Consider the following 54,422-nt stretch of genomic DNA (forward strand, 5'->3'; position numbering starts at 1 on the left):
CGGAGGGGCGGGTCAGGACGGGTCGGTTTTCTCGGGTGGGGTCGTGCGGGTGAGGTGGTCTGCGATGGCGAGGGCGGTGGTGCGCCAGATGGGGGTGCGGGGGTCGATCACCGCGAAGTGGTCGCCTGACATCTCCATGTAGGTGACCTCGTCCCCGGCCTCCGCCGCCGCCCTGGCGTACCTGCGGCTGAAGTCGATCAGGTCCAGGTCGTCGCCCGAGCCCTGGACGATGAGTTGCGGGATGCCCAGCGGGAGACGGAGCAGGGGGCTGGAGGAGGCGTACCGATCGTGCGGGGCTCCGCGCTCCTCGCCCGCGCGGCCGTCGAGCGCCGCCGCGACGGCGCCCGAGCTGAGGTGGCGCCGGTCGCCCTCCACCAGGTCGAGCACTCCGGCGAGGGAGACGGCGAGCGCCACTCCCGCTCCGTCGGCCGCCGCCCTGAGGGCCAGCTGTCCTCCCGCGGAGTGGCCGACCACGGCGACGCGACCCAGATCGAGCAGCACCCCTGGCCCCGATGAGACAGGGGACCCCGGACCGGCAGCCCAAGAATCGGAGCCGGGGACCCGAAGATCGGAGCCGGGGACCGAAGGATCAGGGGTGGAGGAAGGTGATTGGCGGACTGGCGGGTGCGAACCGGTTACCGGAGGGCGAGGGTTGATGTCCGAAGGGTGGGGGGCGAGCGATGGGCGCGGGTTGACGGGGGAGGCGAGAGGGCGGATGTCCGCCGGGCCGGGGGTGGCCGGACGAGAGCCGAGGGCTGGTGGGTGAGAGGCGGAGGAGTGGCGTGGGGGTGCCGTTGGGGTGCTGAGGGAGGCCGCCACCGAAGGGAGGGCGGCCAAGCCTGCGGCGACGTCGGTGGTGGTGGCATCCCAGCCGTGCAGGTCGGGGCGGCGGTACTCCAGGTTCCACGCGGCGAATCCGCGGGCCGTCAGGTCGGCGCAGAGGGCCTCCATCAGGTCGGCCGCCCAGATCGAGCGCCAGTATCCGCCGTGCACGAGCGCCACGACCGGCACCGCCGCCTTCGCAGAGTCCGTCGAGGTCGGCAGGTGCAGGTCGCCCCACTGCTCGGGGTGCGGGCCGTACGGGATGCGGCGGGGACGGTGGCGCGCCCGGTGGACGGCGTGCCTGATCGCCCAGGCCAGCCCTTCGATCCCCCTGCCGTGGATGTGCGAGGCGCCGTCGACCTGGCGGACCCTGGCGAAGTCGCACCAGACGACCTCGCCGCCCGCGCCGATGAGCTCCCGCATCTCCCGCGAGGGCCCAGGAACCACCACGACGGCCGTGCTGAGGCCGCCCGCCGGGCCGAGATCACCGCCCCCGGGTTCTCCGGGGAGTGCCCGCGTTGCGGCGGGGAGGGTGTCGGCGTCCGGGTGTCTTTCTGGCGGATCGGTGAGCCGACCCGCATGGCCCGGGAGAGCGGCTGAGAGGAGGGCGCGGGTTTCGGTGGCGTCGCGGGCGTGTGTGAGCACGCCGTGCACGCCGAGGGCCGCGAACTCCCGCTCGGCCACCTCTCCGACCAGCGCCCGATCCGCCTGCAGGCCGGGGCCGATGATCACCTGTACGTCCGTCATGAGGCAAGCATGCTGAGGGTCCCGCTGGAGTCAAAGCCCATATGGACTTTTATCGCCCTTTCTTCCGGATATGAGGCAGGAGGCAGAGCTGACGGAGGAGGACACCAGGAGGCTGTCACAGCTCGGCAAGAACGGCCCGCGCGACGTGACGGGGCTCAAGATGACGCACTGCGTGCCGAATGGGAGGGTGTGAACGCCCAGGCCGCCAGCCACACGCTGAGGCCCATGATCGCCATGCCGAGCGGCACGTGCAGGGTGACGGCGCCGGAGCCGCCGGTCGCCGACTGCGCGAAGCCCAGCAGCAGGATCGCCAGGCTGGCCAGCGCGGGCCAGCCTGGGCCCCTGCCCGGACGCCACATGAGCACGCCGATGATCAGCAGGATCAGCGCTGCGGCGTGGACGGCCCCTGCGCCCATGCCGTGCGTCGCGCTGCCCGCACCGCCGAGCAGCTGGCCCGCGGTGACGGCCTGGACGAGCACCGCGACCACGTTGACCGCGGCGAAGATCTTGAAGGGGGTGAGGTATCTGACCATGCGGTCCAGGATCGTGCGGGAGGCGGACCCCGACATCCGCCACCGGTCGTCATGGCCACTACACCCAGGGGTGTAGTGCGATCACAGCGGCGGCGCTATCGCCTGCGCGTCCAGGCCCTTGAACCACAGTCCGATCATGAAGGCGGCCGTGGCCTCCAGCAGCGCGGCCCTGGCCAGCCCGCCGCCGTCGAACGGCGTGCAGCCGAGGTCCGCCACCAGCCCGCGCACGACCGTCAACGCCTCCTCGTCGTCCCCGCACAGGGGTACGGCCAGCGGCCGGCCGCCGAACACGGGCGGCGTCATCCGCCAGACATCCACATGACACAGGTTGAACGCCTTGACCACGCGCGCGCCCGTGGCGGCCGCGACCCGCTCGGCCATCGGGTGGTCGGCCGTCAGCTCGCCGTCCCGGATCGGGTTGGTGCAGTCGATGAGCACCTTGCCGCGCAGCGAGTCGTCGGCCACCTCGAGCGCGGCGTGCGCGGGGACGGCGAGCAGCACGGCCTCGCCGTACGCCATGGCCTGGCTGAAGGAGCCGTACCCCATGGCCTGGGTGGCGGAGCCCGAGCTCCTGCCGCTGGTCATCACCTCGTGTCCCGCGCGGGTCCACTGGGTGCCGAGAGCGTCGGCCATGCCGCCCGCGCCGAGAATACCGATACGCATGCGTCCTCCTCGAAGATGTAGGTAAGGACGAAGGTAGAAAAAGCACGAGATACCGATTGGTGCGTATCGGCATGTTCCTCGCTGACTGTCAGGCCAGGCTGGCCTTTGACCTGCTCGCCAACACCTGGAACGCGGTAGTGGTCTGGGCGTTGCGAGAGGGGCCGAGCCGCCCGGCCGAGCTGCGCGGGCGCATCGGCGGGATCAGTCCCAAGGTGCTGAACGAGACGCTGCGCCGGCTCGAGTTCAACGGGATCGTCTCCCGCACGGCCTACGCGGAGGCGCCGCCCAGGGTGGAGTACGCGCTGACGGAGCTGGGCCGCACCCTGCTCGGGCCGATCGAGGCGTTCGGCGCGTGGGCGTTCGAGCACGCCGAGGAGGTCATGGCCGCCCAGGACGGGTTCACGAGGTGAAGTAGCGCTCCAGGACCACGGCGACGCCGTCCTCGACGTTGGAGAGGGTGTGCCGCTCGACCGCGGCCAGCACGGTGTGGTGGGAGTTGGCCATCGCGTAGCCCGCGCCCGCGTAGGTCAGCACGGCCAGGTCGTTGGGCATGTCGCCGAAGGCCACGACGTCCCGGGGGTCGATGCCGCGCTCGGCGCACAGCTCGGCCAGCGCGCCCGCCTTGGTCACGCCGGCCGCGCTGATCTCCAGCAGCCCACCGGCGCCGGAGTAGGTGATCTCCGCCTGCCCGTCCACCGCCGCGGTCGCCGCGGTGAACATCTCGTCGGCGTGGTGCTCGGCGGACCAGGCCAGCAGCTTCACCACCGGCTCCGCGCGCGTCCACACCGACTCCACCTGCGTGCGGTACGGCGCGTCCTGGACGACGTGCTTGGCGTATCCCGGCTCGAACAGCACGCCCGAGCCCGTCTCGATCGCGAACGCGATGCCGGGCAGCGCCTCGGAGAGCGTCTGCGCCACCCCGCGCGCGGCCTCGAGCTCCAGGGCACGGACCCGCAGCGTCTCGCGCGTGTCCAGGTCGTGGACGATCGCGCCGTTGCTGCAGATCGCGGTGCCGCCGACGCCCGCCGCCTTCGCCAGCTCCCAGACGCTCCTCGGCGGCCGCGCGGTGACGAACACCACGTCGGCCCCCGCCTCCCTGGCCAGGAGCAGGGCGCGGCGGGTGCGAGGGGAGACCGATCCCTCGTCGTCGAGGAGCGTGCCGTCCAGGTCGGTGGCGATCAGGCGAGGGAGGCTCATGCCGGGCATTATCCGGCATGCCCCCTCAGCGCGGGATCAACGCCCTGATGTCAGAGAAGACCCTCTCGTGAGCCGCCGCGGCCTCGGCGGAGGCGTCCTGGATGAAGCCGTGCGCCAGGCCGGGCTCCTGCCGGTGCACCACCTTCACACCCGCCTCCGCGAGCCGGGCGGCGTAGGCGTCGCCCTCGTCGCGCAGGGCGTCGTTCTCGGCGGTCACCAGGAGCGTGGTGGGCAGGCCGTACAGGTTGGGTGACAGCAGCGGGCTGGCGGCGGCGCGGGCGGCGGGCTCGGGCACCCACTGCGCCACGAACCAGGCCAGCGTCTCGGCGTCGAGCCCGGAGCCCGAGCCCTTGTCGGTGACGCTCGCGCAGGAGAGCGTGAGGTCGGTGTTCGGGCAGAGCAGCACCTGGAGGGCGGGCACCGCGCAGCCCTCGTCGCGCAGGCGCAGGCAGGCCATGGTCGCCAGGTATCCGCCCGAGCTGTCCCCCGCGACGGCGACCGGCCTGGCCCAGCGGAGCACCTCCACGGCGTCGTCGAGCGCGGCGGGGCAGGGGTGCTCGGGGGCGAGCCGGTAATCCACCGCCAGCACCTCCACGTCGCACTCCCGCGCGATCCTGCGGCAGGTCGTGTCGTGGGAGTCCAGGCCGCCGATCACCCAGCCGCCGCCGTGCAGGTACACCATCAGCGGGCGAGGACGTTCGACGGGACGGTAGCGGCGCAGGCGCAGCCCCGAGGGGCTGGTCAGATCGAGGACCTGGGCCAGCTCCGGTCCTGGTGGGCGTTGAGGGGTGCGCGCCCTGAGCTCCAGCAGTCTCGTGTCAGACATAACGGCACATAGTAGGGTTTCCGGGTGCCTGAAAAAGCCGGAATCGGCTCCGCACTTCGGTTCGCCACCGAGTTGGTGGCCTGGATCGCCACTCCGTGGGCCCTGGCGCCGCACTCCGTGCCTCTGGCCGTACTGTCGGTGATCACGCTGATCGGGCTCCCGACCCTCTTCTCGACCCCCGGCGACAAGCGCCACGTGATCGTCGCCGTGCCCGGCTTCGTCACGATCCTGCTCGTGGCGCTCCAGCTCGTCGCGGCCGTGGTGTCGTCGTGGCAGGCGTGGGCGCCCGCCGCCGCGGTCGTCGTGTCGGTTCTCGCCGCCGCGACCGTCGTGACCGAGCTGCCCCGCTGGCGCCGCCTGCTCAGGTGAACTCGTCCCACACCAGCAGGCCCTCCCGGGCCTCGGGCGAGCCCTCCAGCGCGCCCCGCACGGTGGTCAGCGCGATCTCCAGGGCCTGGATCGAGTCCGCGCCCGAGACCTTTCTCTCGTGTTCCCATCCGTGGAGCCCGTCGATGCGGTAGGGGCACGACCACTCCCCCGTCGGCTCCTCGTACGGCAGGCCGACGGCCACGGTGACCTCGCGCGGCGGCTCGGTCAGCAGCGTGAGAACACGCTGGGCGATCTCGTACATGCCAGCTGATCTACCCAGTCGGCCGCACCGCGAAAGTGATCACGCCCAGGTAGCCGCCGGCCTCTTTCACCGTCTTCATGACCATGCTCGGCTCGAAGATGCCGTCGTCGTCGTTGAAGGTGTCGCGGCCCGCGTGGGCGGTGTACGGCTCGCTCCCGTAGACCTCGGCGGTGACCGCCTCGTCGAACATCGTCTGCGTGGTGAGCACCCGCTCGTCCGAGACGTGCACCATGGCGTGGATGTGCACGGTCCTGCCGCGGTACCAGCCGGGATAGATCGTGGTGAACTCCACGATCCCCTCCTTGTTGGTGACCTGGGCTCCGCGCAGGTAGCGCTCGTCGTCCGACGGGCCGCCGCCCCCGCCGCCGCCTTCCCTGGACCGCTCCTCGAAGCCGGAGTAGAGGCCCATGGCGTCGCAGTGCCAGATCTCCACCACCGCGCCGGATATCGGCGCGCACGTCCCCGCGTCCTGCACCCTGATCGCCACCCGCAGCGTCGCGCCCTGCCGGTCCTCGCGGATGTCGCTGCGGATCCTGTCCGCGTCGAAGTGGTAGGGCCCCTGTGTCGTCTCCTCCGTCAGCGTGCAGGTGCCGGCGTCCTCGAACAGCGCGTCCAGGCCGGTGGCGGCCGTCGTCGGCGTGATGGTGGCGGTGCCACCCGCCGAGGTGGCGACCCGGACGGGCGTGCCGCCCTCCGCGCAGGCCGCGAGCAACGCGCTCAGCCCGACGCCGCCGATCCCCGCGAGGACGGCCCGCCTGCTCACCCGCTGACCCTCATGGTCGACACTCATACCTCGGACGGTAGAGAGACCACCTGAGGATTGGATGAGAATGACGCGCGTGCTGCTGACCGGGTTCGAGCCCTTCGGCGGGGAGACGACGAACCCCTCCTACGACGCCGCCGTGCTGGTCCCGGGGGTGAGCGTGGCCGAGCTGCCCTGCACGTTCGCGGGCGCGCTGACGGCGCTGCGCGAGGCCGTCGACCGGCACGACCCCGAGCTGGTGCTGTGCGCGGGACAGGCGGGAGGGCGGGCGGTGATCTCGGTGGAGAAGGTGGCGATCAACCTCATCGAGGCGCGCATCCCCGACAACGGGGGCCGCCGGCCGTACGGCGTGCCGGTGGTGGCGGGCGGGCCGGACGCCTACCTGTCCACGCTGCCGGTCAAGGCCATGGCGCGGGCGGTGCGGGAGGAGGGGATCCCCGCGGAGGTCTCCTACACCGCGGGCACGTTCGTCTGCAACCAGGTCGCCTACGGCCTGGCGCACCTGATCGCGACCGAGCGGCCCGGCCTGAGGGGCGGGTTCGTGCACGTGCCGTACGCTCCGCACCAGGTCACCGAGTCGGGACAGCCCAGCATGGAGACCACCACGGTGGCGCGCGCCCTCGCCGCGCTGGTCAAGGCGGCCGACAGCGTCGAGGACGAGCTCCCCGCGGGCGCCATCCAGTAGAGTCGCGGCATGAGCGAGCCGTTCGGCGTGCGGTTACGCACGCAGATGGAGCGGCGAGGGCCGCTGTGCGTCGGCATCGACCCGAGTCCCGCGCTGTTGACCGCGTGGGGCCTCGACGACTCCCCCGCGGGGCTCGAACGCTTCAGCTTCACCGTCGCCGAGGCGGTGGCCGACGTGGCCGCCGCGGTCAAGCCCCAGTCGGCCTTCTTCGAGCGGTGGGGCAGCAGGGGCGTGGCGGTGCTGGAGCGGCTGATCCCCGCGCTGCGCGAGGCGGGGGCGCTGGTCGTCCTCGACGCCAAGAGGGGCGACATCGCCTCCACGATGGCCGGTTACGCCGAGGCCTACCTCGAGCAGGGCAGCCCCATGGCGGTCGACGCGATGACGGTCAGCCCGTACCTCGGGTTCGGCTCGCTGGCGGGCACGATCGCCACCGCGCACGCCAACGACGCCGGCCTGTTCGTGCTGGCCCGCACCTCCAACCCCGAGGCGGCCCTCCTCCAGGAGACGGTGGCCGACCAGATCTTCGAAGGGGTGGCCGCGGCCAACGAGGGCGCGGCCGGCCTCGGCTCCGTGGGAGTGGTCGTCGGCGCGACGCTGGACAAGGTCGGCCATCCCCTCGACCGCCTGGGCGGCCCCGTCCTGTCGCCGGGCCTCGGCGCCCAGGGCGCCTCCGCCGCCGCGGTGGCCAGGCTCTTCTCCGGGGTACGGCACGCGGTCCTGCCCTCAGTGTCGAGGGCCGTGCTGGGCGACCCCGCGCGGATCAGGAGCCTGACCGAGCGCTACCGCGACGAGTGCGTACGGCACCTGCGCGGCTAGATCACCCGGTGAGGGCGGCGTCGATCTCGGCACGGTCCGGCATGGACGTGCTGGCCCCTTCGCGCTGGACCGAGATCGACGCGGCGACCGAGGCGAAGCGCAGGGCGTCGGCGGGGGCCAGGCCCTCCGAGCGAGCCACGGCCAGGGCGCCGACGAACGTGTCGCCCGCCGCGGTCGTGTCGACGGCCTTCACCTTGACCGCGGGCACGCGCAGGCGCTCGCCCTCGCGCGAGCCGTACAGCGCGCCCTCGGAGCCGAGGGTGATCACCGCCTCGGGAACCCGCTCCAGCAGCGCGTCGAGCGCCTTGTCCGGATCGGTCAGCCCGGCGATCGCCGCCGCCTCGTGCTCGTTCGGGACGATCAGGTCGACCGCGTCGAGCAGTTCCTCCGGCAGCGGCTGGGCGGGCGCGGGAGTGAGGATCACCTGCGCGCCCGCGTCCCTGCCCGCCCTGGCGGCGCCGACGACGGCCGCCATGGGCAGCTCCAGCTGGAGCAGCAGCACGGAGGAGGCGTCGATCACGGCGAGGTCGTCGCCTGAGGGTCCGGTCACGCTGCCGTTCGCGCCGGGCACGACGATGATCGAGTTGCCACCCGAATCCTCCACCACGATGTGCGCGATGCCGCTCGGCCCCTCGACCCGCCGCAGCGCCCTGACGTCTACGCCGGCCTCCTCCAGCGTGGCGCGCAAGGCGGCGCCGAAGGAGTCGTCGCCCACCGCGCCGAGGAAGGCGACCTCGCCGCCCGCGCGGGCCGCGGCGATCGCCTGGTTGGCGCCCTTGCCGCCGGGGATGGTGCGGAAAGCGCGTCCCGTGACGGTCTCTCCGAGTTTGGGCGCCGACGGTACGTAGGCGACCAGGTCCATGTTCGCGCTGCCGAAGACCGAGATCATGACTCCATCATCCTCTCCGTGCGCTCGGCGAGCTCACCCAGCGCCATGCCGTCGAACCCGGTCAGGCTGGTGGCCAGGCTGTCGCGCAGCCTCCAGCGCTCCGGCACGCCGCCGTTCAGCGCGCCGACGACCGAGCCGACCGTCGCGCCCGCCGAGTCGGTGTCCCAGCCGCCCGCGACCGCTCCCGCGATCGAGGCGGTGAAGTCGCCCTGCGCGTGCACGAGGGTGGCGGCGACGAGGGCGGCGTTGTTGATCGTGTGCACCCAGTGCAGGTCGCCGTGCCGTTCGTGCAGGCGGTCAATGACCTGCTCGAAGTCGGCGAGGGCCGAGGCGTCCTCGACCGCCTGCCGTACGGCCAGGGCCAGCCTGGAGCGCGGCGGGACCACGGAAAGGCCCGCCTCGACCACCTCCTTCACCGACGTGGCGACCAGCGACTGGGCGCACATGGCGGCCACGAACATCGCGCCGTAGACGCCGTTGGCGGTGTGGGTGAGGCGGGCGTCGCGCCAGGCGTACTCGGCGGCGGTCGCCGGGTCGCGCGGATTGACCCAGCCGTACAGGTCGGTCCTGATCAGTGCGCCGATCCACTCGCGGAACGGGTTGCGGTAGGTCGCGGTCTCCGGCGGCTCGATCCCCGCCAGCAGGTTGCGGTAGGCGACCCGCTCGGCGGTGAACGTCCGGCCCGCGGGCAGCTCGTCGAGCCACAGCTGGGCCACGTCGTCGGTGGTGAAGCCGCGCCCGCGCCGCTCGAGCACCGACAGAGCCAGCAGCGGGTAGTTGAGGTCGTCGTCCTCGGGGATGCCGTCGATGTTCTCGGCGAGGGAGTTGACGGCGCTGCGCCGGTTCCACGGCCACCGCTCGCCGATCTCGGCGGGCAGCCCCACCGCGGTGAACCAGCCCCTGATGGGCCAGTTGCCGGTGGCCTCGGCGATCTGCCTGATGCCCTCGCGGGGGATCTTCTCGACCGGCTTGCCGAGGACGCACCCCGCGGCCCTGCCGCGCCACGCCCCGAGCACGCGAGCCGAGTCCGGCCGCACGGCCCGCCCCGTGCCGGAGCGGCCTCCGACCCCGCCGGCGCCGCCCTCCGGGCGACCGGCCGCACGCTGTTCCCTTTGCGGGAAGACGCCCGCCGAGTGACCCGGCCAGCTCGGGCAGGAGGCGATGATGTCGGCCAGCTCCGTGGGCTCGTCCAGCGGGGATTCCAGCGTGGCCAGCTCGTCGAGCAGCTCCTCCGCCAGCCGCCGCAGCCGCCGCGCGCCCGCCTCCGACGCTCCCGCCCTGGGCGGCGCGTCGTGCCCGCCCGCCGCGTGCCAGCGGGCCGCGATCTCCCGCACGTCGCGCCCGTCCTCGGCGGCCTGGCGCAGCTCGTGCCCCACCAGGTCCTCGGGCTGCGCCCAGGTGAGCCTGATCACCGGCCGGCCAGCTCGGTGAAGGCGTCCTCGTGTGCCCTGCGCCTGGCCACGTCGTCGCGGTGGATCCGCAGCGCGACCTCGGCGATCGCCCGCCCCGGCGCGAGCAGGTCCGTACGGCTGGCCGCGCCGATCTGCTCGACCCAGTCGGACGGCACGGCCGACAGCCCGCCGAGCGCCCCCGCGATCGCCCCGCCCATGGAGGCGATCGAGTCGGCGTCGCGCCCGTAGTTGACCCCGCCCAGCACGGTGTCCCTGACGTCTCCCTTGGCGATCAGCAGGAACGCCAGCGCGAGGGGTAGCTCCTCGATGCTGTGCACGCGCGACGGCCGCCTGGCGCCGAGCCCCTGGTCGCGGTAGGTGTCGGCGACCGTGTCGTAGGGCCGCATGGCGGCGCGCAGCCCCACGAACGAGCCCTCCCAGTGGCCGAAGTCGCGGGCCTTCGAGCACACGGCGTCGATCGCGGCCCTGGTGCCGTCCTTGGCCAGCCTGAGCGAGGTCGCCACCACCGAGTCGGGGGTGGCGCCGGGGCGCATCGCCTCGGCGACGGCGGCGGCCATCACGCCCGCGGCCTCGCGCCCGTAGGAGGACTGGTGCGCGCCCGTCAGGTCGATCGCCTCGGCGTAGGCGGCGTCGGGGTCGCCGGCGTTGACGATGCCGACCGGCGCGACGTACATCGCCGCCCCGCAGTTGACGATGTTGCCGACGCCCGCCTCGCGCGGGTCGACGTGCCCGTAGTGCAGCCGCGCCACGATCCACTTCTCGGCCAGGAACACCCGCTGCAGCGGCAGCGCGTCGGCCTCGAGCTCGGGGATCCACTGCTTGGCGCCCATCATCTCGGGCACCATGTGCTCGGCCATGGAGTAGGCGTCGAGGTGACCGCCCGCCTTCTGGTAGACGCGGATGAGCGCGTGCGTCATCAGGGTGTCGTCGGTGATGTGGCCGTCGCCCTTGTGGTACGGCGCGATGGGCCGCGCGTTGCGCCAGTCGGCGTTGAACGGCGGGACGACCCCCTCGACCGTCCCGCCGTAGCGCTGGGTGATCTGCTCGGGAGTCCAGCCCTCGGTGGCGCCGCCGAGCGCGTCACCCACCGCCGCTCCCGCCACGCATCCAGTGGCCCTGTCCTCCAGCGGCGTCATGCGATTCCCTCCGAAATATCCAGTAGATCCCTGCCGGCCAGTTCAGGCAGGCAGCACCCGGCCAGCCTCCGCGCGGAGGCGGCCCACCCCTCAGGTATCACGCCGTATCCGCCCAGGGCGCCCGTGAGCGCCCCGGTGAGCGCGGGCGCCGAGTCGGCCACCGGCGCCAGGCACGCGGCGGCGGGCACGGCCTCGGCCAGCGACCCGCCGGAGACCTCCGCCAGCGCGAGCGCGACGGGCACGGTCACCGCCGCGGAGACGGCGTAGCTGTAGACATGGTCGATCAGTTCGGCGTCGAGCGCGGGCACGGCGGCGAAGGCCCCGCCCGCCTTGCGGGCCACCCGCAGCGCCGCCCTGGCGTTGTGGCCGATCGCGGTGTCCTCCGGCAGCTGGGCCAGCGCCGCCTCGACCGCGAGCGCGGCCGAGCCGCCGGAGACCGCCTCGGCCACCGCCGCGGCCATCGCCCTGGCGCCGAGCACGCCGTCACCCGCGTTGGTGACCTGCGCGTCGAGCGTGGGGTCCTGTCCCACGGCGCCGAAGGCCACGGCCCTGACGGCCGCGGCGTCGTCGAAGAAGTGCGGGTTGTCGTGCCCGCTGGCCGGCGGCCGCACGCCGCCGCGCAGGTTGCCGAGCGCGGTCGTCACCGAGATCCGCGCCCGCAGGTCGTCCCGCTCGGCCAGGTCGGCGAAGGCCCGCACCCTGTCCTGCGCGATCGTCAGCGCCGTCCACGCCAGCCATTCGGCGTCGTCGGAAGGTCCGACGGCCAGTGGCGCGGTCGGCTGGTTCAGCGCGAACGGCACGGGCAGCGTCGTGACCCCGTGCTCCTCGGCGAAGGCGTCGAGCTCGCGGTGCAGCCGCCTGCTCCATGGAGCGTGCAGCGCCGCGCGGTGCCTGGCGGCGGGCCAGCCCGCGGCGTCGCCCACGGCCAGCCCGACGAAGGCTCCGTTGATCCTGTCCCCCGACATGTGCTGTCCTTACAGTCGTCTCGCGAGCTCATCCGCGACGTCGAGCACGTGCCTGCCCGCCACGACGGGCAGACATTTGCCGGTGGCCGGGCCGATGCGCTCGGCCCACCTGTCCGGCACGCCGTCCTCACCGCGCCCGGCTCCCGCCAGGGCGCCCGCGATGGCGCCGATGGTGTCGGCGTCGCGGCCGAGGCTCACCGCGTAGGTCACCGACTCCTCGACGTCGCCGCCGCCGTGCAGGTAGGCGGCGAACGCCAGCGCCACGGCCTCGGGCGCGAGGTCGGTCCAGGGGTAGTGCCTGATCACCACGGCCTCGTGCAACCCTTCGGGCGAGTCCTTGAGCGGCAGCGCCCTGGTGATGGTGCGGGCCGTCCACGAGTCCTCGGGGATCGCCGACAGGCCCGCCCGCACCACCTCGTCCGGCGTGGCTCCCGCCATCGCGGCCGCCACGGCGGCCGCGACCGCCCGGCCGCCGTTGATGCCCTCACCCTCGCCGCTGACCAGTCCGTCCTGCTCGATCAGCCGCGCCGCCTCCGCCGGGTCGCCGGGACAGAAGATCCCGTACGGCGCCGCCCGCATGGCCAGCCCGTCGGACCAGCCGTGCGAGTGGATCATCCCGGTCATGGGCGGTTCGAGTCCGCGGCGCAGCGCCTGGACGGTGCCGAGCTCGGAGAAGCCCGCGCCCCTCATCGGGCCGAGGACCGCCGGGATGATCTCCCTGCGGTAGGCGTCGGCCACGTCGTCGCTGGTGAGCGCATGACCGTGGCGCACCAGCAGCGAGGCCGCGAAGATCGCGTACTCGGTGTCGTCGGTGCCGCCGCCCTCGATCTCCGTGAGCCTGCCCCACTTCGCCCGGATCTGGGCAGGCTCCATGTTCTCCGCCGGAGCGCCGAGGGCGTCGCCGGCCGCGAGGCCGAGCAGACACCCCCGGGCGCGATCCCTCAAAACACTCACTGGGAGTACCGCTCCAGCACCTTGTTCCCCTCTTCGACGAGCTGCTTGGCCGCGTCGTCAAGGGAGATCTTGTTGGCGAAGTACTGCTGGAGGGTGGGGGTGGCGACCTTGCTCTTCCACTCGTCGAAGCCGTTGACCTTCAGGAACGGCGCGACGACGAGGTTCTTGGCGGAGGCGGTGGCGATGTCCCAGCCGTTCTCCTTGGTCGTCATGGACGGGTCGGCGGCGGCCTGCTGCGAGGTGGGCAGCAGCCAGTCGCCCTTGGCGAGCTTGGCCTGGTTCGGGCCGTTCAGGAAGAAGGCCATGAACTTGATGGCCTCGTCGGGGTGCTTGCTGTCGGCCGAGACCGACAGGGTCTGGGAGACCGCGCCCTGGTTGGCGGTCTCACCCTTCAGCGGGGGAAGGGTGACCCACTCGAAGCCGTCGGGCGCCTGCTCGACGACCTGCTGGCGCAGGTAGACGCCGACGGGCAGCATCGCGTACTTGCCGGCGAAGAAGCCGGGCAGCGGATCGGCGGTGCCCATGCCGAGCGCCGAGGGGTCGGCCGACTTGTCCTTGTGGAGCTGGTCGTGGATGCGCTGGAGGACCTGCTTCTCCTCCGGGCCGACCTTGACCGTGGTCTTGCCGTCCGCACCGGTCTGGAAGAAGGTGCCGTTGAAGTTGAGCGCCAGGTTGAGGGTCTTGTTGACCGGCGACTTCATCGGCCAGGCCACCCCGAACGCCTCGCCCTTGGTCAGCTTCTTGCTGATCTCGGCGAACTCGTCCCACGTCCAGGGGGACTCCGGAGTGGGGATGCGCACCTTCGCGGCGTCGAGCAGCTTCTTGTTGGCGATGATGACCTGCGACTCCTGCAGGAACGGCACGCCGTAGACGCCCTGGTTGCCCTTGCCGTCGTCGAAGGTGACGGTGTCCCACGCCGACTGGGGGATGTCGCTCTTCAGCTCGGCGGGCAGCTTGTCCTTCAGGTCCAGCAGGTAGCCGCGCGAGGCGAAGCCGGACAGCGCGGGCGAGTCGTCGTGGATGACGTCCGGCGCGTCGCCGCCCTCGAAGGAGGTGACCAGCTGGTCGTTGACGTTGTCCCAGCTGCCCTGGACGTAGGTGACCTGGATGTTCGGGTTGGCCTTGTTCCAGGCGTCCACGATCTCCTTGTTGGCCGCCACGGACTCCTTCTGCCAGGCCAGGCTGAGGAAGTTCAGCTTCACCGGCTCACCGGCGCCGCCGGACTTGGCCGGCTCGGCGGCGTTGCCGCCACCACCCGAGCCGCACGCGGCAGCCATCGCGACGATCGCCGCGGCCGCCAAAGCGGATTTGATACGCATAAGAGCCTCCTAGCCCTTGACCGCTCCGGCCATGAGGCCGGACCTCAGCCGTCGCTGGATGATTGCGAAGAAGATCAGGCTGGGGATCGTCGCCATGAGCGACGCCGCGGCCAGCGGCCCCAGCCTGGACACGCCCTCGGGTCCGGTGAAGCGGACCAGGGTGAGCGGCAGTGTCATCACGTCGGGGTCCTTGAGGACCACGAGCGCGAAGAGGAACTCGTTCCACGACGAGATGAACGAGAACAGCAGCGTGGCCACCACGCCAGGGGCCAGCAGCGGCGCCACCACGCTGACGATCGAGCGGATCCGGCCCGCGCCGTCCACGGAGGCGGCCTCCTCCAGCTCGCGCGGAACCGCGCGGACGTAGCCCTGCAGCATCCACAGCGCGAACGGCAGCGTGAAGGTCACGTGCACGATGATCAGACCGGGCAGGGTGTTCACCAGATCGAGGTTCCGCAGCACCATGAAGAGCGGGATGATGATCAGGATGAACGGGAAGACCTGGCTGACCAGCACCCATCCGGTCGCGACCCTGCTCACCGCGCCGCGGTAGCGCGCCATCGCATAGGCCGCGGGGAGCGCGACCACCACCGTGAGCACCGCGCTGGCGATCGCCACGACCATGCTGCGCGCGGCGGCGCCGACCAGGTCCTGCTCGCCGAAGGCCGCGGCGAAGTTGTCGAGGGTCGGCCGCTCCGGGATCCAGGTCGGATGGAGGCCGGCCATCTCCTGCGGCGTCTTCAGCGCCGTGGACAGCAGCCACACCAGCGGGAAGGCCAGGAAGAAGACATAGGCCAGCAGCGCGACGTACTTCAGGAGCTGCTTCACGACGCCTCCCTCATCTGCCGCCACAGGTACACGCCGAGCACCGCGAGGACGACGATCACGATGGCCACGCCGAGCGAGGCGGCGTAACCGTAGAAGCCGTTACGGAAGGCCTCCTCGTAGGCGAACAGCATCGGCAGCCTGGTCTGGCCGCCGGGACCGCCCTGGGTGAGCACGTACACCAGGCCGAACTGGTTGATGTTCCAGATGAAGTCGAGCGAGGTGATGGCCACGATGACCGGGCGCAGCTGCGGCAGCGTGATGTTCCAGAACCGCCGCCAGGTGCCCGCGCCGTCGACCTCGACCGCCTCGTACAGCTCCTTGGGCACGTTCTGCAGGCCCGCCAGCAGCACGACCGTGGTCTGCGGCATGCCGCTCCAGATGCCCACCACGATGATCGCGGGCAGCGCGAGCGAGAAGTTCTGCAGCCAGTCGATGTCGGTGCCGAGCATGCTGTTGAGGATCCCGGCGTCCGGGTGGTAGACCAGGCGCCACATCAGGCCGATCACCACGGGCGGCATCGCCCACGGCACGACCGCCAGCACCCTCGCCACGCCCCTGAACCGCAGGTTCTGGTTCAGCAGCAGCGCCAGGCCGAGCGACAGCAGGAACTGCAGACCGGTGACCGAGACCGCCCAGATCAGGCCGATCCTGAAGGACGACCAGAAGGCCGAGTCGGCGAACAGGTCGACGAAGTTCTCGAGTCCGACGAACTCGGTGACCCTGTTCCTGCCGAACCGGGCGTTGGTGAAGGCCAGGCCGATGCCGTACAGCAGCGGGCCGACGCTGAACAGCAGGACCGGCACCAGCGCCGGGAGCATCAGCAGCAGGGTCTCGCGGCCCTGCCGCGAGCGGGGCTTGCGGCGCTTGCGCGGTGAGCTCCGCGGGGGTCTGGTCGCGACCGCCGTCATGGCGTGCCTCCCTTCGACTGGAGTGGGATGTTCACGGTTTCGCCCGTGGATGCGCGGGCTTGGTGGTCCGTCGCCTCGCCCACGGTGGAGGCGCGGATCACCAGTCGCGGCGCGACCGTGACCACGCGCGGCTGGCGGTCCATGTCGTTGAGCCGGTCGAGCAGCAGCTCGGCGGCGGCCTTGCCGCGCTCCGCCGAGCCGAGCGAGACGCTCGTCAGCGACGGCCACGAGGCGGCGGCCAGGTCGGTGTCGTCCATGCCGACCACCGCGACGTCCTCGGGCACCCGCAGCCCCGCCGCGCGCAGCACGTCGAGCGCGCCGAGCGCGATCAGGTCGTTGGCGCACATCAGCGCGTCCACCCCGGGCGCCCGGTCAAGCAGCGCGCGCGCCGCGCGCGCCCCCTCGGCCCGGTAGAAGTCGCCCACCTCGACGATCTCCTCGTCGTACGGCAGGCCGCGCTCCTTCAGCGCCTCCCTGTAGGCGGCGGCGCGGGCCGCGCCCGGCACGGTGTCGAGCGGGCCGTTGACGAAACCGATGCGGCGGCGGCCCAGCTCGTACAGGTGGTCGATGGCAAGCTTGACGCCGGTACGGGAGTCGGCCCTGACGTTGTCGACCCGCGTGCCCTCGGGCACCGAGCCGATGATCACGACAGGCGCCCGTGCGGTGGCGATCATCTTCAGGTGCTCCTCGGTGACGCGCAGCGGGCTCATGATCAGCCCGTCGACGTACCGCTCCCCGAGGCTGTGCAGAACATCGATCTCGTCGGCGGCGATCGCGTCGGTGGAGTGCAGCACCAGCCGGTATCCGGCCGCCTTGAGCACCGGCTGGATCTGCCTGACCATCGCCAGGTAGACGGGGTTGCCGATGTCGGCCATGGCGAAGGCCACCTGGTGGGTACGGCGCGACTTGAGACTCCTGGCGACGGCGTTGCGCACGTAACCGAGTTCCTCGGCGGCGGCGAGCACCTTGCGGACGGTCTCCTGCCTGGTGGGCAGGCCGTTGAGCACCCGAGAGACGGAGGCGATCGACACCCCGGCCCGCTCAGCGATCGTGTTGATCGTGGGTCCTTCGGCCAAGACGGTCCCCTCACTCGGGAGAAAACGATTACAGCACCTTCACTGTAAACGTTTACGGCGCTGGGGCACATGAAACATGCACGTAACGTGCGGGTCAAGTCACGATCCCATAACACCAGGTCAGAGCCCCAACACCGCCTTCAGTGGGAGCTGCTGCCTGTCGAACACGTCGGGGGAGGTACTTCTTGTCGAACCGGCCGCCTTGACCATCATGGGCACCATAGGGTCACGATTTATGAACAAGGAGTCATCCAACCGGCGCCGAGAGCGCTCGTCTACGGTGGTGGTCATGGACGTTGAGCAGCCCATCGAATACGAGACCGTGCGGCAGCGGTTCCCGTGGGTCGGGCTCGTCTACACCGGTGAGCACGACTTCTCCTCGCGGTACCGCGAGATCATGGCCGAGGGGCGGCGCAACCGCGAGATCGTGGAGGCGATTGACGCGATCCGGCACAGCGCGTGAGCGCGCTGCTCTGCGACTCCGGCGCCCTCATAGGCTTGTTCGACCGTGGTGACCGCTATCACTCGCACTGTACGCGGGTGATCGCCGCGTGGCCCGGGCAGGTTGGTCATCCCGGAGCCGGTGCTCGGCGAGACCTGCAACTTCATCCGCAACCAGATGCGCGGCGGACCCGCTCTCGAGGTCACGTTCCTCAAGGCGATGCTCGACTCGTCAGGTTGTCGTGCAGCCCACGGGCGACCTCGTCGGCGTACCGCTCGTGGTCGAGCTCCAGCAGAAGATCGATGAACTCCCGCTGGACGGCTGACGCCATCGGGTAGCGGGTCTCCGGGTCGTGATACCCCTTCCCGAGCCCGCCGGGAGGCCGGTCGCCACGACCAGGCGGATGCCGCGGAACCGGGTGGTCAGACGGCTGCATCGTACGCAGGAGCTCGGCGCCGCAGACCTAGCTCATGCTCGCCGGCCGGTCACGGTCGAAAGCCGTCCCCGGATCCACCTGGACCAGCTCTTCAGGCCCTTCGTGGTCTCCCTTGTAAGGTCCCTGGCCATGCGGATTCTTGTTCTTGGCGGTACGTCCTTCATCGGTCGCGCCATCGTCGATGACGTCCTGCGAGCCGGTGCCGAGGTGACGTTGTTCGGCCGGGGGAAGACCGGTCCCGAGCTGTTCCCCCAGTTGACCCGGCTCATCGGCGACCGCGACACCGGCGACTACGCGGTACTGCGCGATGGCACATGGGACGCGGTCGTGGACGTCAGCGGCTACGTTCCGCGCCATGTCGCGCAGTCGATGGACGCGCTCGGCGACCGGGTCGGCCGATACCTGTTCATCTCGAGCCACGCGGTGTACCAGCGCACGGGCCTGGGGCCGGGTTCTGACGAGGACACTCCGCGTCGGCCCCCGGTGCGCGACACCGAGGAGCTCGACGACGACACCTACGGTCCGCTCAAGGTGGCATGTGAGGACGACGTGGTGGCCGGGTACGGCTCGCGAGCGACGATCGTGCGGCCGGGAAAGGTGGCCGGGCCCTACGACCCATCGGACACGTTCACCTACTGGGTGCGACGGGCCGCGCAGGGCGGGCGGGTGGCGCTGCCCGCGGACCCCGAGCAGCCGGTGCAGATCATCGACTCGCGCGACCTGGCCCGGTTGGTGGTGCGGTTGCTCGTTGACGAGCGCACCGGCGCGTTCAACGCGGTGGGTCCGGCTGAGCCGACCACGCTCGGGGCGCTCATCGAGACCTGCGCCCGGGTGGCGGGCACCGAAGTCGAGATCGTGCCGGTGTCACCCGACGTGCTGCCACCGCTGTTCCCGCTGGTGCGGCCGAACTGGCCGACGCAGCAGCGTAGCTCGGCGCGCGCCCGTGCGGCGGGCATGCCCGCGACCCCGCTGGAGGTGACGGCGGCCGACGTCTTGGCCTGGGACCGCGAGCGCGGCGAGCCACCCCTCCAGAAGGGTTTCTCTCCAGAGGAGGAGCACGCCCTCCTGGCGCGGCAGGCGCGATAGCGCGAGCTGCATGGGAGTCCGCCAGGCTCCTGCCCGCACGCCATCGGTGATGACCTGCACCTTCCAGGGGAGGCGGCCGCGACCGGACGCGGTAGTCGCAAGCGGATGGTGGTGGCGGCTGGAAGCGGTGGTCGCGACCGGAGGTGGCGATCGTGCGGTCGTGCATCGGGATGAGAGTACCGTCCACGGTCCTCGCCGGTCCTCTGCCAGTCCTTCCACCAGTCCTCGGGTCGCGCCGGGGCGGGCGAGAGTGGGCTTTCGCGTGGGTCTTGGTGCCGCCTACCGTGCCGACTGGGCCTGGACCTTGGTCGCGTCGAACTCCACGTACTCGATGACGGCGCCGCCGGGGTGGCGGATCGTCAGGTTGCGTCCGGTGGGGACCTCGTTGGGGCCGTCGAGCGTCTCGCCGCCCTCTTGCTCGACTACGGCGAAGACCTCGTCGAGGCTGTCGACGATGGTGGTGGCCTGCACGTTGCGGAACGGAGCCAACGCCTCCGGGCTTCCGGCGACCAGCAGATAGCCGCCGATGCTCGCCAACTCGACATCCCGGTAGGCGAAGCGCAGCCCCGGCCGGGAGTCGGTCAGCGCGGCGAAGGTCGGCAGCGCGGTGTCCAGATCGTCGACGTACACGCGAGCGTAGGTGGTGAGGACGGTCATCAATGACTCCTGATCATTTCGGCTTTTCCGAATTATGGAAGTGACTCTACACTCGTCCGTGGACGTCGACGGGTGACCAGGAGAAGCGAGATGCGATCACTACCCCAGCCGAAGGCGACGGACCTGGACCTGGTCGCCGTGCTGCACGCGCTCGGCGAGCCGGTCCGTCTCGAACTGGTGCGGTGGATGGCGGCCGAGGGTGAGGTGCCCTGCAGCCCAGAGCATCTGGACGTCCCGCGCTCGACGCTGTCCAACCACTGGCGCGTCCTGCGGGAGGCAGGCCTCACCTGGACCCGCGCGGAAGGCAAGGCCCGCTACATGACCCTGCGCCGCGAAGACCTCGAGGCCCGCTTTCCCGGCGTGCTGGCCAGCGTCCTGGCCGCCGCCATCTCCTCGGGAACCACCGGCACGGACGAAACCGGGCGCTGACCCAACGCCGGGGTTCCCGTTCACACAGTGGTCCCACGGATGCGCGAAACCGGGCCGCGCCTCGCCAGCCGCCTTGCCCAGGTAGTGGTCGTCCGAAGGAGGCGCGGAGCGGAAGCCGTTGGTCCAGGTGGTGTCTTCCGAAGAGCCCAGGGTGGGGGCCGTCGGTCCGGGTGGTGGTCACTGCACGGGGGAAGCCGGAGCCGGGTCGAGCCGCCTGGTCGCGCAGCACTCCCCCGCCGTGGCGGGCGTCTTACCGGCGCCCGCCGCCGTCGGCCGTCACGGGGTGGCCGTCAGGTAGCGCTCGGCGAGGTCGCAGGTGCCCCTGGTGTACCCGGCGCCGAGCTCTCTGGCGATCTCCACTCCCTGGTGGGAGCCGATCCAGGCGGTCAGCAGCAGCCGTCTGAACAGGATGAACGTCCAGATCTCCCGCTCGTCCTCCGCCGTGAAACGCTCCTCGCTGCGGTAGCCGTCCAGCCAGGAGTCGATCAGCTCGGGCACCACGGGTTCGTGTTCGATGAAGCTCAGCGCCGCCGCCAGGTCGTAGACATGCCAGCCGAACCCGCAGTCGTCGAAGTCGATCACGCTCGGTTCGGGTCCGCCGTCGTCCAGCAGGTTGGCCAGGCGCATGTCGGCGTGGATCAGCCCGAAGCGCTCGGGCCCGTCGCCGTACCGTCCGATGCGCTCGCGCAGGCGATCTTCCAGCCGATCGAGTACGGCACGCGCCTCCGCGTCGACGCCCACGCCGTCCTGCCAGCGTCCCCAGCGCGCCTCCCTGCCGAAGGCCGCGTCCCAGTCCCAGGCGAACCGGGTGAAGCCCGGCGGCCGCCGCCACCGCCGCGCGTGCCTGTGCATGCGGGCGGTGACCGCGCCGAGCTGCTTGAAGCCGTCGACCAGGCGCTCCTCTGGCGGCTCGACGCCCGGCAGGAACTCGAACCGCACCACGTGCCGCGACCTCGGCCCCTGCGGGACGTGGACGACCCTGGCGCCGTCCCTGGCCGGGATCACCCTCGGGGTTCTGACGCCCGCCTCCCCGCGCAACGCGGACAGCCAGGCCAGCTCCGAGTCGATCGCCTCCGCCGCGTGGTAGCCGAGCCGGTGCACCCGCAGGATCGACCGCTCCCCCGTGCTGGGGTCGTCCACCAGGAACGTCGCGTTCTCCGAGACGTTGATCAGCGTGACGGCGGCCGCGGGGGACACGTCGTGGCGGGTGAGCGCCGCCCGCGCCACCTCGCCGACCTGTTCCAGGATGTCGCCCCCGGCAGAGAGATCGTGTAGCTCCACCGGCCCATTGTCCCGTGCCGTGCGACGTGACGGCGGCCCGCCGGAGTCGGCTGGAGGAGCGTGATGGACGGAGCCCGGCCACGTGCCTGCGGCGGCCTCGAGCCGGGCTCGCCGTAAAGATCGGCGGGTTGTGCCCAGAAACCGGAGCGACGAGTCAGAAACCGGAGGAGACGGTCAGGTGGTGGAGGAGACGGTGACTCTCTCGGGGGTGGCGGTGATCGCGCGGATCGCCGGGGTGCCGGCCAGGCCCACGACCGCCGCCAGAACCGCCGGGATGATCAACGCCACCGGCAGTGAAGCGCTCTCCGCCACAAACCCGAGTACCGCCGGCCCCACCAGCAGCCCCGAGTACCCGAAGGCCGTCACCAGCGACAGCGCCTTCCCGACCGAGCCGCCCGCCGCCCCCACCGCGCTGAACACCACGGGTACCACGGTGGCCAGGCCGATGCCGGCGAGCGCCCACCCGATCCAGGCCCCGACGATGTTCGGCACCAGGAGCACCAGCAGGTACCCGGCCGTCGCGAACCCGCCCGCCACCTGGATCGTCCGCACCGCGCCGAAGCGCGCCCTGATCGGGTCGCCGAGCAGCCTGATCGAGGTCATCGCCACGGCGAAGACCGTGTACGCCAGGGGCGCCGCCGCGGGATCGGTGTTCAGGACGATCCGCGCGTGCAGGGCGGCCCAGTCGATCGCCGCGCCCTCGCTCAGATGCCCCGCGAAGGCGACCACGCCCAGGAGCGCGACGAGTCCCCACTTCATCGCGCCCATGCCACCGCCACCGCCCTGCTCCGAGGCGGACGCGGGCCGTCCGGGCAGCAGCAGCCGCGCGGCGGGCAGGAACAGCAGCGGTACCGTCACCGCCGCCCCCACGAGCAGCACCTGGCCGTCCGCGCCGAGCCGCAGTCCGAGGGCGGTCAGCGCGCCCGCGGTCGCGCCGCCCATGCTCCACGTGCCGTGGAAGGCCGAGATGATCGGCCGGCCGTAGGCCTGCTCCACCTCGACCGAGTGGACGTTCATCGCCACCTCGACGCAGCCGAGCCCCAGGCCGAACACGACGGCCGTGACGCACAGCACCACGTAGTTCGGCGCGAGCGCGGGACCCAGCAACACCACCCCCGACGCCGGTCCCGCGATCCAGCACACCCTGCGGCTGGTCCACCGGTCCACCAGGCGCCCTGCCACCAGCATGGACACCAGGGCTCCGAGCGACACCAGCAGCAAGGCCGTGCCGAGTCTGGCAGGGCCCAGGCCGAGCCGTTCGTTGAGGGTCGGCAGTCCCGCCGCCCACATGCCCATGACGAAGCCGTTGAGGAAGAAAAAGCCGAAGACACCGATACGCGCTCTTTTGTTCACGGCTAGAGCATAAACTCTTCTCCATGGATGTGGGAGACCTGCGAGCGCACAACCGGCTGAGGTTGCTGCGCGAGGTCCACGACGGCGGCGCGAGCCGCACACGGTCACAGCTGACGCGCGATCTCGAACTGGCCCGCGGCACGGCGTCGGTGCTGGTCGCCGGGCTGGTCGAGGACGAACTGCTCCAGGAGGAGCCGGCCAAGGAGCACGCCAGGGGCCGTCCGACGCAGATTCCAGGACCGCACCCGCGCGGCCCCCTCGCGCTCGCCGCCGACCTGCGCGAGGACTCGTGGACGATCGCCGCCGGCGAACTGGGCGGCCGCGCGACCGTCCTTGCCACCAGCGGGCACGACGGCACACCCGCCGCGCTGGACGACCTGGGCGCGGCACTGCGGGCGCACCTGGGCCCGCGCGTGGTCGGCGTGGGACTGTCGGCGGCGGGTCCCGTTCGCGAGGACGGCCTGCTGGACATCGCGCACCTGGGCTGGCGCGAGGTCCCCGTGGCCGGGGCGCTCGGCCTGGGCGCCGTCCCGCTGCGGATCGGCAACGACGCCAGGCTCGCGGGGCTGGCCGAGGCGCGCAGGGGCCACCTGCGCGGGGTGAGCGTGGGCCTGCACCTGCACGTGGACTTCGACCCTGGAGGCACGCTGCTGATCGACGGCCGCCCGCTGACGGGAGCGGGCGGTACGGCGGGCGAGTTCGGCCACATGCCCCTTACCGGCGGCGACGACCCGTGTCCGTGCGGGGCGCGGGGCTGCCTGAGCCTGGCGGTCGGCCGCAACGCCCTCCTACGGCACCTGGGACTGCCGGTGGGCCGCGGCCGAGGTCGGCACGAGGCCGAGCGCATCATCGAGGCCGCGGCGAACGGCGAGCCCGCGGCCGTCACGGCCGTCGAGGACAACGCCAGAGCCCTCGGCAAGGGCATCGGCGCTCTGGTCAACGCCCTCGATCCGGCCGCGGTCACGCTGTCGGGGATCGGCGTCGCGCTGACCGGCGAGACGCTCCAGCGTGCCTGTCACGACGCGCTCATGGCGATGCGCAGAGATCGTCCGCCGCCGATCCTGCCCTCGGCGCTGGGCGACAGGGGCCCGCTCGTCGGCGCGATGGAGTCGGTGTTCGACCCCTTCCTGACCCGCGAAGGGGTCGAATTCTGGCGTGCGACACGCCCGAAGAACGAAATGTGACAGAAACCACGATGATCTTGCAACAGGGATACTTCGGACGATACCCATGAGTTCATGAAATTTCGGGATGCGGTGGGGTTGGAGATAGCGCTTCGGATGTGCGAGGCGGCGATCAGGCAGGCGACCAGAGAGGGCGCTCTCGTCTCGGTGGCGGTGGTCGACGCGGGCGGCCACCTGGTGACCTTCCAGCGCATGGAAGGAGCCGAAATCGCCGGTCCTGTCCTGGCTCCAGGCAAGGCCTACACCTCCGTGGCCCACCGCATGACGACCGCCGACCTGGCCCCGCTGGCGGCTCCGGGAGGGGAGCTCTACGGCCTCGCGGGCGACCGCTTCGTGTGCTTCGGAGGTGGCATCCCGCTGTGGGCGGGCTACGGTGAGGGAGAACGCGTGGTCGGCGGTGTGGGGGTCAGCGGAGGCACCGTCGCGCAGGACGTCTCGTGCGCCGAGGCGGCCGCTTCCGTCTGGCGCACGGGCTGAGCGGCGGCTTTCCGCAACAAGAGCCGCCGGCATCCGCCATGATTAGCCGCGACACCACGGGTAACAAAGTCCCGAAGCATTACTCCCCGAGGAGAGATTGAGATGGCACTTCCCACTCTGACCCCGGAGCAGCGCAAGGCGGCGCTGGAGAAGGCCGCCGAGGCCCGCGCCGCCCGTACAGCCCTGCTGGCCAAGGTCAAGGCCGGTGAGCTGACCTTCGCCGACCTGCTGGAGCGCGACGACGACATCGCGAAGAAGATCAAGGTGTCGCAGGCGCTGCGCGCCGTCAAGGGCGTCGGGCCCGCCAAGGCCACCGCGCTCATGGAGGAGGCCGGCGTCGACGAGAAGCGCCGTCTCGGCGGCCTGGGCGCCCAGCAGCGCAAGAAGCTGGTGGACGCGCTCGGGGCTTGATCCCCTCGCGGCCGGTCCGCGACGAGGACCGGCCGCGCGCCTCAACGCCTCAGCTTCGCAGGTAGGCGAGCACGGCCAGCACCCTGCGGTGCTGGTCACCGTCGTCGGCGTAGAGGCCGAGCTTGGAGAAGATGCTGCGGATGTGCTTCTCCACCGCGCCGTCGCTGACCACCAGCTGCCTGCCGATGGCGGGATTCGACTTCCCCTCGGCCATCAGTTCCAGCACCTCCCGCTCGCGCGGGGTCAGCTGGGCGAGCGGATCGTCCTTGCGCCTGCGCACCATGAGCTGGGCCACCACCTGCGGGTCGAACACCGTGCCGCCCGAGGCCACGCGCCGCAGCCCCTCCATGAACTCCTCGACATCGACGACCCTGTCCTTCAGCAGGTAGCCGACCGCGCCACGGGCGTCGGCCAGCAGGTCGTCGGCGTAGGAGACCTCCACGTACTGCGACAGGATGAGCACCGGCGCCCCCGGCACCCTGCCGCGCGCGGCCACCGCCGCGCGCAGGCCCTCGTCGGTGAAGGACGGCGGCATCCGCACGTCGACCACCGACACGTCCGGCTTGAGCGAGGCCACGGCTTCGACGAGGGCGTCACCGTCGCCGACCGCCGCGACCACCTCGCAGCCGAACTCCTCAAGCAGCCTGATCAGGCCCTCCCTGATCAGGACAGCGTCATCGGCCACGACTACGCGCACGGCACCTCCGCCACGATCACTGTCGGCCCGCCCACGGGCGAGTTGACGACCAGCTCGCCGTCGACCGCGCGCAGCCGGTCGGCCAGCCCGGCCAGACCGTGTCCCTTGGCGACGTGTGCGCCGCCAACTCCATCATCCCCGATCGTCAGCATGAGCACGTTCCCGGTGCGGCTGAGCTGGACCGAGCAGGCCGTGGCGCGGCTGTGCTTGGCGATGTTGGTCAGCGACTCGGCGACCACGTAGTAGATCGTGTTCTCGACCGCGGCGGTGTAGCGCTCGGCGGTCTGCACGTCGAGCTCGACGGGCACCGTACAGCGCCCCGCCAGCGCCGCCAGCGCAGGCGCCAGGCCGCGGTCGGCCAGGATCGGCGGGGCGATGCCGCGCGAGAGCGCCCGCAGCTCGTCGAGCGTCTCGCGGGTGGCGGCGATGGCCTCGGCGATCGTGTCGTGCGCGGCGGCGGGGTCCTTCTTGAGCTGCCGCTGGGCGCGGGAGAGCTCCATCGCCAGCGAGACCAGGCGCTGCTGGGGTCCGTCGTGGATGTCGCGCTCCAGCCTGCGCAGCGCGTCCGCCTCGGCGGAGACCGCGGCGGCCCGGCCCTCGGCCAGATCGTCGATGCGTTCTTGCAGCTCGGCCACGCTGGTCAGCAACGCCCTGCCGAGACCTGAGCGCAGCAGCGCCGCCCCTCTCACCATGAGCGGCGTGAGCAGCAGCCCCAGCACACCGATCGCGAAGTAGAAGGTCGCGTTGACCAGGTAGCCGTCGCCCAGGCCGAGCAGCTCGGGCAATTCCTTGTTGCCAGGGATGCGCGAGGTGATCGCGACCCACAGCGGAGAGGTGAGGCCGGCGATCGTGATCGCCCAGAACACCACGGTCACCACGAAGGTCACGATGGCGACGGGGAAGTTGACGATCCCGTGCAGCAGGTCGAGCCACGACTGGCCGATGGTCAGCGGGTTCACGAAGCGGCGGAAACGTCCCGCGCCCTCGGGCGCGGCCTTGTAGCGGGGCCGGACGGCCGGGCGGTTCAGCACGTCGGACAGCCAGCCGCGCTCCACGTCGGCGAAGCCCCTGGCGATCAGCAGCGTGCCGCTCAGGATCGGCACGCCGAGCCACACCACCACGGTGCCGCTCCCCGCGGAGAAACCCGCCAGCAGCACGATGAAGGCGATCACGGCCGTGGGGAAGCCGACCAGGAGGTAGCGCGTGTCCAGCAGGACACGCCTCGTCAGGGAGCGCATGGCATCACGCTACGTGTCTGGCAGCTCCGTCTCGACCCTGCGGGCAGGCGTCAGGGGGTAGGGCCAGCCCTACCCTCCCCGGTAGTGCGATCTTGACCTGAAGACGGCGGACCGCGTCACTGTGCGCGCGGCCGCGAAACGGAAGCCTTGGGGGCATCACCCCGCGAAACGAGGCTCCCCCATGACCATCCTGCTCGACCGACCGGCGGCACCGGTCAAGACAAGGGACACCTTCATCGACGTCCTGAGGATCGCCGGGATGGCCCTGGTGGTGCTCCAGCACTGGACGATCCCCGTCCTGGCCTACGACGGCGCCCGCCTGACCACGGGCAACGCGCTGTCCATGCCGGGCGTGTGGGTGATCACCTGGATCAGCCAGGTCATGCCCCTGGTGTTCTTCGCCGGCGGCGCGGCCAACGCGATCAGCTTCCGCCGCGCGCACGGCACGGCGCCCGCGTGGCTGGCCGTGCGGCTGCGGCGGCTGGCCTGGCCCGTGCTGCCGCTGGCGGCGGTGTGGATCCCGGTTCCACAGGTGCTGGCGGCTCTGGGAGTGCCCGAGCAGCCGCTCGAGGTGGGCTCGCGGCTCACCGGGCAGCTGCTGTGGTTCCTGGCCGTGTACCTGATCGCCGTCACCGCGACGCCGCTGATGCTCAGGCTGCACGACAGGTACGGCTGGCTGGCGCCGCTGGCGCTGGCGGGCGGCGCGGTCGGCACCGACCTGGTCAGGTTCGCCGCGGGCCTCGACGCGATCGGCTACCTCAACATCCTGTTCGTCTGGCTCGCCGTCCACCAGCTCGGCTTCCTCTACGCCGACCGGCGCCTCAGGCGGCCCGGGCTGCTCGCGGTGACGGGGTTCGGCGCCGCCGCCCTCCTCGTGGCCTTCGGGCCCTACCCGGGCAGCATGATCGGGCTGCCGGGGGCCGAGGTGTCGAACATGGCGCCGCCCACGCTCGCCATGCTGGCCGTCGGCCTGGGGCAGGTCGGGCTCGCCACGCTGCTGCGGCCCTGGATCACCCGGCTGCGCACCGACCGGCTGCTCGCCTGGGCGGGGCCCAGGATGATGACCGTCTACCTGTGGCACATGCCCGCGCTGTTCGCGGTGACCGGCGTGGTGGTCGTGGCGCTGGGGGCCGACACCCCCACGCCGGGGAGCATGGGGTGGCTGCTCGGCTGGCCGGTGTGGTTCGGGGCGCTCTGCCTGGTGCTCTGGCCGCTGCTGCGCGGCTTCGCGCGCTTCGAGGAGCCGCCCGCCCTGCCGTACGGCAAGGCCACGTGGGGCACCTCGCTGACGGCGGCGGCGCTGGTCGGCGGCGGGCTCCTGGGCCTGACCTGCTACGGCTTCGCGCCGGGGATCGCGCCCGTCGTGTCGACACTGGCCATCGCGGGAGGCCTGCTGGTCACCACCCCCCGCGCCCGGCTGTGACCGTCGGCGTCGGCGCCTGTGTCGGTGCTTGTGTCGGCGCCTGTGTCGGCGTCGGTGCCTGTGTCGACGACTGTGTGGGCGTCGGCGAGGGGGTGCCGCTCGGCGGGTCGTCGCGCAGGTGCGGCTTGAGCAGCGTGGCCCACGCCTTGGCCATCTTGGCGTACTCGTCCTCGCAGCGAACCGCCCGGTCCACCGGCAGGGAGCCGTCGGCGACCAGGGGCAGGAAGGCGTTGTGGTTCGAGCCGTACAGGTAGCACATGACGTTGTAGTAGCGCTGGCCACTCAGCGAGTGCTCGTCGGCGAAGACGCCGGGGTCCAGCGGTCCCGACTCCTCCTGCTTGGACATCCTGCCCCACGCCTCGATCGTGCTGATGATCGAGCCGTAGTCCTTGTCGTTCTCGGCCTCGGTGATGAGCACCAGCGCCGACAACTGGTCGACGGCGTCCTCCTCCCTGCCCGTGGCCGGCAGGTCGTAGAGGTCGATCAGCGCGTGCCCGAGCTCGTGGAAGAAGATGCCGTTGAGCGCGCCCACCACGTGCTCCTCGATCTCCTGCGCGGTGGGCTTCTGCTGCCCCTCCACCGGCACGGCGAACAGCTGCGTCAGGTAGTCGACCATCTCGTAGCACATGGTGATCGTCCGCTCCTCCTCGTCGTAGAAGGCGTTCACCATGTCGCACTGCTTGCCGATCACCTGGATGTCCTCCGGCGGGATGAACCCGTCGTTGGCCGTCTCGGCCCACTCCTGGATCAGGTGGTGCTCGCGCATGGCCTTCTCCGCGGGGAGCAGCGCCCGGTCCTTGGGCTTCCGGTAGATGGGGACGAACGCGAACGTGGGCGTCGCGCGCGGCGAGGGGCTCGTCGGCGCGGCGGACGTGACTGTGGCGGTGACCGTGGTCTCCCGCGGGGCCGGCGCGGTGGTTCCGCACGCGGCGAGCACGACGGCCAGTGTGACGGCCACGAGCGGTCGAGGTCTCATCACTCTATGAAATCAAATGACTACACAGAGCGAAGCATCGGGCGGCTCCTGACAAGATCTCGTTAACGGGTTGGCCGCCGTCCTTGGCAAGATGGAGAAGGTGAGCCTCATAGACCGCCTTCCCGAAGAGATCGACGCCGATCCCGATGCCATTTTCGACGCGTTCGTCGCGTGGAACTCCGAACGGGGGCTCACTCTCTACCCCGCCCAGGAGGAGGCGCTCATCGAGGTGGTCTCCGGCAACAACCTCATCCTGGCCACCCCGACGGGCTCGGGGAAGAGCCTGGTGGCGGCCGGGGCGCACTTCACCGCGCTGACCCGCGACCAGCGCACCTTCTACACCGCGCCGATCAAGGCGCTGGTGTCGGAGAAGTTCTTCGATCTGGTGGCGCTGTTCGGCACCGAGAACGTCGGCATGATGACCGGCGACGCCAGCGTCAACCCCGGCGCCCCGATCATCTGCTGCACCGCCGAGATCCTCGCCAACGTCGCCCTCCGCGACGGCGCCGCGGCCGACATCGGCCAGGTCGTCATGGACGAGTTCCACTTCTACGCCGAGCCCGACAGGGGCTGGGCGTGGCAGGTGCCGCTGCTCGAGCTGCCCAACGTGCAGTTCGTCCTGATGTCGGCCACGCTCGGCGACGTCGCGATGTTCAAGGACGACCTCACCCGCCGCACCGGCAGGGAGACCTCGGTGGTCAAGCACACCGAGCGCCCCGTCCCGCTGGTGTACTCCTACCGGATGACGCCCCTGCACGAGACGCTCGAGGAGATGCTCAGCACCGGGCAGGGCCCCGTCTACGTGGTGCACTTCACCCAGGCCGCCGCCATGGAGCGGGCCCAGGCGCTCATGTCCATCAACATGTGCTCCAAGGCCGAGAAGGAGGCCATCGCCGCGATGATCGGCGGCTTCCGCTTCACCACCCGCTTCGGCCGCGCGCTGTCCCGTCTCGTGCGCCACGGCATCGGCGTCCACCACGCCGGCATGCTGCCGAAGTACCGCCGCCTGGTGGAGCGCCTGGCCCAGGCGGGCCTGCTGAAGGTCATCTGCGGCACCGACACGCTCGGCGTCGGCGTCAACGTCCCGATCAGGACCGTGCTGTTCACCGCGCTGTCGAAGTACGACGGCAACAAGGTGCGCCGCCTGCGCGCGCGCGAGTTCCACCAGATCGCCGGACGAGCGGGCCGCGCGGGCTTCGACACGATCGGCTACGTGGCCTGCCAGGCTCCCGAGCACGACATCGAGAACGCCAAGGCGCTCGCCAAGATCGGCGACGATCCCAAGCGCCGCCGCGGCTACGCCCGCAAGAAGCCGCCGGAGGGCTTCGTCGGCTGGAGCGAGGAGACCTTCGAGAAGCTGCAGACGGCCGAGCCCGAGCCGCTGGCCTCCCGCTTCAAGGTCAGCAACGCCATGCTGCTGGCCGTCATCAACCGGCCGGGCGACTGCTTCGCCGCGATGAAGCACCTGCTGACCGACAACCACGAGGACCGCAAGTGGCAGCGGCGGCACATCAGCCAGGCCATCGCGATCTACCGCTCACTGCTGGCGGGCGGCGTGGTCGAGCAGCTGCGCGAGCCCGACGAGCAGGGCAGGCGCGCCAGGCTCACCATCGACCTGCAGGAGGACTTCGCGCTCAACCAGGCGCTGTCGACCTTCGCGCTGGCCGCCTTCGACCTGCTCGACGCCGAGTCGCCCAGCTATGCCCTCGACATGGTCTCGATCGTGGAGTCCATCCTCGACGACCCGCGCCAGGTGCTCTCCGCCCAGCTCAAGAAGGCCAGGGGTGAGGCCGTCGCGGAGATGAAGGCCGACGGCATCGAGTACGAGGAGCGGATGGAGGCGCTGCAGGAGGTCATGTACCCGATGCCGCTCGAGACGCTCCTGCTCGGCGCCTACGAGACCTACCGGCGCGGCCACCCGTGGGTCGCCGACTACACCGTCAGCCCGAAGTCGGTCGTCCGCGACATGTACGAGCGGGCGATGACGTTCACCGAGTACATCCAGCTCTACGACCTGTCCAGGTCGGAGGGGGCGGTGCTGCGCTACCTGGCCGACGCCTACCGCACGCTGAGCCGGACGATCCCCGAGCACCTGAAGACCGACGACCTCGTCGACCTCATCGAGTGGCTCGGCGAGCTGGTGCGCCAGGTCGACTCCTCACTGATCGACGAGTGGGAGAAGCTCAGCAACCCGGAGGCGGCGCTGGAGGAGTCGCAGGCCCTGGAGACCAAGGTCAGGCCCGTCACCGGCAACCCGCGCGCCTTCAGGGTGCTGGTCAGGAACGCGATGTTCCGCCTGGTCGAGCTGTGCGCCGTGGAGAAGGAGGCGGAGCTGGCCGAGCTGGCCCCCGACGTCGACTGGGGCGCCGCGCTCGACGCCTACTACGACGAGCACGAGGAGATCCTCACCGACGCCGACGCGCGCGGGCCCGGCCTGCTGCGCATCACGGAGGAGAAGGAGCTCTGGAAGGTGCGCCAGGTCGTCAAGGATCCCGCTGGCGACGGCGACTGGGGCATCGACGCCCAGGTCGATCTGGCCGCCTCCGACGAGGAGGGCCGCGCCGTCCTGCACGTCACCGGCCTGAACCGGCTCTGACGCCGGGGCGGGCGCCCCGCTCAGGAGCGGTGATCGACGTGTGCCGGAACGGACTGGCAAGGACGCTCCGGCACACGTCTCCTCCTAGGGTCTCCGGCGAGACCTCGCGATCGTGTCATGATCACGTCTCAAGGTCGTGACAATCAGCACGAGGCGATCGAGCAGATCTTCCCGAGGATCTTCTTCGCGTCCTTGGTCTGGGCCGCGAAGTCGGCGGCCGCGGGCTTGCCCCACTCCCCCGCCTGCGAGTAGAGCACCAGCGCGTTCCCCCTGCGGGCCACGATCGCCCTCTCGCCGCCGATCGCCGCCCTGCGACCGTCGTAGCTCTGCCCCGTCACCGCGAGCCCGTCGTCCCCGAGCGCGGCCTTCCTGCCCGAGTAGCGGTAGTCGGGCCCGTCCGACTTGATCGTGGCGCAGGTCCGCAGCGCGGCGCGCAGACCCGCCATCGCCTGCGTGGCGAGGTCGGCGGAGGAGAAGAGGATCACCTGCTCCGACTTCTGGAAGTCGGGCACGGAGGTGTAGACGATCGTGCGCGCCGCCACCCTGCCCGCCGAGGCGAGCGCGGCCTTGTCGCACGGGTTCACGGTCAGCCGCGCGCCCGTGCGCCGGTTGACGGACCAGTTGGTCTCGGGGTTGTCGTCCTTCGTGGCCGCGGCCTTCTCCCAGAGCAGGAAGCCCTTGGGGATGGCGGTCGCGGGAGCGGCGGTGAGCGCGAGCGCCCCGGCGAGCAGCAGGTTGGTCATCACGCAGGATCAGACGGTCAAGGTCGTCGAATGGTTCAAAATAGCGTTATGAACGACGAAGAGATCCGGCGGGTCCTCGGACTCCTCCACCAGGACGACACGCTCAGGGCTTTCGCCGCGCTGGTGCTCGGACAGCGCCCCGAGCAGGACGAGGAGTGCCTGGAACGGCTCGGGCGGGGCGGGCTCGCCGTCAGGGGCGAGGACGGGGGCTGGCAGGCGCGGCCCGAGCGCTTCCGCGAACTGCTGAAGTCCGTGGCCCCGCCCCCGCGCCGGCTGACCGGCGAGGAGCGGGTGCTGGAGACCTTCCTGGTCGACGGACGGCTGAAGGAGATCCCCGCCAAGTGGGAGAAGCGGCAGATCGTGCTCCGCCACATCTCCAGGGTGTTCGAGCCGGGCGTCCGCTATCCCGAGAAGGACGTGAACGTGGCGCTGCGCGCCTTCCACGACGACTTCTCCGCGCTGCGCCGCTACCTCGTCGAGTCGGAGCTGCTGTCCAGGGAGGCCAACGTCTACTGGCGCAGCGGCGGCCCCGTGGACCTGTAGTCCAGCGCGGCCGCCGCCCTCAGTCAGCCGCCGAAGTACTTCTTCGAGCCGTCGTGCAGCTGCACGGGCTCGGTCTTGGGCGCCGTCTCCTTGGAGATCTCCGAGGCCGCCTTCGAGACGGCGACCAGGTCGGCCTTGTGGTCGAAGATCAGCTTGGTGATGCTCTCGGCCAGCGCCGGATCCATCGACTCGTTGACCACCAGCAGGTTGGGCACCACGACCGTGTCCACGTCGGCGGGCGCCTGGTAGACGTCCTTGCCGATCGTGCCCGCCGCGTAGACCTGCCCGTGCTCGGCCTGGAGCTTGGGCAGCACGTCGGCGAGCGGCACGAAGACCGCGTCCTCCTTCAGGTTGGTGGTCAGGTCGGTGATGCCGGGCGTGGGCAGGCCGCCCGACCAGATCAGCGCGTCGAGCCCGCCCGACTTCATCGCGTCGACGCTCTCGGGCAGGCCGAGCGCCTGCCTGGTGACGTCCTTGTCGGGGTCGAGGCCGGCCGCCTTGAGCAGGCGCAGCGCGATCACCTCGGTGCCCGAGTTGGGCGAGCCGGTGGAGACCCGCTTGCCCTTGAGGTCGGCGATGCTCTTGATCCCCGAGTCGGCGGTGGCCACCACCTGCGTGTAGTTGTTGTAGAGCCGGGCGATCGCCCTGATCGGCTGGGGCGAGGTGAAGGCGCCCTTGCCCTGCACCGCGTCGGCGGCGGAGTCGGCGAGGGAGAAACCGATGTCGGAGTCGCCCTTCACCACCCGCTGGATGTTCTCCACCGACGCGCCCGTCGCCTCCGCCGTGGCCTCGTACCCCGGCAGGTTCTTGCTGATCAGGTCGGCCAGGCCGCCGCCGAGGATGTAGTAGACGCCGGTGGTGTTGCCGGTGGCGATCGACAGCCGCTTCCCGCCTCCGGGGCTCTCCTGGGCCCGCTCGGCGCCGCGGTCGCCGCCGCAGCCGGTCAGGGCGGCGGCCAGGGCCGCCGCCACCACTATGGACAGAACCCTCATGTTCGTCTCCTCACTAGATGGACGGCCAGCGCCAGCAGGGCAAGACCCGCCCCGATCGCGATCGGCACCGGCGACAGGACCAGAAGCAGCAGCGCGGCCACCCCGCACAGCACCCGCTCGACAGGGCCCGCCAACCCGCCGGTGGCCACGGCGAGCACCACGACCGCCAGCGCCGAGGCGGCGAACGTCCAGGCGATCTGCCAGGGGGTGCCCTGTCCCAGCAGCGCCCCGCCCGCGGGCGTCAGCACGAAGGCGAACGGCACCAGGAAGGCGGGCAGGGAGTACTTCCACGTCGCGATCATCGTCCGGTAGGCGTTGCCGCCGGTCAGCGCCGAGGCGGCGAAGGCCGACAGCGCGGTCGGCGGGCTCACCTCGGACAGCACCGCGTAGTAGAAGATGAACATGTACGCCTCGGGGAAGCTCACCCCGAGCTTGGTCAGCGCGGGCCCGATGATGACCGCCGCGATGACGAACGACGCGGTCACCGGCACGGCGAGGCCGAGCAGCAGCACCGCCACCGCGCACATGACGGCCGTGACGATCAGGTTGCCGCCCGACAGGCCGACGATGAGCGAGCTGACCTTCAGCCCGAGCCCCGTCAGGGTGACGACCGCGACGATCGTGCCGGCCGCCGCGCAGGTCGCCGCGACGGGCAGCACGCCCTTGACCCCCGCGGCCAGCGCCTCGGCGGCCCTGCGCGGGGTGAGCGCGTGCTCGCGGTCGAGGAAGGACAGCGCGAAGGCCAGCAGCGTCGCGTAGACCACCGCGCGGAAGGGCGACTGGCCCAACGCCATGAGGATGACGATCACGAAGAGCGAGCTGAAGTGGTAGCCGAACCGCTTGACCAGCGGCCACAGCCGGGGCGCGTCGACCTCGACGGCATGCGTGCCGTACTTCCTGGCGTCCATCTCGATGGCCAGGAAGATGCCCAGGTAGTAGAGCACGGTCGGGATGGTGGCGTAGAGCAGCACCTGCAGGTAGCTGACCCGGAGGTACTCGGCGATGATGAACGCCGCGGCGCCGAGCGTGGGCGGCGACAGGATCGCGCCGATGCCCGAGGCGGCCAGCACGCCGCCGCCATGCTCCCTCGGGTAGCCGGCGCGCTTGAGGATCGGCCACGCCACGCTGCCGACGCTCACCGTGGTGGCCACGCCCGAGCCGCTGACCGTGCCGAGCAGGAACCCCGCCATGGTGACCGTACGGCCCGGAGCCGACCGCGACCTGCGGAAGGCGGCCATCGACACGTCCACGAAGAACTTGCCCGCGCCGGAGTGGTCGAGCACGGCGCCGTAGATGGTGAACAGGATGATGTAGGTGGCCGCCACGTCGAGCGGCACGCCGTAGACGCCCTCGGTGCCCATGGTGAACGCGACGATGACGCGGTCGAGGTCGTAGCCCTTGTGCCCGATCGACCAGCCGACCGGGATCCAGCCGCCCCAGTAGGCATAGGCGATGAAGACCAGGCAGACCGCGGGCAGGATCCAGCCGACGGTCCTGCGCGCCGCCTCGAGCACCAGCACCGTGATCGCCAGCCCGGCCGCGATGTCGAGCGTGGTGGGGTCGAAGGCCCGCCTGATGAACTCGTCGAAGACCACGAGCGGGTAGAGGCAGGCCACCAGCGCCAGCGCGGCCAGCAGCCAGTCGAGGATCGAGGGCCGCTCCCTGTCGCGCCCGAAGCACACGAACACCAGCGGCAGCACGACCGCGAGGAACCCGATCCGGTACGGCTGGAGGGCCCCGGGGAAGAACGTCCACCACAGGACGTACAGCGCCAGGCCCAGCGAGATGACGGTGACGAGCGCGGAGATCCGGCCGCCGAGCTTGCGCACGGGCCGTTCGGCGTCGTATTCGGCGATCAGTTCCTCGGTGGAAGAGGCGCTCACGGTGGGCAAGTTACCCACGTGCACCGACATAAAGTCAAGAGATCGTTTGACGGGGGTCAGGGCGGGGCCCTAGCCGCCTGAGATGTCGGACTCCGCGTCCTCGGGCACCACGCAGTCGTAGGGGTCGTCGAGCCAGCCGTCCGGCAGGTGCACCCGGTCGCGCTCGCCCGACTTGCCGCGGGGCGTGTCGGTGTTGGGCGGCCACGGCTGGTCGCGATCGAGCTTGGCCAGGCTCGCGCGCAGCCCGTCGAGCGACTCGGCCGTCGCGAGCTCACGCCGCAGCTCGGCGCCGACCGTGAAGCCCTTCAGATACCAGCCGACGTGCTTGCGGAAGTCGGCGATCGCGTAGCGCTCGATGTCGAAGCACTCGGTCAGGCCCTCCGCGTGCCTGGCCATCGTGTCGGCCACCTCGCCCAGCGTGGGCCTGGCCCGCTCGGCGCTGCCGTTGAAGGCGTTCTCCAGGTCCTTGAACAGCCACGGCCTGCCCAGGCAGCCCCGCCCGACCACCACGCCGTCGCAGCCGGTCTCGGCCACCATGCGCAGGGCGTCGTCGGCGCTCCAGATGTCGCCGTTGCCGAGCACCGGGATCTCGGTGACGGCCTCCTTCAGGCGCCTGATCGCCGCCCAGTCGGCGACGCCGCCGTAGTGCTGCCTGGCCGTACGGCCGTGCAGCGCGATGGCGGACACGCCCTCGTCCACCGCGATGCGCCCGGCGTCGAGGTAGGTGAGGTGGTCGTCGTCGATGCCCTTGCGCATCTTCATCGTCACGGGCAGCGCGCCCGCGTTGCCCACGGCCGCGCGCAGGATCCGGCGCAGCAGGTTGCGCTTGTACGGCAGCGCCGACCCGCCGCCCCTGCGCGTCACCTTGGGCACGGGGCAGCCGAAGTTGAGGTCGATGTGGTCGGCGAGGTCCTCCTCGGCGATCATCTTCGCCGCCCTGCCGACGATGTCGGGGTCGACGCCGTAGAGCTGGATGCTCCTCGGCCGCTCGGAATCGGCGAACCTGATCATGCGCATGGTCTTGGGATTGCGCTCGACCAGGGCCCTGGTCGTGATCATCTCGCACACGAACAGACCGGCGCCCTGCTCGCGGCAGAGCACCCTGAACGGCGCGTTCGTGATGCCCGCCATCGGTGCGAGCACCACCGGCGGCCACACCTCAAGGGGGCCAATCTTCACTTGTTAAGTTCTAGCGCAGGTCGAGCCGTGAGTGTTATTCGCGGATAGGGTGTGACCTGGGATCGTTCTCGCGATATTCGGAGGCCATGGATGCTTCTGCGACTGCGCATCGCGCTGCCCGACCGGCCCGGCGCCCTCGGTCAGGTCACTCGCGTGCTCGGCGTCGCAGGAACCGACATCACCCAGGTCACCGTGCTCGAACGCGGCGGAGGCAGGGCGCTCGACGACTTCACGCTCTTCTGCCCCGAGGGCACCTCGAAGGAGTCGCTGACCAAGAGCCTGCTCACCGTGCCCGGCGTGACGGTCGAGGGCGTGTGGACCACGCGTGAGGCCCCCGGCACCTATCCCGAGCTGGAGATACTCAAGTACATCACCACCGCGGGCGACAGGGCGCTGCCGACGCTGATCGACTCCATGCCGGTGCTGTTCAGCGCCGACTGGGCGGCGGCCGGCACCGACAAGGAGCCCCGCTCCCTCGTCTACTCCAGCTGGCGCGCCCCGCAGGACGTGCCGCTGCCCGAGACGGCCCCGCCAAGGCCCGTGGCCGCCACCCTCGAGTCGGGTCTGCACACCATCGCCGCTCCCCTGCCCCCGCTGGCGCTCATCCTCATGCTGGCGCGTTCGGAGGGCCCGGCCTTCCACCGCATGGAGGTGCACCGGCTGACCAGGATCCTGGAGATCTTTCTGACGCTGCCCTCGACCGAACGGATCGTGGCCAGGCAGCTGCGCAGGGGCGAGTGATGACGCATCCGCTCGGAAACTCCGCTAGAGTTTTCTCTGTCGCCGCGAACGAGCGGCAACGCGGAAGTGGCTCAGTGGTAGAGCATCACCTTGCCAAGGTGAGGGTCGCGGGTTCGAATCCCGTCTTCCGCTCGGAGAGGCCACGACAGTAGGCCTCGCTCGGTGGAGTGGCCGAGAGGCGAGGCAGCGGCCTGCAAAGCCGTCCACACGGGTTCAAATCCCGTCTCCACCTCCAGTTTTCACCCGAGGACGATTAGCTCAGCGGGAGAGCGCTTCCCTGACACGGAAGAGGTCACAGGTTCAATCCCTGTATCGTCCACTCGCTTCACTTTCCCTGCCCCTGGGGTCTTCTGGTCGACCCACGCCTGCGGGGAGCGTCCTGCGCGGCTGGTTCCGGCAGGACCCCGATCTTCATCGCACGCTGATGGCGTTCCTCCTCGACGCGGCCCGGCCGATTCCCGGCCACTGCTTCACCGCGGTCTACGGGCGTCCATCACGCGGGCTGGCGGCTCTGGCGCTCGCCGGTGCATCCCCCAGTACCAGCGGATCTCGGACCGGGCTCTTGTCAGGCGGGGCGACCGGGCCTCCGACCCCTCCCCTGGCGTGCCGTACCGTCTGAACAATGACGGAGCAGAACACAGAGGTGGACGTCGTCGTCATCGGCGGCGGTCCCGCGGGTGAGAACGTGGCGGGACGGGTGGTGCGCGGAGGACTCTCGTGCGCCGTCGTGGAGGACCATCTGGCGGGTGGTGAGTGCTCCTACTACGCCTGCATCCCCAGCAAGGCGCTGCTGCGGCCGATGGAGCTGGCGGCCGAGGTGAGCAGGGTGCGCGGACTGGAGCTGGCCGGCCCGATCGACGTGCCCGCCGTCCTGGCCGCGCGGGACCGGGCGGTCGCGCACCTCGACGACAGCGGCCAGGCCGACTGGATCATCGGCCTGCCCGCCCTCCTCGTGCGCGGCAGGGGACGGCTGGCCGGCGACCGGCTCGTGGAGGTGACCACCCATGACGGCGCCGTCACGCGGCTGCGCGCCAGGCACGCGGTGGTTCTGGCGACCGGCAGCGTCCCCGTCGTCCCCGACGTTCCCGGGCTGGCCGCGGCGCGGCCGTGGTTCAGCAGGAACGCCACGTCGGTGCGTGCGGTGCCGTCCCGCCTGGTCGTGCTGGGCGGCGGCGTGGTCGCCTGCGAGATGGCCCAGGCCCTGCACGCCCTCGGCGCCACCGAGACGACGATGCTCGTGCGCGGTGACCGGCTGCTGGGGCGGATGGAGCCGTTCGCGGGCGAGCTGCTGGCCGACTCCCTGCGCGCGGCCGGCATCGACGTGCGCATGGGCACGAAGGTCACGGGGGTCGAGCGGGCGGCGGATGGCGGTCCCGTCACCGTCCTTCTGGCCGGTGGCGACCAGGTGGAGGCCGACGAGCTGCTGGTGGCGACCGGCCGCCGTCCCGCCACCGACGGGCTCCAGCTGGACGAGCTCGGCCTCGAGCTGAACGGCGCGGTCCAGGTGGACGACAGCATGCGGGTCCCCGGCTCCGGCTGGCTGTACGCCGTGGGCGACGTCAACGGCCGCAACCTGCTCACCCACATGGGCAAGTACCAGGCCCGCGTCTGCGGCGACGTCATCGTCGCGCGTGCCCACGGCCGTCCCGACGACGCCCTCTCGCTGCGTGACAGCGCCGACGGCCGCGGCGCCCCCCAGGTGGTGTTCACCGATCCGCAGGTGTGCGCGGTCGGCCGTACCGAGGAGGCGGCCCGCGCCGACGGCTTCGAGGTGCGGGTGGTCGAGTACGACATGGGCAGGGTCGCGGGCGCCTCCCTGCAGGGTGAGCGGTACCAGGGTCGCGCGAAGGCGGTCGTCGACGAGCGCCGCCGGGTGCTGCTCGGCGTCACCTTCGCCGGTCCCGCGGTCGCCGAACTGCTGCACGCCGCCACGATCGCGGTCACGGCCGAGGTGCCGCTGGAGACGCTGTGGCACGCGGTGCCGGCGTTCCCGGCGGTCAGCGAGATCTGGCTGCGGCTGCTGGAGGAGTACGGGCTCTAGTCGAACCAGACGGGGATACGCTCGGCCGTATGAGGATCACGCTGGTCCAGGGCGACATCACCGAGCAGGACGTGGACGCCGTCGTCAACGCCGCCAACTCCTCCCTCATGGGCGGCGGCGGGGTCGACGGGGCGATCCACCGGCGCGGCGGGCCGGCGATCCTCGACGAGTGCCGCCGGCTCAGGGCCTCCAAGTACGGCAAGGGCCTGCCGACCGGCCAGGCCGTCGCCACGACGGCGGGGAACCTGCCCGCGCGCTGGGTGATCCACACGGTCGGCCCCGTCTACTCCGCCGGCGAGGACCGGAGCGCGCTGCTGGCCTCCTGCTACCGCGAGTCGCTCAAGGTCGCCGACTCCCTGGGAGCGGCGACCGTCGCCTTCCCCGCGATCTCGGCGGGCCTCTACGGCTGGCCGATCGACGACGCCGCCCGCGTCGCCGTCACCACGGTCAAGGCGGCGGACACCTCGGTGGCGGAGGTGCGGTTCGTCCTGTTCACCGAGGACGCCCTCGCCGCCTTCCAGCGCGCGGTCGGCGAGTGAGCAAGGGCTTCCAGCGCGCGGTCGGCGTGAGCAAGGGCTTCCGGCGTGCCGTCAGCGTGAGCACGGGCTTCCGGCGTGTCGTCAGCGAGTGAGCGGGGGCTGCGGGCGGGCTGGTGCCGGGGGCGGCGTCAGTGGATCGCCATCGGGGCGACCGCCGTGTAGCCGAGGCCGCTGGAGATCTGGTCGGCGCACTCGATGACCTTGAGCGCCAGCTCGGCCTGCCGGTTGGGCAGGTCCATGGCCGACAGCGGTCCCGACACCGACAGCGCCGCGACCACCCTGCCCGAGCGGTCGCGCAGCGGGGCGGCGAGGCACGCCCTGCCGAAGGCCAGCTCCTCCACCTCGGTGGCGTAGCCGCGGGTCCTGACCTCGTCGAGCTCCGCCATCAGGGTGGGCAGATCGCGGATGGTCCTCGGGGTGTAGGCCGGGTAGGCGGTGCCGAGCAAGGACTCGATGGTGTCCTCGCTGAGGTCCGAAAGGAGGGCCTTGCCCATCGCGGTGGCGTGCAGCGGGCCCTCGGCGCCGATCATCGTGTACGCCCTGGGGGCGAGCCTGCCCTCGAAGTGGCACAGGTAGAACAGGGCGGCGTCATGCCGTTCGGCCACGTTGGCGCCGAGCCCGAGCTCTCCGGCCAGCTCCTGGGTGAGCCTGCGCGCCTGGCGGTGCACGGGCGACTGGTTGAGCGCGACGCCGGCCAGGCCGACGACGGTGGGGCCGAGGCGGTAGAGGCCGCTGCGCTCGTCGTGGGTGACGAAGCCGAGCGCCTCGAGAGTGCCGACCAGGCGGGAGACCGTGGACTGACCGAGGCCGGAGAGCTGGGCCAGCTCGGAGATCCTCCGCTCGGGGGTCTCCGCCGTGAACGCTCGCAGCAGGGACAGGGCGCGCTCGACGCTCTGGGTGCCGCCGCCGACCTCGCGGGTGCTGGGCCTTGGCATCGGCCTCCGATCTCATCGTAGGAAAGTCATCCAGATGACGGATGATACATCGACTAGGCAAGGGGCCTCAGAGCCAGCGTCCGCGCAGGTCCTCGCGCAGGAAGGCGGCGGGCGAGGCGATGGACAGGCCGCCGTCGACGGGAAGGACCACCCCGGTGACGAACCCGGCGCGGGCGAGGAAGCGCACGGCCTGCGCCACCTCCTCCGGCGTGCCGGTACGGCCCAGCGGATAGCCCGCCGCCGCGTCCGGAACGCCCTCGCCGCCGATCATCCCCGGGGCGACCGCGTTGACCCTGACGCCGTGCGGGCCGTACTCCAGGGCCAGCTGCCTGACCAGTCCTTCGAGCCCCGCCTTGGCGGCCGCGTAGGCGGGCAGGCCGGGAGCGGCGAGGAAGGCGTTGACCGAGCTGACGGCGACGATCGCGCCACCGTCCCCTGACCGGCCGGCGGCCAGCCTGGGCAGCGCGGCGCGGCTGACCGCGAAGGCGGTGCCGAGCACGGCGTCGAGCGCCGCCCGCCACTGCGCGTCGGTGGTCTCGATGATCGGCGCGACCGGCATGACGGCCGCGGCCAGCACGACCACGTCCAGGCGGCCCGCGGCCTCGACCACGGCCCCGACGGCGGCCGCTGCCCCTTCGGCGCTCGCGCAGTCGAGCACCAGGCTCCTGGCGAAGTCGGGCTCGTCGACCTCCTCCAGCGCGACGCCGACGACCGTGTCGCCGTCGGCGGCGAAGGCCCTGCCGATCGCCCGGCCGATCGGCGAGCTGGAGCCGACCACCAGCACGCCGCTCACGAGAGGTCGTCCAGGATGTCGTCGAGCCAGGCCAGCGTGGCGGGGTCGGCGTCGAGCGCGGGGGGCCGGACCGTGGCCGAGGCGATGACGCCCCTCCTGACCAGCACGTGCTTATGGATGGACCAGGCGATGCCGGGCTGCAGGCCGTACCTGATGAGGGGCAGCAACCTGGTGAAGGCCGCGCGCGCCCCCGCGCGGTCACCCGCGGACCAGGTGCGCAGGACGGGGCCGAGCAGGTCGGGGAACTCGCAGGCGGGCATGGTGCCGACCGCGCCGCGCGCGTACTCCTCCAGGACGAACAGGGCGTTCTGCCCGCCGAGGACGGCGAAGTCGGCGGCCAGCGCGCCGACCTTGGGCGCGGTGGGCTGCGTCTCGATCTTGACCGACTCGACGCAGTCCAGCTTCAGCAGCTCCACCAGCAGGGAGACGGGCATCGGCACGCCGGTCTGCGCGGGCGCATCCTGGATCATCACCGGCAGGCCGCCTTCGGCGGCCACCGCGCCGAAGAAGTCGATCACCTGCGAGGCGCTGGGCTTGACCAGGTACGGCGGGAGCAGCATCACCACGTCGGCGCCGTGCTCGGCGGCGGACCTGACCTGCTCGATCGCGTCGGGCGTGCCGGTAGCGCCGACGCCTGCGACCACGGGGACGCCGTTGCCCGCGACCACGCCGAGGATCTGCGCGCGCTCGGCGGCGGTGAGGGTGAAGCCCTCGCTGGCGAAGCCGAAGACGGCCATGCCGTCCACACCCGACTCGAGCTGGAAGTCGACCAGGCGGCGCAGCGAGGGGAGGTCGAGCGTGCCGTCGGGGTGGAAGGGGGTGGCGAGGACGGGGATCAGACCGCGGCTCACTGCTGCTCCTCGATCAGGGAGAGGTCGACCTCGACGCCGAGGCCTGGGCTGTCGGACAGGGCGTAGCTGACGGGTCCGCCGGAGATCGGCGCGGTGAGGATGCGGTCGGCGACGGCCATCGTGCCCGGCTGGTACTCCAGGGCGGGCATGGCCTCGATGGCGGCGGCGAGGTGCACGCCCGCCGCGACCATGACGCCGAGCCCCACCGAGTGGTGCGGCGCGACCGGGACGTGGTGGGCGGCGGCGACCTCGGCGATGGCCATGGCTTCCGTGATGCCGGTGCGGCCCACGTCGGGCTGGCACAGGTCCACCGCTCTGGCCTCCAGCCAGGAGCGAAACTCGTAGCGGTTGCGCATCGCTTCGCCCACGGCGACGGGGGTGGCCAGCGCGGCGGCCAGCTCGCGGTGGGCGGCCAGGTCCTCGGGCACGAGCGGCGCCTCGAGGAACCAGGCGCCGCGCTCGTCGAGCGCCCTGCCCAGGCGCAGCGCCTGCGACAGGTCGTAGGCCCAGTGCGCGTCGACGGCGACCTTGAGGTCCGGGTGCGCGGCCGCCACCGCGTCGTAGGTCGCCAGGTCCTCGTCCACGCCGTTGCCGAGGTGCAGCTTGATCGCCCGGACCCCCCGTCCCGCCCATTCGGCGGCCAGCGCGGCGCGCTCGGCGTCGGTCGGACGGGGCAGCCCCGAGACGTAGGTGGGCACCTCGTCGCGGAAGGCGCCGCCCAGCAAGGCATGGACGGGAGCGCCGTGCAGCTTGCCCGCCAGGTCCCAGAGCGCGATGTCGACGGCGGCCATGGCGTCGGCCTGGTGGCCCACGAGGTGGCCGCGCTCGCGCATGAGCCCGCCGAGCCTGCTCCACAGCGGACGCACCCTGCGCGGATCCTGGCCGAGCAGGGCGGGCGCGAGCAGCCTGTCGATGATCTCCTTGAGCACCTCGGGCGCGACGGGCGCGAGGCCCTCGCCCCAGCCGTACGAGCCGTCGGAGCAGGTGATCCTCGTCAGCACGGTCTCGAAGCGGGCGGAGTAGAGGCTGCGCCATGGCGGGCGCAGGAAGTACCCGCCTTCCGCCTCGCCTGGATGCGCTCCCAGGTACGCCTCGGGGGGTACGAGCTTCACCACGAAGGTTTCCACTCGCTCGATCTTCACTTGCAGCATGCGCAATACTATGGCGCATTACGCATGCAAGTTCCACATGATGGTGACTATGAGCCCAGGTCTCTCACCACGTTGTCGAGGCGGTCGGCCAGCGTCTGGAGTTCCTGCTCGGTGGCGTGCTCGCCGGGGACAAACTCCTGCAGATCGGCCCGCCTGGCGATGACGAGACCGCGGTGCGCTTCGTCGACCTCGCTGCCTGGCATGACGACGCAGTCGCCTCGCACGAACACCAGCGTCGCGTCCGGGTCTCCCGACTCCAGCAGCTTCCTGACGCAGTCACTGTCGATGAGCGGCATCGTCGTCCTCCCCGCTCTGGTGGCTCTGACCGCGACCACCTACCCGGAATCGGCCGGAAAACGCGGACGACGTCGACGGACGGCACCCAGCATCCGCCGTGGGGCGCCTTCGACGGGCACCGTTGGAGGGCGACGTCCCACTCATGACTGGCGGCCTTTCGCACACAACCGGTCGCGTCCGGACCAACCTCCAACCCACCACAGGGGACGACCCCTCACCCACGAAGGGCAACCCTCCCAATGATCTCCCCCACACCACCGGTAACGCCCCAGCCAACCTCCGAAGCCCGTCCCGCCATACGCCCGCAGGCCGCGACCGGCTGTCTCCACAGACGGTCCCTCAATACGCCGGCGGCGGGTGGCGACCCGCTGCGTCCATAGGCGTTCCCGTCTTCTGTCGGTGCGAGGTGCCAAGCTGGACGCATGCTCACCACACAGTTCGTTCCAGGAGCGCCGACCTGGCTGGATCTCGGTGCGCCAGACGTGAAGGCGGCCGCCGCCTTCTACACAGGGGTGTTCGGCTGGTCCTTCCAGTCCGCGGGGCCGCAGGGCGGCGATTACGGCTTCCTGCAGCTCGACGGCAAAACGGTCGCGGCCTTGGGTCCCCTCACCGAGGAGGGCGCCAGGCCGGCCTGGACCACCTACTTCGCCACTGCCGACGCCGACGCCACCGCCGCGCTGGTGGAGCGGCACGGCGGCGAGGTCCGCGCCGCACCGTCCGACGTCTTCACCAAGGGCCGGATGGCCCACTTCACCGACCCGGCGGGGGCGGAGTTCGCGGTGTGGCAAGCGCGCGACCTGGGCGGCCTCGACCTCGTCACCGAGCCCGGCTCGCTCGGCTGGGTGGAGCTCCACGTCCAGGACGCGGAGGAGGTCCTGCCGTTCTACCAGGCCGTCTTCGGGTGGAGGGCGCAGTCGGTGGCGATGGGGCCGATGACGTACCGGATCCTGTCGACGGGCGAGAGCGAGGACACGAGCTTCGGCGGGCTGACCGAACTGATGCCGGACGACCGGCCGCACTGGGCCCCGTACTTCGAGGTCTCCGACTGCGACGGCACGGTCGCCATGGCCCAGCAACTGGGCGGCACCCTCGTCGCGCCGGCGGAGTCGGTCGAGGGAGTGGGCAGATTCGCCACGCTCGACGACCCGTTCGGCGCCCGCTTCTCCGTGATCACCAGCACCCCCTGACGGGAACTCGGCACCCCTGACCGCCAAAGCACCCGTGCCGCTCTCCTCGCCAACTCGGTTCCCCGCCGCGCGGCCCGTACCCGCTCCCCGCCGCGCGGCCCGTACCCGCTCCCCGCCGCGCGGCCCGTACCCGCTCCCCGCCGCGCGGCCCGTACCCGCTCCCCGCCGCGCGGCTCTTCCACCTGCCACCTTCCGTCCGGGCTCGCTACACGCACCGCGTCGTCACCGCGCACAAATCCCTACCAATGCCAACCCGCCCCCCTCCTCCACCCGCGCCCACAAGCCTGCCGGTCCTCGCCAGCTGCTACTGACCACAGCCCACCTGCCTGCTCCCACCGCTTGACCGCCTCCCACACCACCCCACCCTCCCTGCGCACTCGCCGAGCGTGCGGTGTGCGACGGCAGGCCCTCCATGGCTTGGTCCGCCGTTCCATGGCATGCACGCCGTCTTGCGGTTGTGGGGGCGGGCCCTCGCCGCGCACGATCGAGGTGCACATCCCCGACCGGAAGGTGTCACGCGATGACGCAGCATCCCAACCTCGACCCCGAGCTCGCCGCCGCGGTGGAGGAGCTGGTGATGCCCGATCTGTCCAGGCTGACGCCCAGCGACCTGCCCGCCCTGCGCGCCCAGGCGGCCGCCATGGTCGCCGCGTCGGCCGTGCCTGACCCGCTCGTCACCATCGAGGACCTACGGGTGCCAGGCCCCGAAGGCGACCCCGACGTACGGCTGCGCGTCTACCGACCCGCAGAGCCCGTGCAGGTCCAGCTCCCCTGCCTGTACTGGATCCACGGCGGCGGCATGGTCGTGGGGAGCCCCGACGCCGACGACCCCTTCGCCGGGCACTTCGTGAAGGAGATCGGCTGCGTGGTGGTGTCCGTCGACTACCGTCTCGCGCCGGAGCATCCCGACCCCGCGCCGGTCGAGGACTGCTTCGCGGGCCTGCTCTGGACCGCCAAGAACGCCACCGAGCTGGGCATCGACCCCACCCGGCTCGCGGTGGGCGGCGCCAGCGCGGGCGGCGGGCTCGCGGCGGGCACGGTCCTGCTGGCCAGGGACAGGGGCGGCCCTGCCCTCACCTTCCAGCTGTTGGTCTGCCCCATGCTCGACGACCGCGACAACACGCCTTCGACGGCGCAGTTCGAAACGGCGGTGGTCTGGAACAGGGCGGCCAACGTCTTCGGCTGGTCCGCGCTGCTCGGCGACAGGAAGGGTGGAGAAGACGTCTCGCCGTACGCGGCTCCGGCCCGCGCCCATGACCTGTCCGGGCTGCCACGGACGTTCATCGACGTCGGAGAACTGGAGGTGTTCCGGGACGAATGCCTCACCTACGCCCAGCGACTGGCCCAGGCGGGCGTTTCCACGGAACTGCACCTCTACCCCGGCGCCTTCCACGGATTCGACGTGATCGTCCCGGACGCCGAGGTGAGCCGCCTCGCCCAAGCCACCCGTATCACCGCCCTACGCCGCGCCCTCCTCCGCTGAGCGGTCGCTCACCCCGCACCTCACCCCTCAGCATCACTCCACCCCGGTGCATCACTCGCCCTCGGAATTCCGCACCCCTGAAACGTCGTCTACCTCTGTGCCTTCAGCCCCTGGAAGCAGCGCCTCCACCTGACCGGGCGCCCGCCTCGGAACCTGACCCCCTCCGAGCTTCCACCCTTGGGCATCGCCTCCGCCCAAGCGCCCGCACCACACCCACCTCTGGCCTCCACTCCCTTCAGCAGTGCCTCCACCCCCTTGAGCGTCACCTCTGCCTGAGCTGCGTCCTCCGGGAGCGGCTTCTGACCTGTCGAGTGCGCCGGCCTGCAGCAAGATCGCTATGATGACGTGGTCGCAGACAGCGAGTCGAACGAGCCGACGGCCCAGCCCCGTGCTCTCAGCACCCGCGGCGAGCTTCGGCGGGAAGCAGGAGAAGTCCACCGCGCAGGGTCAGGGTGGCCAGGATTTCCCGTGGATTCGCTGGAGCGGGGCATAGTCTGTGACAAAAACCCGTCTCCTCCCCCGGGGGTCGTCTTGTCCGACCAGCAGCCCTATCCGTACGGCCAGCCGCCTTCGCACGCGCCTGATCCCTATGGCGCCGCCGCGGAGCCGCACGGCACACAACCGGCCTCCGGGTCGTATGGCGCCACCCCGCCGGGCGGTTACGGCGCGCAGCCCTCGAGCGGCTACGGCGCGCAACCTGCGGGCGGCTACGGCTCCCAGCCCCCCTCCGGCTATGGCCAGCAGCCCACAGGTGGCTACGACTCTCAGGCCCCGGTCGCGTACGGCGCCCAGCCTGACAACGGATACGGCACACCCTCCTCGGGGAGTTACGGGTCTCAGTCATCCAGCGGTTACGGCTCGCAACCTGCACCGGGATACAGCCCGCAACCGAACGCTTCTCAGCCTTCGGGCGGCTATGGCGCGCAGTCCTCAGGCGGTTACGGGCCAACCTCCTCAGGCGGTTACGGTTCCCAGCCCCCGAGCGGATATGGAACACAGCCTCCGGCGGGTCATGGCTCCCAGCCTTCGGGCGGCTACGGAGCACAGCCCTCAGGCGGCTATGGTGCGCAGCCCTCAGGCGGTTACGGGGCACAGCCCTCGGCCGGTTACGGAGCACAGCCCTCAGGGGGTTACGGGCCAACCTCCTCAGGCGGTTACGGCTCGCAGCCCCCGAGCGGATACGGCTCCCAGGCGTCCGGGGGTTATGGCGTGCAGCCCGTCCCCTATGGCCAGCAGGTTCCCGGCCCGTTCGGACATCCCGCGGTGCCGTACGGCCAGCCGGGAATGCCCATGCCCCGTGCTCCCCGCAAGGAGCCGGCGCTCTCCGTCCTGCTGTCGTTCTTCTTCCCCGGCGTCGGCTCGATGATCAACGGCGACACGGCGAAGGGCGTCGGCATCCTGCTGGGCTCGTTCACGACGCTGTTCTTCGGCTTCCTGCTCATGTTCGTGATCATCGGTTTCCTCCTCCTGCCGGTCTCCTTCGGCCTGTGGATCTGGGGCATGATCGACGCCTACCAGGGAGCCGTGAAGGTCAACCAGCGCAACGGCTACCCCAGCTGACCGCACCGCGGCACCTGGCCGAACCCAGGTGCCGCTCCCCCGATCCGCGCGGAGAGCATATGAGCCCGTCGTAACGCAGGCCTACAGCTACACGGCGGAAGGCAGGGCGTGTAGCCACACGCGGAAGGCCCAGGGGCGCGAGCATGAGACCGCCTGAATTAGGCCTCGCGCCACCCAAAAACCGGCCACCCGACTACCCGAGCCGGCCAACCGCAGGCCGTCCGCACTTCCCGAGAGGGTTTAAGGTTCTCGCCATCTTTTGGCCGCGACACTGCCGGTGAACCGTTCCTGCACGTGATCGAATACAAGGTCAACTTATGTTTGCGTTTGGCCCACGCTCTTCTCGGGAGTGACGCAGGGCTGCTCAGCCGACACCGACGGTCTGCCGGTCGGGCTCGATCACGACCACGACGCGCTCTTGTCCTCGGGGGTAGGGCGCGCCGGTGTACTTCGTAGCCAGCTGGTCGATCATCTCCCATGCCGCATCGCCCTCGATCCATTCGACGACTCGCCCACGAATGATGACGGGCTCGAACGGGTTGTCGACGGGCGTGATGGACAGCGCCATCCGAGGGTCGCGGCGCAGGTTGCGCGCTTTGCGCATGCCCGGACCGGTGAAGAAGACGATTCGGTCGCCGTGGGCGCCGACATAGACGGGAGCGGTGTGGGGCGAACCGTCTGGGAGGACGGTGGCGAGGTGAGCGATCGAGGCGCCCTCGAGTACGCGGCGCACGTCGGGGTCAAGCATGTGTGTGCTCCTTCAGCGGGGGTTGTCGGCGCGCCACGCGACGTAGTCGGCGACCGCCTTGGCGGTGTCGAAGGCCGGCGTGAAGCCGGTGTCGTGGGTGAGCCGGGTGATGTCGAGGTAGGGGTCGTCGCCGGGGCCGGCCTGCCGTCCGGGCAGGAGGTCGAGCCGCAGATCGGGGGCGATCGCCTGCAGGGCGTCCGCGAACTCGCGGTTGGTGAACGGCCGGCCGCTGGAGACGTTGTAGGTGTCGTGCCGCAGGGTCTGCGCGGTCGTCAGGAGGGCGATCGCGCGCCCGGCGTCGGGTGCGTAGCAGCAGTCACCGCCGTCGTCGGCGTGCAGTGGCCGCGGCTGCTCACCGCGGAGCGCGGCGCTGATGTAGGAGGGGATGTGAAAGAACGGTGATTCCGGGTCGACGAGCGGTCCCCAGATGGTCCCGATCCGGAGCACGACCGGCTGGACGCCGCTGCCCTGGAGGCTGTGCGTGGTGAGTGGCTCGACGGCCTTCTTGAAGGCGATGATCAGGTGCGGCAGCTCCGCGGTGGGCAGCGCGAGTTCCTCGTGCCAGGGGGTCTCGGTCCGGCCGATGTACACGCCGAGGCTGCTGGCGACGGCGAACCTGCGGACGCCCCAGGCGCGGGCGGCGTCCAGCGCGTTGAGCAGGCCGGTCGTGTCCGTGCGGAAGAAGGCGACCGGGTCCTCGTCGGGGATGGTGCCGGCGAGGTGGACGATGTCGCTGATGTCGTGGCGGTCGGCGAGGGCGAGGAAGGCGTCCCGGTCGGTGACGTCGAGGGGTTCCACGGTGACCCGGCCGGCGAGGAACGAGGGGACCTCGGTCCGGCGGTGCGTGGTGACGACGACCTCGTGTCCGAGGTCGACGAGCGCGCGGGCGGTGTGGGCGCCGATCATGCCCAGCCCTCCGGTGACGAGGATCATCGGATCACCTCGTGGTGGAGGTGGGTCACGCCGGACGCCGGGACGGCCTCCAGCAGACGGAGGCCCACATGCTTGGGGAACTCCTGGAAGAAGCTCCGACCGCCGCCCAGCAGAACGGGCACCTGGTGGAGGATCACCTCGTCGACGAGGCCCGCCATGAGCGCTTCGGTGACCAGACCGCCGCCCATCAGGCCGACGTCCTTGTCGCCGGCGGCCGCGCGGGCCGCGGCGATGGCGTCCTCGATGCCGGTCGTGACGAGCCTCTGCTTCTCGCTGATCTCGGGTGCGGGCCGGTGGCTGAGGACGAAGAGTGGCGCCGTCGGGTGCGGGCCGCCGCCTCCCCAATGGCTGGAGTGCTCGTAAATGGTGCGTCCCGCGACGGAGGCCCCACTCGTGCCGCGATGGCGTCGAAGAACCGAGCGCTCGGCTCACTCAGCTTGAATCCGTTGAACACCTGGCTTGGCGTGTCGCCGTCGAAGTACCAGTCGAAGAGCATGGGCGCGTCGCCGAGACCGCGTCCGAACTCCTCCTCGCCGTCGGGGGTCCGACCACTGATATAGCCGTCAACCGAGACGGCGTGGGCGCTGAAGACCTTGCTCACATCTCTCCTTCGTTGTTGATCAGATGGCTTGGGGGAAGTCGAAGAATCGGTGCGGGTCGTAGGCGTTCTTGACCGCTGCCAGCCGGGGGTGGTTACCCGCGTGGTACGCCACGGCCCAGTCGTCGAGCGCGGGGTCGGGGAAGTTGGGGTAGACACGCCCTGACCCGTCGGCGTGGGCGGTCGCCCAGGAACGATCGACCCACGGGTCGGCCGCGTCGGCGATGTGCTCGAGCAGGAAGCGTTCGTTGCGGTGGGCGAACGCGGCGGCGTCCTCCATGATCCTGTTGTAGGCCCCGCCCATCGCGGTGAACGTGAGCTGTCGCCGGCCCATGGTCCTTGGGTCGCCGAACTGGGTCAGGAGCGATGCGAGGGTGCGGTGGGCCATCGTGTGGTGGAAGAACTCCGACCTGATCCGCTGGGCGCGTTCCGGTACATCCCGCGAGTCGGCAAAGGTGCTCTTCAGGTGGTGGTACGGCAGGCCGGTGCGCAACTCGATCGTGGGGGCCACGCCCGCCCGATCGATGAACTCCTGCAGCAGCTCCCGGGTCGATCCCTCCTCGAGGGTGGAGGCGCCGAAGAGGGTGGCCTGGACAGGTGCGCCGGGCACAGACTCAAGGGTGAGGTTGACGGTAAATTCGTCCGGGGCGTCCGGTGCCCAGGCTTGCCAGGCGGCGACCAGTTCCTCGAGAGCGATGTTCGACCAGTGCGCCTCGACGCGGGTGGTCATCGGCTCAGGGACGGTGTCGAACCGCAGTGACGTGACCACACCGAACTGGCCGCCACCCGCGCCGCGCAGACCCCAGAACAAGTCTGGTTCGTGGTCGTGGTCGCAATCCACGACGCTGCCGTCGGGGAGCACGACCTGTGCGCCGACGAGGCGATCGCAGGTGAGCCCGTGCTTGCGACCGAGCAGCCCGATCCCGCCGCCGAGGGTGAGGCCGGTGATGCCGACGGTGGGACCGCACCCGGCCGGCAGGGTCCGGCCGTAGGCGTGTAACGCCGCGTACACCTGTCCCAGGCGAGCGCCGGCTCCGATCGTGGCGCTCTGGTCATCTGCCACGGAGATGCCATCGAGGCCGGACATGTCGAGCACGATCCCGTCCGTCGACGATCGGCCCGCGAAGCAGTGCCCCCCGCCACGAGGGGCGATGCGGTCCCCCGTAGCTGCTGCGTACGCCATGGTGTCGACGACGTCCGAGACCGAGCGGCACAGAACCACGAGCCGGGGACGCACCTCCCGGTAGGCGAGGTGGACCGGGCGGCGGATCGCTTCGTAGCCCGGCGAGTCAGGGCTGAACAACTCGCCGTCGAGTGAATGGCCGAATGCGGCTGGGTCGGGCACGAGCTCGAAACTAGGCGCGGCGTGACGACGGGGTCTTGAACGAATCGCGCAGGGTCAGACTCGTAGGGGCGGTCTGCCACGGGTGGCAAGGAAGGGCTTGTACGAGGCGGAGTGCTCATGCTCGCAGGCGCACCGGTTGAGGTCGCCGCCGAGGAGCTGGCGCGGGGTAAGGCCGGTCAGGCGGAGGCATTCTCGGCTGAGATGTGCCTGGTCGGCGTACCCCACGTCAACCGCCAGTCCCGCCATGCCGTCCGCACCACGCCGACCCGAGGCCGTGGCCCCAGCCTGAGCCAGCGCGAGAAATCCCTGGAACCGTAACGTCCGCTGCAGGACCTTGGGACTCACTCCCACTGCGTGCAGGCAGCGGCGGCGCAGTTGGCTCGCGGAGAGCGCCAGGTGAGTGGCCAGGGTGTCGATGGAGACCGGCTGCCAGGGCATCAGCGCCTTCACGGCTTCGCCCACCAGCGGATCCACGCGGACCGTCCTTCGAAACTCCTGCAGGAGGTATGCCTGCAAGAACATGAGCGCCCGCTCGGGCGTCCCGGCCCCGGCCATCGCCTCCACGAGGCGGTCCGCCGAACTTCCCCACAGGTCCGCCAGCCCCAGGCGCTGGTCCACCAGATCGTCGAGCACCGTCGGAAGGGGCGGCGCGGTCCCCGGGTGGAACCGCACACCCACGATGGTGGTGTGCGGCGGAATGACCTCGATCTCCGGACCGGTCAGCGGACCAACCAGCTGGGGATGGCCACCGATCGGAAAGTGCATCTCGATCCCGCCCGTGGGCAGGTGCCGTTGCACGTACGCCGCCTCACCGGTGCGCTGGATCCAGACCGTCCGCACCACCCCCGCCAATCCCGGCAACGGCGGACGCTCAACGTAAGACTCCATTACGGCATCCTCGCACCGAAGCGCCCGAGCGGGATCGACGTCAAGGCCACGGCAGCAGCACCGCGACCGAGTTCGTCAGATACACCGTGGAACCGTCTTCAACCGCCATCGCCACCGGCCTAGGAGCCCGAGCAACGCGGGCAAGCCGCTGCACGTGGACGCCGTAGGAGAGCAGGCGAGACGCAGGCGCGAGGCCGCGCGTGGGCCCCGTGGGAGGACGGGGGTGACGCAGGCGAGACGCTGCCCGTGCACGCCCATGGAAGGGCAGGCGAAACACGTGGACGCCCAAGGAAGGGCTCGGGTGACGCAGGCAAGCCGCTGTACGTCGACCCCACGGGCGGGCACGGGTGAAGCTGCACGAAGCCATCAAACCGCCCGTGGAAGACAGTGTGGCCGCACCCGCGTAGCCGGTCACGGCGCGCGCATCAGTTCAAGGGGAACCGCAGGCCGCACGGCGAAAAGTGCCGGAGAGAACCGCACGCCGCATGGCGAGGAAATGCCGCTGAGGCTGGTCTGAGCTGGGAGCGCTCCCAGCGTCCCCCATGAGGCCCTCCGGCCTTGGCTGCGGCTTTCAGCTGCTCACTTCCCTTAACAGTAACGGTTACATCTCGGGACATTGACGTTCTCGCGCAGTTCCGCCAATCTTCGTGGGAGCGCTCCCAAAGAACTGTGCGGCCTGATCGTGCGTCGGGGACCGATCGCGGCACGCCTTCCATGACTCGGATGAGGGGTTCGGAATGTTGAACAGCAAGAACGGCGGCAGGCCGCTGGCGGCCGCAGCCGTCGCGAGCGTGCTGACCGTCACCGCCGCCGCCTGCGGCTCGGGTGGGACGGGAGACGGGACCGCCGCCACCGCCTCGGCCTCGGCCTCCGCCGCTGCCGAGAAGGTCACCATCACCGTGCAGACCTTCGGCAGCGGCGAGAACTTCGGTTACGACTCCGCGGTCGAGGCGTGGAACAAGAGCCACCCGAACATCCAGATCAAGTACGACAACCTCGCGGGCAACTTCGAGTCCGAGTACCTTCCGCAGGTCAACCAGTGGTTGGAGGCGGGAAGCGGCGCGGGCGACATCATCGGCATCGACGAGAGCGGCATGGGCCAGATGGCCGCCCGTCCGCAGCACTTCGTCGACCTG

At 71.0% G+C, this 54,422-nt stretch carries 56 protein-coding genes and 3 tRNA genes (1 of these 59 running past the window's edge); 23 read left to right on the top strand and 36 right to left on the bottom strand.

Annotated elements, in window-relative coordinates; genetic code table 11:
• Positions 1 to 12: 12 nt before the first annotated feature.
• The 3 genes from H4W81_RS18710 to H4W81_RS18720 all read right to left on the bottom strand — a co-directional run bounded on the left by H4W81_RS18710 (position 13) and on the right by H4W81_RS18720 (position 2,765).
• Positions 13 to 1,569 (bottom strand): alpha/beta hydrolase family protein, encoded by a 1,557-nt coding sequence (locus H4W81_RS18710; protein ID WP_192775997.1) that lies wholly within the window; start codon positions 1,567 to 1,569, stop codon positions 13 to 15.
• A 155-nt stretch (positions 1,570 to 1,724) separates the two neighbouring features.
• Positions 1,725 to 2,102 carry a hypothetical protein gene (locus H4W81_RS18715; RefSeq protein ID WP_192775998.1) on the bottom strand — a complete coding sequence of 126 codons (378 nt, stop codon included), beginning with the start codon at positions 2,100 to 2,102 and terminating at the stop codon, positions 1,725 to 1,727.
• Positions 2,103 to 2,183: 81 nt separating this feature from the next.
• Positions 2,184 to 2,765, bottom strand: a complete 582-nt coding sequence (locus H4W81_RS18720; RefSeq protein ID WP_192775999.1) for an NADPH-dependent F420 reductase — start codon at positions 2,763 to 2,765, stop codon at positions 2,184 to 2,186.
• Positions 2,766 to 2,836: 71 nt separating this feature from the next.
• Between H4W81_RS18720 and H4W81_RS18725 the strand changes: the two genes are divergently transcribed.
• Complete coding sequence (locus H4W81_RS18725) at positions 2,837 to 3,175, top strand: winged helix-turn-helix transcriptional regulator (protein ID WP_192776000.1); 339 nt, start codon at positions 2,837 to 2,839, stop codon at positions 3,173 to 3,175.
• Here H4W81_RS18725 and H4W81_RS18730 read toward each other — a convergent pair.
• Positions 3,165 to 3,962 (bottom strand): Cof-type HAD-IIB family hydrolase, encoded by a 798-nt coding sequence (locus H4W81_RS18730; RefSeq protein ID WP_192776001.1) that lies wholly within the window; start codon positions 3,960 to 3,962, stop codon positions 3,165 to 3,167. The two genes, H4W81_RS18725 and H4W81_RS18730, sit on opposite strands and share 11 nt — an antisense overlap.
• A gap of 25 nt (positions 3,963 to 3,987) precedes the next feature.
• Positions 3,988 to 4,788, bottom strand: coding sequence for an alpha/beta hydrolase (locus H4W81_RS18735; protein WP_192776002.1), 801 nt, complete (start codon positions 4,786 to 4,788; stop codon positions 3,988 to 3,990).
• A gap of 24 nt (positions 4,789 to 4,812) precedes the next feature.
• Here H4W81_RS18735 and H4W81_RS18740 point away from each other — a divergent pair, with 24 nt between their 5' ends.
• On the top strand, positions 4,813 to 5,157 hold the full coding sequence (locus H4W81_RS18740) for a hypothetical protein (RefSeq protein WP_192776003.1): 345 nt from the start codon (positions 4,813 to 4,815) through the stop codon (positions 5,155 to 5,157).
• On the opposite strand, the gene H4W81_RS18745 is transcribed toward H4W81_RS18740, so the two are convergent.
• Together H4W81_RS18745 and H4W81_RS18750 are read right to left on the bottom strand one after the other, a co-directional pair.
• Positions 5,150 to 5,419 (bottom strand): DUF6968 family protein, encoded by a 270-nt coding sequence (locus H4W81_RS18745; protein ID WP_192776004.1) that lies wholly within the window; start codon positions 5,417 to 5,419, stop codon positions 5,150 to 5,152. The genes H4W81_RS18740 and H4W81_RS18745 overlap by 8 nt on opposite strands.
• 10 nt (positions 5,420 to 5,429) lie before the next feature.
• Positions 5,430 to 6,209: an intradiol ring-cleavage dioxygenase gene (locus H4W81_RS18750; protein ID WP_192776005.1), complete on the bottom strand. Its 780-nt coding sequence runs from the start codon at positions 6,207 to 6,209 to the stop codon at positions 5,430 to 5,432.
• 34 nt (positions 6,210 to 6,243) lie between these two features.
• Here H4W81_RS18750 and pcp point away from each other — a divergent pair, with 34 nt between their 5' ends.
• Both pcp and pyrF read left to right on the top strand, forming a co-directional pair.
• A complete protein-coding gene (gene pcp, locus H4W81_RS18755) occupies positions 6,244 to 6,867 on the top strand; it encodes a pyroglutamyl-peptidase I (RefSeq protein WP_225958691.1) in 624 nt (207 codons plus the stop codon).
• 9 nt (positions 6,868 to 6,876) lie between these two features.
• Positions 6,877 to 7,683 (top strand): orotidine-5'-phosphate decarboxylase, encoded by an 807-nt coding sequence (pyrF, locus tag H4W81_RS18760; RefSeq protein WP_192776006.1) that lies wholly within the window; start codon positions 6,877 to 6,879, stop codon positions 7,681 to 7,683.
• 1 nt (position 7,684) lies between these two features.
• Here pyrF and rbsK read toward each other — a convergent pair whose 3' ends face one another.
• Genes rbsK through H4W81_RS18805 form a run of 9 tightly spaced genes read right to left on the bottom strand, consistent with a single transcriptional unit; the run spans position 7,685 to position 17,170 of the window.
• Positions 7,685 to 8,572 (bottom strand): ribokinase, encoded by an 888-nt coding sequence (rbsK, locus tag H4W81_RS18765; protein WP_192776007.1) that lies wholly within the window; start codon positions 8,570 to 8,572, stop codon positions 7,685 to 7,687.
• Positions 8,569 to 9,984 (bottom strand): ADP-ribosylglycohydrolase family protein, encoded by a 1,416-nt coding sequence (locus tag H4W81_RS18770; RefSeq protein WP_192776008.1) that lies wholly within the window; start codon positions 9,982 to 9,984, stop codon positions 8,569 to 8,571. Before H4W81_RS18770 ends, rbsK begins: the two co-directional genes overlap by 4 nt.
• Positions 9,981 to 11,120: an ADP-ribosylglycohydrolase family protein gene (locus H4W81_RS18775; RefSeq protein WP_192776009.1), complete on the bottom strand. Its 1,140-nt coding sequence runs from the start codon at positions 11,118 to 11,120 to the stop codon at positions 9,981 to 9,983. Before H4W81_RS18775 ends, H4W81_RS18770 begins: the two co-directional genes overlap by 4 nt.
• Positions 11,117 to 12,085 (bottom strand): ADP-ribosylglycohydrolase family protein, encoded by a 969-nt coding sequence (locus H4W81_RS18780; protein ID WP_192776010.1) that lies wholly within the window; start codon positions 12,083 to 12,085, stop codon positions 11,117 to 11,119. Before H4W81_RS18780 ends, H4W81_RS18775 begins: the two co-directional genes overlap by 4 nt.
• Before the next feature lie 9 nt (positions 12,086 to 12,094).
• Positions 12,095 to 13,039, bottom strand: a complete 945-nt coding sequence (locus tag H4W81_RS18785; protein ID WP_192776011.1) for an ADP-ribosylglycohydrolase family protein — start codon at positions 13,037 to 13,039, stop codon at positions 12,095 to 12,097.
• Positions 13,036 to 14,358 carry an ABC transporter substrate-binding protein gene (locus H4W81_RS18790; RefSeq protein ID WP_192776012.1) on the bottom strand — a complete coding sequence of 441 codons (1,323 nt, stop codon included), beginning with the start codon at positions 14,356 to 14,358 and terminating at the stop codon, positions 13,036 to 13,038. The genes H4W81_RS18785 and H4W81_RS18790 overlap by 4 nt, the downstream gene beginning before the upstream one ends.
• A gap of 9 nt (positions 14,359 to 14,367) precedes the next feature.
• A complete protein-coding gene (locus H4W81_RS18795) occupies positions 14,368 to 15,186 on the bottom strand; it encodes a carbohydrate ABC transporter permease (protein WP_192776013.1) in 819 nt (272 codons plus the stop codon).
• The gene (locus H4W81_RS18800; RefSeq protein WP_192776014.1) at positions 15,183 to 16,094 is read right to left on the bottom strand and encodes a carbohydrate ABC transporter permease; all 912 of its coding nucleotides are present in this window, start codon (positions 16,092 to 16,094) and stop codon (positions 15,183 to 15,185) included. Before H4W81_RS18800 ends, H4W81_RS18795 begins: the two co-directional genes overlap by 4 nt.
• Positions 16,091 to 17,170, bottom strand: a complete 1,080-nt coding sequence (locus tag H4W81_RS18805; protein WP_192776015.1) for a LacI family DNA-binding transcriptional regulator — start codon at positions 17,168 to 17,170, stop codon at positions 16,091 to 16,093. Before H4W81_RS18805 ends, H4W81_RS18800 begins: the two co-directional genes overlap by 4 nt.
• A gap of 289 nt (positions 17,171 to 17,459) precedes the next feature.
• On the opposite strand from H4W81_RS18805, the gene H4W81_RS18810 reads away from it, so the two are divergent.
• Entirely contained in the window at positions 17,460 to 17,633 is a 174-nt protein-coding gene (locus H4W81_RS18810) for a hypothetical protein (protein WP_192776016.1), read from the top strand.
• A gap of 544 nt (positions 17,634 to 18,177) precedes the next feature.
• A complete protein-coding gene (locus tag H4W81_RS18815) occupies positions 18,178 to 19,134 on the top strand; it encodes an NAD-dependent epimerase/dehydratase family protein (protein WP_192776017.1) in 957 nt (318 codons plus the stop codon).
• Positions 19,135 to 19,413: 279 nt separating this feature from the next.
• Here H4W81_RS18815 and H4W81_RS18820 read toward each other — a convergent pair whose 3' ends face one another.
• A complete protein-coding gene (locus tag H4W81_RS18820) occupies positions 19,414 to 19,791 on the bottom strand; it encodes a VOC family protein (protein ID WP_192776018.1) in 378 nt (125 codons plus the stop codon).
• 90 nt (positions 19,792 to 19,881) lie between these two features.
• Between H4W81_RS18820 and H4W81_RS18825 the strand changes: the two genes are divergently transcribed.
• Entirely contained in the window at positions 19,882 to 20,220 is a 339-nt protein-coding gene (locus tag H4W81_RS18825; protein WP_192776019.1) for an ArsR/SmtB family transcription factor, read from the top strand.
• A 276-nt stretch (positions 20,221 to 20,496) separates the two neighbouring features.
• Here H4W81_RS18825 and H4W81_RS18830 read toward each other — a convergent pair whose 3' ends face one another.
• Together H4W81_RS18830 and H4W81_RS18835 are read right to left on the bottom strand one after the other, a co-directional pair.
• Complete coding sequence (locus tag H4W81_RS18830; RefSeq protein WP_318781813.1) at positions 20,497 to 21,501, bottom strand: phosphotransferase enzyme family protein; 1,005 nt, start codon at positions 21,499 to 21,501, stop codon at positions 20,497 to 20,499.
• 174 nt (positions 21,502 to 21,675) lie between these two features.
• Complete coding sequence (locus H4W81_RS18835) at positions 21,676 to 22,854, bottom strand: MFS transporter (protein ID WP_318781814.1); 1,179 nt, start codon at positions 22,852 to 22,854, stop codon at positions 21,676 to 21,678.
• Between the two features lie 23 nt (positions 22,855 to 22,877).
• Here H4W81_RS18835 and H4W81_RS18840 point away from each other — a divergent pair, with 23 nt between their 5' ends.
• The 3 genes from H4W81_RS18840 (at position 22,878) to mihF (ending at position 24,926) form a co-directional block, all read left to right on the top strand.
• The gene (locus tag H4W81_RS18840) at positions 22,878 to 24,038 is read left to right on the top strand and encodes an ROK family protein (RefSeq protein WP_192776020.1); all 1,161 of its coding nucleotides are present in this window, start codon (positions 22,878 to 22,880) and stop codon (positions 24,036 to 24,038) included.
• Between the two features lie 54 nt (positions 24,039 to 24,092).
• On the top strand, positions 24,093 to 24,515 hold the full coding sequence (locus H4W81_RS18845; protein ID WP_192776021.1) for a GlcG/HbpS family heme-binding protein: 423 nt from the start codon (positions 24,093 to 24,095) through the stop codon (positions 24,513 to 24,515).
• Between the two features lie 102 nt (positions 24,516 to 24,617).
• The gene (gene mihF, locus H4W81_RS18850) at positions 24,618 to 24,926 is read left to right on the top strand and encodes an integration host factor, actinobacterial type (RefSeq protein WP_183659676.1); all 309 of its coding nucleotides are present in this window, start codon (positions 24,618 to 24,620) and stop codon (positions 24,924 to 24,926) included.
• A 49-nt stretch (positions 24,927 to 24,975) separates the two neighbouring features.
• Here the strand turns inward: mihF and H4W81_RS18855 are convergent, their stop codons facing one another.
• Positions 24,976 to 25,623, bottom strand: a complete 648-nt coding sequence (locus H4W81_RS18855) for a response regulator (RefSeq protein ID WP_192776022.1) — start codon at positions 25,621 to 25,623, stop codon at positions 24,976 to 24,978.
• Complete coding sequence (locus H4W81_RS18860) at positions 25,614 to 26,861, bottom strand: sensor histidine kinase (protein WP_192776023.1); 1,248 nt, start codon at positions 26,859 to 26,861, stop codon at positions 25,614 to 25,616. Before H4W81_RS18860 ends, H4W81_RS18855 begins: the two co-directional genes overlap by 10 nt.
• 181 nt (positions 26,862 to 27,042) lie before the next feature.
• On the opposite strand from H4W81_RS18860, the gene H4W81_RS18865 reads away from it, so the two are divergent.
• A complete protein-coding gene (locus H4W81_RS18865) occupies positions 27,043 to 28,284 on the top strand; it encodes an acyltransferase family protein (RefSeq protein WP_192776024.1) in 1,242 nt (413 codons plus the stop codon).
• On the opposite strand, the gene H4W81_RS18870 is transcribed toward H4W81_RS18865, so the two are convergent.
• Positions 28,259 to 29,260: a DUF4344 domain-containing metallopeptidase gene (locus tag H4W81_RS18870; RefSeq protein ID WP_192776025.1), complete on the bottom strand. Its 1,002-nt coding sequence runs from the start codon at positions 29,258 to 29,260 to the stop codon at positions 28,259 to 28,261. The genes H4W81_RS18865 and H4W81_RS18870 overlap by 26 nt on opposite strands.
• Before the next feature lie 91 nt (positions 29,261 to 29,351).
• Between H4W81_RS18870 and H4W81_RS18875 the strand changes: the two genes are divergently transcribed.
• Complete coding sequence (locus H4W81_RS18875) at positions 29,352 to 31,856, top strand: DEAD/DEAH box helicase (RefSeq protein ID WP_192780893.1); 2,505 nt, start codon at positions 29,352 to 29,354, stop codon at positions 31,854 to 31,856.
• A gap of 143 nt (positions 31,857 to 31,999) precedes the next feature.
• Here H4W81_RS18875 and H4W81_RS18880 read toward each other — a convergent pair whose 3' ends face one another.
• The gene (locus tag H4W81_RS18880) at positions 32,000 to 32,599 is read right to left on the bottom strand and encodes a hypothetical protein (RefSeq protein ID WP_192776026.1); all 600 of its coding nucleotides are present in this window, start codon (positions 32,597 to 32,599) and stop codon (positions 32,000 to 32,002) included.
• Positions 32,600 to 32,647: 48 nt separating this feature from the next.
• On the opposite strand from H4W81_RS18880, the gene H4W81_RS18885 reads away from it, so the two are divergent.
• Entirely contained in the window at positions 32,648 to 33,142 is a 495-nt protein-coding gene (locus H4W81_RS18885; RefSeq protein WP_192776027.1) for a DUF2087 domain-containing protein, read from the top strand.
• Positions 33,143 to 33,165: 23 nt separating this feature from the next.
• Here the strand turns inward: H4W81_RS18885 and H4W81_RS18890 are convergent, their stop codons facing one another.
• The 3 genes from H4W81_RS18890 to dusB all read right to left on the bottom strand — a co-directional run bounded on the left by H4W81_RS18890 (position 33,166) and on the right by dusB (position 37,196).
• On the bottom strand, positions 33,166 to 34,134 hold the full coding sequence (locus H4W81_RS18890; protein WP_192776028.1) for a TAXI family TRAP transporter solute-binding subunit: 969 nt from the start codon (positions 34,132 to 34,134) through the stop codon (positions 33,166 to 33,168).
• A complete protein-coding gene (locus H4W81_RS18895) occupies positions 34,131 to 36,017 on the bottom strand; it encodes a TRAP transporter permease (RefSeq protein WP_318781815.1) in 1,887 nt (628 codons plus the stop codon). Before H4W81_RS18895 ends, H4W81_RS18890 begins: the two co-directional genes overlap by 4 nt.
• A gap of 69 nt (positions 36,018 to 36,086) precedes the next feature.
• Positions 36,087 to 37,196 (bottom strand): tRNA dihydrouridine synthase DusB, encoded by a 1,110-nt coding sequence (gene dusB / locus H4W81_RS18900; RefSeq protein ID WP_318781816.1) that lies wholly within the window; start codon positions 37,194 to 37,196, stop codon positions 36,087 to 36,089.
• Between the two features lie 90 nt (positions 37,197 to 37,286).
• Between dusB and H4W81_RS18905 the strand changes: the two genes are divergently transcribed.
• The 6 genes from H4W81_RS18905 to H4W81_RS18930 all read left to right on the top strand — a co-directional run bounded on the left by H4W81_RS18905 (position 37,287) and on the right by H4W81_RS18930 (position 40,517).
• A complete protein-coding gene (locus tag H4W81_RS18905) occupies positions 37,287 to 37,937 on the top strand; it encodes an ACT domain-containing protein (protein WP_192776030.1) in 651 nt (216 codons plus the stop codon).
• A gap of 60 nt (positions 37,938 to 37,997) precedes the next feature.
• Positions 37,998 to 38,069 (top strand) — tRNA-Gly (locus tag H4W81_RS18910).
• A gap of 29 nt (positions 38,070 to 38,098) precedes the next feature.
• Positions 38,099 to 38,172, top strand: a tRNA-Cys gene (locus H4W81_RS18915).
• A gap of 12 nt (positions 38,173 to 38,184) precedes the next feature.
• Positions 38,185 to 38,256, top strand: a tRNA-Val gene (locus tag H4W81_RS18920).
• Between the two features lie 303 nt (positions 38,257 to 38,559).
• Positions 38,560 to 39,978 (top strand): dihydrolipoyl dehydrogenase family protein, encoded by a 1,419-nt coding sequence (locus H4W81_RS18925; RefSeq protein WP_192776031.1) that lies wholly within the window; start codon positions 38,560 to 38,562, stop codon positions 39,976 to 39,978.
• Positions 39,979 to 40,007: 29 nt separating this feature from the next.
• Positions 40,008 to 40,517, top strand: coding sequence for an O-acetyl-ADP-ribose deacetylase (locus tag H4W81_RS18930; RefSeq protein ID WP_192776032.1), 510 nt, complete (start codon positions 40,008 to 40,010; stop codon positions 40,515 to 40,517).
• A 128-nt stretch (positions 40,518 to 40,645) separates the two neighbouring features.
• Here H4W81_RS18930 and H4W81_RS18935 read toward each other — a convergent pair whose 3' ends face one another.
• From H4W81_RS18935 to H4W81_RS18955, 5 genes are all read right to left on the bottom strand, one after another.
• On the bottom strand, positions 40,646 to 41,452 hold the full coding sequence (locus H4W81_RS18935; protein WP_192776033.1) for an IclR family transcriptional regulator: 807 nt from the start codon (positions 41,450 to 41,452) through the stop codon (positions 40,646 to 40,648).
• Between the two features lie 67 nt (positions 41,453 to 41,519).
• Complete coding sequence (locus H4W81_RS18940; RefSeq protein WP_318781817.1) at positions 41,520 to 42,245, bottom strand: SDR family NAD(P)-dependent oxidoreductase; 726 nt, start codon at positions 42,243 to 42,245, stop codon at positions 41,520 to 41,522.
• A complete protein-coding gene (locus H4W81_RS18945) occupies positions 42,242 to 43,096 on the bottom strand; it encodes a dihydrodipicolinate synthase family protein (RefSeq protein WP_192776034.1) in 855 nt (284 codons plus the stop codon). Before H4W81_RS18945 ends, H4W81_RS18940 begins: the two co-directional genes overlap by 4 nt.
• Entirely contained in the window at positions 43,093 to 44,247 is a 1,155-nt protein-coding gene (locus H4W81_RS18950) for a mandelate racemase/muconate lactonizing enzyme family protein (protein WP_192776035.1), read from the bottom strand. Before H4W81_RS18950 ends, H4W81_RS18945 begins: the two co-directional genes overlap by 4 nt.
• Before the next feature lie 47 nt (positions 44,248 to 44,294).
• Positions 44,295 to 44,543 (bottom strand): hypothetical protein, encoded by a 249-nt coding sequence (locus tag H4W81_RS18955; protein ID WP_192776036.1) that lies wholly within the window; start codon positions 44,541 to 44,543, stop codon positions 44,295 to 44,297.
• Positions 44,544 to 44,966: 423 nt separating this feature from the next.
• On the opposite strand from H4W81_RS18955, the gene H4W81_RS18960 reads away from it, so the two are divergent.
• The 3 genes from H4W81_RS18960 to H4W81_RS18970 all read left to right on the top strand — a co-directional run bounded on the left by H4W81_RS18960 (position 44,967) and on the right by H4W81_RS18970 (position 48,774).
• A complete protein-coding gene (locus H4W81_RS18960; RefSeq protein ID WP_192776037.1) occupies positions 44,967 to 45,731 on the top strand; it encodes a VOC family protein in 765 nt (254 codons plus the stop codon).
• A 520-nt stretch (positions 45,732 to 46,251) separates the two neighbouring features.
• On the top strand, positions 46,252 to 47,214 hold the full coding sequence (locus H4W81_RS18965) for an alpha/beta hydrolase (protein ID WP_192776038.1): 963 nt from the start codon (positions 46,252 to 46,254) through the stop codon (positions 47,212 to 47,214).
• A 1,209-nt stretch (positions 47,215 to 48,423) separates the two neighbouring features.
• Positions 48,424 to 48,774, top strand: coding sequence for a hypothetical protein (locus H4W81_RS18970; protein WP_192776039.1), 351 nt, complete (start codon positions 48,424 to 48,426; stop codon positions 48,772 to 48,774).
• 364 nt (positions 48,775 to 49,138) lie between these two features.
• On the opposite strand, the gene H4W81_RS18975 is transcribed toward H4W81_RS18970, so the two are convergent.
• The 5 genes from H4W81_RS18975 to H4W81_RS18995 all read right to left on the bottom strand — a co-directional run bounded on the left by H4W81_RS18975 (position 49,139) and on the right by H4W81_RS18995 (position 53,286).
• Entirely contained in the window at positions 49,139 to 49,522 is a 384-nt protein-coding gene (locus H4W81_RS18975; protein WP_192776040.1) for a PPOX class F420-dependent oxidoreductase, read from the bottom strand.
• 12 nt (positions 49,523 to 49,534) lie between these two features.
• Complete coding sequence (locus H4W81_RS18980; RefSeq protein WP_192776041.1) at positions 49,535 to 50,455, bottom strand: NAD-dependent epimerase/dehydratase family protein; 921 nt, start codon at positions 50,453 to 50,455, stop codon at positions 49,535 to 49,537.
• Complete coding sequence (locus tag H4W81_RS47350) at positions 50,452 to 50,820, bottom strand: dihydrofolate reductase family protein (protein WP_318782506.1); 369 nt, start codon at positions 50,818 to 50,820, stop codon at positions 50,452 to 50,454. Before H4W81_RS47350 ends, H4W81_RS18980 begins: the two co-directional genes overlap by 4 nt.
• A 255-nt stretch (positions 50,821 to 51,075) precedes the next feature.
• Positions 51,076 to 52,398, bottom strand: a complete 1,323-nt coding sequence (locus H4W81_RS18990; protein ID WP_192776042.1) for an FAD-binding oxidoreductase — start codon at positions 52,396 to 52,398, stop codon at positions 51,076 to 51,078.
• A 54-nt stretch (positions 52,399 to 52,452) separates the two neighbouring features.
• The gene (locus tag H4W81_RS18995) at positions 52,453 to 53,286 is read right to left on the bottom strand and encodes a helix-turn-helix domain-containing protein (RefSeq protein ID WP_192776043.1); all 834 of its coding nucleotides are present in this window, start codon (positions 53,284 to 53,286) and stop codon (positions 52,453 to 52,455) included.
• Positions 53,287 to 54,023: 737 nt separating this feature from the next.
• Between H4W81_RS18995 and H4W81_RS19000 the strand changes: the two genes are divergently transcribed.
• Positions 54,024 to 54,422, top strand: the 5' end (the start) of a protein-coding gene (locus H4W81_RS19000; protein WP_192776044.1) for an ABC transporter substrate-binding protein. Its footprint extends 954 nt past the window's final position; 399 of the gene's 1,353 nt are visible here — the first part of the coding sequence; it begins with the start codon at positions 54,024 to 54,026; the stop codon falls past the right edge of the window.

Origin of the sequence: Nonomuraea africana (assembly GCF_014873535.1) — a bacterium.
GTDB classification, from domain to species: Bacteria; Actinomycetota; Actinomycetes; order Streptosporangiales; family Streptosporangiaceae; genus Nonomuraea; species Nonomuraea africana.

What these genes read in the sequence shown, in the direction of transcription:
- H4W81_RS18995 (WP_192776043.1), bottom strand. Translation starts at nt 53,286, where the DNA reads ATGGAGTCTTACGTTGAGCGTCCGCCGTTGCCGGGATTGGCGGGGGTG.
- H4W81_RS18780 (WP_192776010.1), bottom strand. Translation starts at nt 12,085, where the DNA reads ATGTCGGGGGACAGGATCAACGGAGCCTTCGTCGGGCTGGCCGTGGGC.
- pcp (WP_225958691.1), top strand. Translation starts at nt 6,244, where the DNA reads ATGAGAATGACGCGCGTGCTGCTGACCGGGTTCGAGCCCTTCGGCGGG.
- H4W81_RS18870 (WP_192776025.1), bottom strand. Translation starts at nt 29,260, where the DNA reads ATGAGACCTCGACCGCTCGTGGCCGTCACACTGGCCGTCGTGCTCGCC.
- H4W81_RS18730 (WP_192776001.1), bottom strand. Translation starts at nt 3,962, where the DNA reads ATGAGCCTCCCTCGCCTGATCGCCACCGACCTGGACGGCACGCTCCTC.
- H4W81_RS18875 (WP_192780893.1), top strand. Translation starts at nt 29,352, where the DNA reads ATGGAGAAGGTGAGCCTCATAGACCGCCTTCCCGAAGAGATCGACGCC.
- H4W81_RS18960 (WP_192776037.1), top strand. Translation starts at nt 44,967, where the DNA reads ATGCTCACCACACAGTTCGTTCCAGGAGCGCCGACCTGGCTGGATCTC.
- H4W81_RS18775 (WP_192776009.1), bottom strand. Translation starts at nt 11,120, where the DNA reads ATGACGCCGCTGGAGGACAGGGCCACTGGATGCGTGGCGGGAGCGGCG.
- H4W81_RS18845 (WP_192776021.1), top strand. Translation starts at nt 24,093, where the DNA reads ATGAAATTTCGGGATGCGGTGGGGTTGGAGATAGCGCTTCGGATGTGC.
- H4W81_RS18950 (WP_192776035.1), bottom strand. Translation starts at nt 44,247, where the DNA reads ATGCTGCAAGTGAAGATCGAGCGAGTGGAAACCTTCGTGGTGAAGCTC.
- pyrF (WP_192776006.1), top strand. Translation starts at nt 6,877, where the DNA reads ATGAGCGAGCCGTTCGGCGTGCGGTTACGCACGCAGATGGAGCGGCGA.
- H4W81_RS18935 (WP_192776033.1), bottom strand. Translation starts at nt 41,452, where the DNA reads ATGCCAAGGCCCAGCACCCGCGAGGTCGGCGGCGGCACCCAGAGCGTC.
- H4W81_RS18980 (WP_192776041.1), bottom strand. Translation starts at nt 50,455, where the DNA reads ATGATCCTCGTCACCGGAGGGCTGGGCATGATCGGCGCCCACACCGCC.
- H4W81_RS18715 (WP_192775998.1), bottom strand. Translation starts at nt 2,102, where the DNA reads ATGGTCAGATACCTCACCCCCTTCAAGATCTTCGCCGCGGTCAACGTG.
- H4W81_RS18880 (WP_192776026.1), bottom strand. Translation starts at nt 32,599, where the DNA reads ATGACCAACCTGCTGCTCGCCGGGGCGCTCGCGCTCACCGCCGCTCCC.
- mihF (WP_183659676.1), top strand. Translation starts at nt 24,618, where the DNA reads ATGGCACTTCCCACTCTGACCCCGGAGCAGCGCAAGGCGGCGCTGGAG.
- H4W81_RS18955 (WP_192776036.1), bottom strand. Translation starts at nt 44,543, where the DNA reads ATGCCGCTCATCGACAGTGACTGCGTCAGGAAGCTGCTGGAGTCGGGA.
- H4W81_RS18865 (WP_192776024.1), top strand. Translation starts at nt 27,043, where the DNA reads ATGACCATCCTGCTCGACCGACCGGCGGCACCGGTCAAGACAAGGGAC.
- H4W81_RS18860 (WP_192776023.1), bottom strand. Translation starts at nt 26,861, where the DNA reads ATGCGCTCCCTGACGAGGCGTGTCCTGCTGGACACGCGCTACCTCCTG.
- H4W81_RS18890 (WP_192776028.1), bottom strand. Translation starts at nt 34,134, where the DNA reads ATGAGGGTTCTGTCCATAGTGGTGGCGGCGGCCCTGGCCGCCGCCCTG.
- H4W81_RS18750 (WP_192776005.1), bottom strand. Translation starts at nt 6,209, where the DNA reads ATGAGTGTCGACCATGAGGGTCAGCGGGTGAGCAGGCGGGCCGTCCTC.
- H4W81_RS18965 (WP_192776038.1), top strand. Translation starts at nt 46,252, where the DNA reads ATGACGCAGCATCCCAACCTCGACCCCGAGCTCGCCGCCGCGGTGGAG.
- H4W81_RS18790 (WP_192776012.1), bottom strand. Translation starts at nt 14,358, where the DNA reads ATGCGTATCAAATCCGCTTTGGCGGCCGCGGCGATCGTCGCGATGGCT.
- H4W81_RS18810 (WP_192776016.1), top strand. Translation starts at nt 17,460, where the DNA reads ATGGACGTTGAGCAGCCCATCGAATACGAGACCGTGCGGCAGCGGTTC.
- H4W81_RS18745 (WP_192776004.1), bottom strand. Translation starts at nt 5,419, where the DNA reads ATGTACGAGATCGCCCAGCGTGTTCTCACGCTGCTGACCGAGCCGCCG.
- rbsK (WP_192776007.1), bottom strand. Translation starts at nt 8,572, where the DNA reads ATGATCTCGGTCTTCGGCAGCGCGAACATGGACCTGGTCGCCTACGTA.
- H4W81_RS18800 (WP_192776014.1), bottom strand. Translation starts at nt 16,094, where the DNA reads ATGACGGCGGTCGCGACCAGACCCCCGCGGAGCTCACCGCGCAAGCGC.
- H4W81_RS18930 (WP_192776032.1), top strand. Translation starts at nt 40,008, where the DNA reads ATGAGGATCACGCTGGTCCAGGGCGACATCACCGAGCAGGACGTGGAC.
- H4W81_RS18720 (WP_192775999.1), bottom strand. Translation starts at nt 2,765, where the DNA reads ATGCGTATCGGTATTCTCGGCGCGGGCGGCATGGCCGACGCTCTCGGC.
- H4W81_RS18885 (WP_192776027.1), top strand. Translation starts at nt 32,648, where the DNA reads ATGAACGACGAAGAGATCCGGCGGGTCCTCGGACTCCTCCACCAGGAC.
- H4W81_RS18820 (WP_192776018.1), bottom strand. Translation starts at nt 19,791, where the DNA reads ATGACCGTCCTCACCACCTACGCTCGCGTGTACGTCGACGATCTGGAC.
- H4W81_RS18735 (WP_192776002.1), bottom strand. Translation starts at nt 4,788, where the DNA reads ATGTCTGACACGAGACTGCTGGAGCTCAGGGCGCGCACCCCTCAACGC.
- H4W81_RS18975 (WP_192776040.1), bottom strand. Translation starts at nt 49,522, where the DNA reads ATGCTTGACCCCGACGTGCGCCGCGTACTCGAGGGCGCCTCGATCGCT.
- H4W81_RS18825 (WP_192776019.1), top strand. Translation starts at nt 19,882, where the DNA reads ATGCGATCACTACCCCAGCCGAAGGCGACGGACCTGGACCTGGTCGCC.
- H4W81_RS18925 (WP_192776031.1), top strand. Translation starts at nt 38,560, where the DNA reads ATGACGGAGCAGAACACAGAGGTGGACGTCGTCGTCATCGGCGGCGGT.
- H4W81_RS18815 (WP_192776017.1), top strand. Translation starts at nt 18,178, where the DNA reads ATGCGGATTCTTGTTCTTGGCGGTACGTCCTTCATCGGTCGCGCCATC.
- H4W81_RS18905 (WP_192776030.1), top strand. Translation starts at nt 37,287, where the DNA reads ATGCTTCTGCGACTGCGCATCGCGCTGCCCGACCGGCCCGGCGCCCTC.
- H4W81_RS18840 (WP_192776020.1), top strand. Translation starts at nt 22,878, where the DNA reads ATGGATGTGGGAGACCTGCGAGCGCACAACCGGCTGAGGTTGCTGCGC.
- H4W81_RS18710 (WP_192775997.1), bottom strand. Translation starts at nt 1,569, where the DNA reads ATGACGGACGTACAGGTGATCATCGGCCCCGGCCTGCAGGCGGATCGG.
- H4W81_RS18725 (WP_192776000.1), top strand. Translation starts at nt 2,837, where the DNA reads ATGTTCCTCGCTGACTGTCAGGCCAGGCTGGCCTTTGACCTGCTCGCC.